A 57,671-nucleotide genomic window follows, 5' to 3' on the forward strand; every position below is an offset into this window, starting at 1 on the left:
ACAAGCTTGATGGCGTATACGAAGGCGAACCTAAATTCAAGTATCACGACGAATTCCAGGCCAGCGCCAAAGAAGCCAAGAAAGATGACAAGAAAGGAAAATAAGTATGACCGGACTACAAAAAGGATCAATAGGCACCCTGCTGGTGGGCGGGCTGCTTGGCATATTGCTGGTGGCAGTGGTATTTGGTGGCGAGGCGGCACTCTCCACTGAAGAATTCTGCACCAGCTGCCATTCCATGACCTATCCGCAGGAAGAGCTGCGGATGTCTACCCACTATGGCGCATTGGGGGTGAACCCTGGCTGTAAAGACTGTCATATTCCGCAAGGCATAGAGAATTTCCATCTGGCGGTTGCGACCCACGTCATTGATGGCGCCAGAGAACTCTATCTGGAGCTGGTCAATGACTACTCGACGCTGGAGAAATTCAACGAACGCAGACTGGAAATGGCGCATGATGCGCGCATGAATCTCAAGAAATGGGATAGCGTCACCTGCCGCACCTGCCATAAAAAACCGGCGCCTCCAGGAGACGATGCGCAAGCGGCTCACAAGAAAATGGAAACCGAGGGTGCCACTTGTATAGATTGCCACCAGAACCTGGTGCATGAAGAAGCGCCGATGACCGATCTGAATGCGAGTCTCGCTGCCGGCAAGTTGGTACTGAAGCAGGATGAGTATGTTGCTGATGACGATGACGATGACGATGACGAAGAGGATGAGGAAGATGAGGGTGACAGCGATGCCGCCACAGCCGAGTCCTCCAGCGACGACGAGTCCGATGATGAGGACGACGAGTAAGTCTTAGTTGCGTCTTTTTGCCTGCAATGTGATTGCAGGAAACGGCGAGCTACACGATCAGCTCAGACTGGCTCCGGTTTGACTGACTTGTAGCTCGCCGCATTTTGAAATGTGAAGATCTTTGTTATTCAATGCAGGGCGTATCGTTTTAGAGAGTGATGATGAGCAGTAAACTTTATATCAGGACTTTTGGCTGTCAGATGAATGAGTACGATTCCGATAAGATGGTGTCGATACTGCTTTCCGAAAAAGGGATGGAGCTGACTGAAGCGCCTGAAGATGCTGACTTGATTCTGTTCAATACTTGCTCCGTCCGGGAGAAAGCGCAAGAAAAGGTTTTTCATGATCTTGGCCGCGTACGCCACCTTAAGCGCACTAATCCTGACCTATTGATTGGGGTAGGAGGCTGTGTGGCCAGTCAGGAGGGGGCAGAAATCATTAAACGTGCGCCGTTTGTGGATTTGGTATTTGGCCCGCAAACGCTGCATCGATTGCCTGATTTGATCGATGCTCGCAAACATACTGGTCATCCCCAGGTCGATATTTCGTTTCCAGAAATAGAAAAGTTTGATCACTTGCCCCCTGCGCGCACCGAGGGTGTGACGGCTTTTGTTTCCATCATGGAAGGCTGTAGTAAATATTGCAGTTTCTGTGTTGTGCCCTATACGCGTGGAGAAGAAGTTTCACGGCCGCTTGAAGATGTGTTGACTGAGATCGCCGGGCTGGCGTTGCAGGGAGTCAAAGAGGTTACATTGCTCGGACAGAATGTAAACGCTTATCGCGGCAAGATGGGCGATGGCGACATTGCCGATTTTGCGCTGCTGCTGGATTTTATCCACGATATCCCAGGTATCGAGCGCATTCGATTTACGACCTCCCATCCCAGAGAATTTACCGCTCGTCTCATCGATGTTTATCGAAGATTGCCCAAGGTGGTCAATCATGTGCATTTGCCGGTACAGTCCGGTTCGGACAGTGTCCTGGCTGCCATGAAGCGTGGCTATACTACAATTGAGTATAAATCCATTGTTCGCAAGTTGCGTGCTGTGCGGCCTGATATTTCGATTTCATCTGATTTCATTATAGGGTTCCCCGGAGAGACTGAATCCGATTTTGCTGCAACCATGAAACTGATCGAAGAAGTGAATTTTGATGAATCATTCAGTTTCATTTACAGTCCTCGCCCAGGCACACCAGCATCTGATTTGCCTGATGAAACGCCTCAACAAACAAAGCTGACGAGATTGTACCGACTTCAAGAAAAGATCCAGCTTAACGCGCAAGCAATCAGTCAAGCGATGCTTAACACTATCCAGCGTGTCTTGGTGGAGGGTCCGTCCACAAAGAATCCCAGTGAATATTGCGGGAGAACCGATAACAATCGCGTTGTTAATTTTTCCGGTAGCGCTGACTGGGTGGGTAATTTTGTGGACGTGAAAATTACGGCCGCGCTTGCCCATACGCTACGAGGTGAAATCATCAAGTGTTAGCAAATAAATACAATATATTGCTTGCAATTCTATGTGAGCGCTGCCAGAATCAATGCGTGCAATAAAGTTTTATACTAGAATTGAAGCCTAAACCTGTCGAACTGACATTTTCCCCCACAGATAATCAGCGCTTGGCAAATCTTTGCGGGGCGCTAGATGAAAATCTCAAGCAGATCGAGAATGCGCTCGATGTAGTTATCACCCGTCGAGGCGAGCGTTTTAGCCTCAGCGGCCCCGCGAGCCAAACCAAATTGGCGGCCCAGGCGCTCAGGAATTTTTATCACGAATCTCGCCAGCATTTGAGCGTCGAGCAGATACAACTGGGGCTGATTGAGATCAAGAGTATTCCTTCGACCCCTACAGTCAACACCGATCATATTGTCGATGCAGGTGCTGTTTCTTTGCAGCTTATTACCCGCCGCGGCAATATCCAGGGGCGTAACCCCCGGCAGACACGCTATCTTCAACAGATGCAGGCGCATGACATTACGTTTGGCATTGGGCCGGCGGGGACGGGTAAGACCTATCTTGCAGTGGCATGCGCCGTGGATGCGTTGGAGCGCGAGACTGTCGGACGGATCATCCTGGTGCGACCGGCAGTGGAGGCAGGAGAGCGGCTTGGTTTCCTGCCCGGTGACATGGTGCAGAAAGTTGATCCTTATTTGCGGCCACTTTATGATGCGCTATATGATTTGATGGGATTTGACAAAGCCAGCAAACAGTTCGAGCGTGGCATTATCGAGATCGCTCCGTTGGCTTTCATGCGTGGCCGCACCCTCAATCAATCTTTCATCATTCTTGATGAAGCGCAAAATACAACGCCGGAACAGATGAAGATGTTTTTGACGCGTATTGGTTTTGGCTCCAAAGCAGTGATTACAGGCGACGTGACCCAAATCGACTTACCCAAGCATCAGAAAAGCGGCTTGATTGAGGCAGAGCAAGTGCTCAAATCGATAAGAGGAATCGCTTTTACACGTTTCAGATCAGATGATGTTGTACGCCACCCCCTTGTCCAGCGTATTGTGGATGCCTACGAGAAACATGCCACCGACCAAGAAACCCTGTGAGCCCGCAAATTACAAACTGAAATTGAGATTGGCGGTGCAGTATGCCGTGAAAGATAGATCCGGCATGCCGGATCGGTTGCTGTTCCGCAGATGGGTCAATGCCGCATTGATGGAATCAGCAGAGATTGTCATTCGTATCGTGGATTTGCCCGAAGGGGAGGCACTCAATCGCGATTTTCGTGGCAAACAATCTGCGACCAATGTATTGACGTTTATTTATGGTGATCTGCCATGTGCGGGCGACATTGTGCTGTGTGCACCCATCGTTTCCCGCGAAGCGCAGCAGCAGCATAAGAATTTGGTCGCGCATTATGCACATCTTACCGTGCACGGCGTTCTGCATTTGCAAGGTTATGATCATATTGACGAAGAGGACGCCGTTATCATGGAGTCTCTCGAGACTGAAATCATCACCCGTCTTGGTTATGCAGATCCCTATAGTGTTCCATAACCCCGGGCTGGGTTATGGCGCCTCTCCCAACAAGCAAGTAGTGACGGCTTCCGACGAATTTTTACATAGTTCATCCTTGGTCATAAATATTTATACATCCAAAGCAAAAATACCTCATGAATGATAACTCTCCCAAAATCAGTTGGTTTGAGCATATCAGTGCCTTGCTTTCGCGTAAGCCGGAAGATCGCGAACAATTGCTCGCGTTGCTCCATTCCGCTTATGAGCGTGACCTGCTCGATGCGGATGCGTTGACCATGATTGAAGGTGTGATGCATGTCTCAGAAATGCAGGTGCGCGATATCATGGTGCCACGTTCACAGATGGATACGATTGATATCAGCGAGAAACCCGATGAATTTATACCATTTGTGATTGAGACGGCACATTCACGTTTTCCGGTTACAGATGGTAGCAAGGACCGGATTATCGGTATTCTGCTGGCCAAGGATTTGTTGCGCTACTATGCCGGCAAAGAAGAGTTTAACGTGCGCGATATGCTTCGTCCGGTCGTATACATTCCAGAATCTAAACGATTGAATATTCTCCTCAAGGATTTCCGAAGTAACCGGAACCATATTGCTATCGTGGTTGATGAATATGGGGGCGTTGCCGGCCTGGTCACGATTGAAGATGTATTGGAGCAGATTGTTGGAGAAATCGAGGATGAATACGATTTTGATGAAGATGATGCCTATATCGTTGCCGATACGGGGGGGCATTATCGGGTCAAGGCGATCGCTGAGATTACCAGTTTTAATGAGACTTTGGGCGCGACATTTAGCGATAAGGATTTTGATACGATAGGCGGCCTCGTCATCAACCACTTCGGGCGGTTGCCCAAGAATGGTGAGTCGATCATCATTGATGACTTCAGTTTTACTGTATTGAGAGCCGATAGCCGTCGCCTGCACTTGCTGAAAGTTGAGCGCGTCAAGCCCGGTTTGTGCAATTCACCAGACTTGCCCCATTAACATACTCTGAAAGGTTGGTCGTATGCGGCATGATGAATGTCAATAATTCATGATGCCGGTATTCCGAATAGCCCGATGGGAATCCGGGTCCGCCCGAGTGATCGGCATCAGCGGCCGTTTTCTCAAGGCGGCAGCACTTGTTCTAGTGGCATCAGAGAGAATACTTCCCTGGGCGTAGACCGCAGAACTGTTACCATTATCCTATCTGGCCAAGGCGCCCAATGATGTCAACCGGGAAATGTCTGCTATGGTGGGTGTGTATATTTGCCAAGATGTTATTAAGGTCGGCTAAAGTCGCTTTTATGACACAATGCTAGAGATTTTTCCACGATAATTGGACCGGTGCTCTGTGAGCGGCCTTTCGCTGTATCAGGAGGGTCAGAACGGTTGGTAATCTGGTGTGGCCGTGAGAGTGCTATGATTTACCTTATGCGAGGATCTTGAACAAGATGGTAGACTTTATGTCATGCTTTTTGGAATAACTGGCCGATTTGCATGCGGTTGGAAGTATCTTGTTGTATGCAATGAGCTGGAGAAACTGGCTAAACTGGCGTTAGCTTGATTTCGGGCCTTGTGAGTAAAGTAAATAGGGTGATTTTGCCTGATCAGGCAAACAATATCTGTCGGAAATTTAATACGGACTGAAATCAGAGAGTTGAAAAAAGTGTCAGAGATTAAATCATTTTCACCAGAACTAATTTATATGTTTCCATCTTCCGGAAGTACATGGCATGAGTGATCGTGAAATCGATCAGCAATTAGTCGAACGGGTGCAAAGAGGGGATAAGCACGCTTTTGATTTATTGGTGATCAAATATCAGCGAAGACTCACTCGTCTATTGTCACAATTTGTCCGTGATTCAGCTGAGGTGGAAGATATCGCCCAGGAAACCTTTATCAAAGCATACCGAGCGCTGCCATCATTTCGTGGCGACAGTGCTTTTTATACATGGTTGTACCGTATTGGGATCAATACTGCCAAGAATTTTTTGGTGTCGCAGGGGCGTAAGGCACCAACCACTATTGAAGGATTTGACAACGAGGATGCGGAGAATTTTGAAGGCGCGGATCAACTTCGTGAAATGAATACACCAGAGAGTGAACTAATGGGAAAACAAGTTGCTCAAACCGTTAATCAATCGTTGGATGCATTACCGGAGGAATTGCGCACTGCAATTATTCTCAGGGAAATTGAAGGGCTTAGCTATGAAGAGATTGCCGGCATCATGGATTGTCCAATTGGTACGGTACGATCTCGGATATTTCGGGCGCGTGAGGCAGTCGCTGAAAAGCTGCGCCCATTGTTAGGCACAGACAAAAACAAGAGATGGTGATAAGAGGTGAAAATGTGAAAAGCAAAGTATCGGAATTAATGGATGGAGAGCTCGATAGCGCGAGTGCGGCTGAAGTGATTGACGCCCTAGAGAATGGTGATGATTTACTTTCAGACTGGCTTGCCTATCACATGATTGGGGATGCATTGCGCCAACCGATTGTGAGTGCGGATGTCTCGGAGCGAGTGCGAAAACAACTGGCCGATGAACCGATATTATTAGTGCCGCATTTACTTAAGCCCCACAGGTCTCATAAACAAAAACTGGTGGGGCTTTCTGTTGCGGCATCGGTTATGGCACTGGCTGTGGGATGGTTGATATCTCAGTCGATTGAGCAGCAGCAAGTGCTTCAGGAAGTGTATATGGCTGAGAATACAGACGAGAAAACACCGGTTTCGGATAGGCAAACGGTTACTTTCCAGCCTGGGTCTATTTATATGTTACCTCCGGCTTCAGTGCATGGTGGCGATGGCTATCCTCTTGTTTATAGAGGATTTACCCATGGCGGTATGATGTATCACCCGCAGACGGGAATATACCAAGTTGAAGAACAGCAGGATAATTCAGTCATGCCGGGAAAGTAGCTTTCCCGGCATTTTTCCAGATTGCCAGTCGTACCATTCCATCACTAGCTTAATTAGCTTCTCTCAAGTAAATTCTGGATTCATGTTGAATCGGATTTGTACTTTTCCCGCCTTACAAGAAGTAAAGAGGTATCATTCCAGGTAGCCCGTGTTTGCGGTAATACTGAAATATCGAATTTTCGTTGATAGGTTGTGTGCAAGTATGCGGCGGGATAGATATGAATTCATATCCAGGTATTGCACAACGTGATTGGCTTATGTCAGCGACAAGCCGGTTTTTTTGTTATGCCTGACTCTTTGTTTTGTAATCTTGTTAAGTCTCATTGCCTGATGCATTCGAGGTAAACGGGATTAATAATATATGTTGACCATGGATACTCAAACTCAATTACATTCAAAATCGCGATCAGATTCAGTTGCAGCTGTTGCATACGAACGCACGCGTTGGTTCGGTACGCTTGTTCTGTGCCTGTTGTTATTGGCGTCTCTGCTGCCTGCTCAACTGCGGGCGCAGGGCTTGCCAGACTTTACCGGGCTGGTTGAGAAGCATGGGCAGGCTGTTGTGAATATCAGTACTGTACAGATGCAACAAATTGGCGCCAGCCAGTTCTTTCCAGAGATGCCCAATATACCTGAGGATTCCCCTTTCTACGAATTTTTCCGCAGGTATATGCAACCCTTTTCAGCACCCAGAAAATATGAGTCTCGCTCACTGGGATCAGGTTTTATCATCAGTCAGGACGGTTATATTTTGACCAATGCGCATGTGGTCGAGTCTGCTGATGAAATTACTGTTAAATTGACGGATAAACGTGAATTTAGCGCGCAAGTGATCGGTGCGGATCGCCAAACTGATATCGCGCTCATCAAAATCGAGGCGGATGACTTGCCTACCGTGACGCAGGGCAATCCCGATCAACTCAAAGTCGGTGAGTGGGTGATTGCGATCGGTTCCCCGTTTGGTTTTGAAAGCACGGTTACAGCTGGGATCGTGAGTGCAAAAGGACGCTCGCTGGCGCAGGAAAGTTATGTCCCTTTCATCCAGACCGATGTGGCAATCAATCCAGGAAACTCTGGCGGCCCTTTGTTTAATATGCGGGGTGAGGTAGTAGGCATCAATTCCCAGATTTACAGCCGGACAGGTGGCTTCATGGGATTGTCTTTTGCTATTCCGATCGATGTGGCTGCCGAGGTCGCGAATCAGCTCAAGCTTCACGGCAGGGTATCGCGCGGCAGAATCGGTGTCATGATACAAGAAATGACCGAGGAGCTGGCTGAGTCTTTTAATCTGGATAGAGCACGTGGGGCATTGGTCGTCTCAGTAGAGAAAAATGGTCCGGCTGACGAGGCAGGCATCAAGGTTAGAGATGTTATTCTGAAATTTGATGATCAGGACATTGCTGTTTCCAGTGACTTGCCCCGTATCGTTGGCAATACCAAGCCGGGCTCCAAAGTATCCGTTTCGGTCTGGCGCAATGGATCGACCAAAAAGCTGATGGTTAAGGTCGGTGAAATGCCTGCAGACGATGGAGAGACTGCCCGTCAGATACAGGGTAAATCGGGTGATGCGAGTAGCAGTCGCCTGGGTCTTGCTTTGCGTGAACTCACTGCCAGTCAGAAAAAACAGCTGGGAATAGAGTATGGGCTGTTGGTTGAAGAAGTCTATGAAGGCATTGCAGGTGGGGCTGGCATACGTCGAGGCGATATCATTCTTGGATTCAATAACCAGGATATCAAATCCATCAAGCAATTTAATAAACTATTGGATGATACCAAGAAAGGACGTAATATAGCCTTGCTGGTAAAAAGGGGTGATGTGGCGACTTTTATTACTATGAAAATCGATAATTAAAATGCATCTGATAGCTTGTTCATGAATGATCCAGTCCATCAAAAAAAGCTGATTGTATATGCTAGGGAGGGATGTCATCTCTGCGATGAGATGATCTCTTCTCTCGGTGTGCTGCAGAAAGAAAATAAATTTGAATTCGATGTTGTCGATATCGATAGCGATGCACATTTGGTTGGTTTGTATACCGAGCGTGTGCCTGTTTTGTACGACACAATTGCCAAAAAGGAATTGTGTCACTATTTTCTGGATCAGGCGGTATTCGATGCCTATCTTGCCGCTAGCTAGATCGTCAGGGGGCGGTTCTTTTCTGGCATCGGTTCCATGAAAATAGTTTTTTCTTTTGTTCGGTATGGCATGCTTGTATGAAAGTGCATCAAACAAATTTAAGGAACCGACGATAAGCTGAACCTACTCTCTGTCGATTGATTTGTATACAATCCCCTCTTTTGTCTTTTTGACCGTTTGAATCCAGCTTACTGAGTGTCCATCTTGATGCAACATATCCGTAATTTTTCCATCATTGCCCATATTGATCACGGTAAGTCCACCCTGGCCGATCGAATTATCCAGCTTTGTGGTGGCTTGTCTGAGCGCGAAATGGCCCAGCAAGTACTCGATTCCATGGACTTGGAGCGTGAGCGCGGCATTACGATCAAGGCGCAGACAGTGGCTTTGCGCTATCAGGCAAGGAATGGCGAACATTATTTGCTGAATTTGATCGATACCCCGGGGCATGTCGACTTTTCTTATGAGGTTTCCCGCTCGTTGTCTGCCTGTGAAGGTGCATTGCTGGTTGTCGATGCTTCCCAGGGTGTTGAAGCCCAGACCGTTGCGAATTGTTATACCGCAATCGAGCAGGGGGTTGAAGTCGTTCCGGTATTGAACAAAATCGATTTGCCGGCAGCTGATCCTGAGCGGGTAATAGCTGAAATTGAGGATATTATCGGCATTGAGGCCAGGGATGCCTTGCGTATTAGCGCCAAAACCGGCAAAGGGGTCGAGGATGTGCTGGAGATGCTGGTGGCACAGATTCCGCCCCCCAAGGGGGATGTTCATGCACCTCTGAAAGCGTTGATTATCGATTCATGGTTTGATAGTTACGTAGGGGTTGTCATGTTGGTGCGAGTGATGGATGGGGTGCTGAAAGCGGGGAATAAGCTGCTGCTTATGGCGAGTAAAACCACCCACCTGTGTGAGCAGGTGGGCGTGTTTCAGCCGAAAGCCGTGCATCAAGAGTCGTTGAGCGCCGGTGAAGTCGGTTTTATCATTTCGGGTATCAAAGATTTGAAATCTGCCAAGGTGGGTGACACGGTGACACTCGCTGACCGCCCTGCCAGCGCACCGTTGGCGGGATTCAAAGAAATCAAGCCGCAAGTCTTTGCCGGACTTTATCCGGTTGAATCCAATCAGTACGATGCGCTCCGTGCAGCGCTGGAAAAACTGCAATTGAACGATTCTTCGCTGCACTTTGAACCCGAGACTTCGCAGGCGCTTGGCTTTGGGTTCCGGTGCGGATTTCTTGGACTGTTGCATCTGGATATCGTACAGGAGCGCTTGGAACGGGAATATGACATGGACCTTATTACCACTGCGCCCACAGTGGTTTATCAGGTTGTCATGCGGGACGGCGCCATCATGGAGATTGAAAATCCATCCAGATTGCCAGATGCCTCGGGTATCGAGGAAATACGAGAGCCGATTATTACGATCACTATTTTGGTGCCGGAAGAATACGTCGGTGCTGTGATGACATTGTGCACGGGCAAGCGCGGTATCCAGAAAAATATGCAGTATATGGGCCGGCAGGTTATGCTTGTCTACGAAATGCCACTCAATGAGGTGGTCATGGATTTTTTCGATAAATTAAAATCCGTCAGCCGTGGCTACGCTTCACTGGATTATGAATTCAAAGAATTTAGAGCGGCTGATCTAGTCAAACTTGATATCTTGATCAATGGTGAAAAGGTAGATGCCCTTTCCCTGATCGTGCATCGTGCCAGCAGTCAACCGCGTGGGCGAGAGCTGGCACAGAAAATGCGTGAACTTATTCCCCGCCAGATGTTTGATATTGCGGTGCAGGCGGCGATAGGTGCACATATCATTGCCAGAGAGAATGTCAAAGCATTGCGTAAGAACGTATTGGCAAAATGTTATGGCGGGGATATCACGCGTAAGCGTAAATTACTGGAGAAGCAGAAGGCAGGCAAAAAACGGATGAAGCGGGTTGGAAATGTAGAGATTCCCCAGGCGGCATTTCTTGCCATCTTACAGGTGGATAGCAAATAGTAATAAAAGATTGGGAGTGCGATGCATGCGATCGGTCAGCATGTCTTTTCAAAGTTAAGCAAGTATTGAAATATTATGAATTTTCCTTTGGTATTGCTCATTTTGCTGGTGACTACGGGTGGCATCTGGTTGCTCGATCATTTTTTTCTGAAGCACCGGCGTGCAGCAGGAAGCGACGAGCCATGGTGGATCGAGTATCCTAAAAGTTTCTTTCCCATCATCCTGATTGTATTCTGCCTGCGGTCATTTCTGGTGGAACCCTTCAAAATACCCTCTGGCTCGATGATTCCTACTTTACTGGTGGGCGATTTCATATTGGTCAATAAGTACGCCTACGGCATCAGGCTGCCGGTGGCGAATCTTAAAATCATCGACGTTAATGAGCCTCAGCGTGGCGAGGTCATGGTGTTTCGTTTCCCAGAAGATCCATCTATCGATTACATCAAACGTGTCATAGGCGTGCCGGGCGATATGGTTACCTATCGTAACAAGCAGCTGAGTGTCAATGGTGTGCCCATTCAGGCTGAACCTAACGGGGATTATAAATACATAGAATCCGGATTGGCCTACATCTATACAGAACGATACAGAGAAAATATGGATGGCAATGAATACAGTATCCTCATAAATCATGAGATGCCAAATATTCAGTTATCTGCAGTTCATAATTTTCCTAGGCGGGATCACTGTACATTTGACCATTCTGGTTTTGTTTGTACGATTCCAGAAGGCAATTATTTCACCTTGGGAGACAATCGTGACGGCAGCAGTGACAGTCGCTACTGGGGATTCGTTCCAGAAAGTCATATTATCGGCAAGGCTTTCCTGATTTGGTGGAATTTTAACGATTTAAGCCGAATTGGCACCAAAATTCAATAATGAAACAGCGCTCCTTTGTCCATTGAAATGATCTTTGCCAGCCAGAGCATGACGGCAGCGGTTGAGGGTTCTGGCTATCGCGGGTATGCCAGCGAAAATTATTTTTTGATGGATTTCGATGCGGACAGCAATCGATGAGTGGTCGTAAATTTCTTTCCCAAGGGATAAGAGAACTGAAAAAACAGCGTTGTGAAATTCTTTTTCATAAAATCGGTTATACCTTCAGACAGCCCGAGCTGCTTAGGGAGGCTTTGACGCATCGTAGTTATGGTTCACCTAACAATGAACGTCTCGAATTTTTAGGTGACAGCATATTGAATTGTGCCGTATCGATCATGCTGTACAGAAGCTTTCCAGCACTGCCAGAAGGCGACTTGACTAGGCTGCGGGCCAATTTTGTCAATCAGCAGGCATTATATACACTGGCAATCGGCCTTGATCTCGGCGATCTGATTCAGCTGGGAGACGGCGAACGAAAAAGTGGCGGGCATCGTCGTCCATCGATTTTAGCGGATGCGCTGGAAGCGGTGATTGGAGCGATCTATCTTGAAAGCGGATTCAATGAGGTTGAGCAGAGAGTCGTCCAACTGTATCAACCACTGATAGAAAATCTCGATCCTGAAACGCTTGGCAAGGATCCCAAAACCCTGTTACAGGAATACCTGCAGGGCCGCAAAATGGCATTGCCGGAATACACGGTATTGTCTACCAGTGGAGATGCCCATTCACAAATATTCCGCGTGACATGCAAGATTGCCCAGTTCAAAATTCACACAACGGGAGAAGGCACCAGCCGCCGGCGTGCCGAGCAAGAGGCTGCGCGGCAGGCCTATGAATTGGCGACCATGCGCCGTTAAGCGGGTTGCCATGCATTAATAAGAAGCCCGCGCATATCGCAAGTATTGCGACCCAATCGACAAGCAGTTCAAACCAAAATGTTTCTTCTCTTATGAGCGTGTCCAGCTTTAAAACAGGTTATATTTCCATTGTGGGGCGGCCCAATGTCGGTAAATCCACTTTGTTGAATCATTTAATCAAACAAAAAATCAGCATTACATCGAGAAAGGCCCAAACTACCCGACACCGGATTCAGGGAATCCTCACCGATGAGCAATCACAATTTATTTTTGTAGATACTCCGGGTTTTCAAACGCGTTATCGCAACCTGCTCAACCAGGCAATGAATCGAGTCGTCATGCAAAGCGTGCAGGATGTCGATGTGATCGTGTTTGTGATCGAGGCTGGGCGATTTGATCTGCAGGATGAGCTGGTGCTCAAAAGGTTGCCTTCTGATCGTCCTGTCATTTTAGTCATCAATAAAATCGATTTGTTGCAGGAAAAGCTGCAATTGCTGCCGTTTATTCAGAAAGTAGCAAAATTGTTTGATTTTGCTGATATTGTTCCTGTCAGTGCGTTGCATGAAAAGCAATTATCCGAATTGATAGAAGCCATCCGGAGTCATTTACCTGAGAACCCCCCTTTTTTTGCCGAGGATGAGATCACTGACCGAAGCGAACGTTTTCTGGCTGCTGAATTGTTGCGTGAGAAAGTTTTCCGGCAAATAGGGGAGGAAGTGCCCTACTCTGTCAGCGTTATTATTGAACAATTCGTGGTGGAAGGGGCCTTGCGTCGCATTCATGCTTGCATCCTGGTTGAAAGATCCAATCAGAAAGCGATTATCATCGGTAAACAGGGGAAAAAGCTGAAGGACATGGCTAGTCAGGCACGCAAGGATATGGAGGCATTGTTCGGTGGCAAAGTTTATTTGGAAGTATGGGTCAAAGTAAAAACCGGCTGGGCAGATGATGTGAGTGTGCTCAAAAGCCTGGGCTATGAGTAAGCGGTACCAAATTCATTCGGTTTTGGGAGAATTGGGATTGATGCCTTCTGGCTGGTCTGTGGTTTCTGTCGCGTATGCGCGTATCGGAATGTAAAGTCGCTTTTTTGTAAATGCTTGTGGATGTCAATGAGTAATCAACTGAGGACGTTAGTATGATAGCTTTGGGTGTGAATATCGATCACGTGGCGACATTGCGACAAGCGCGAGGCACTATTTACCCCAGTCCAGTCGAGGCGGCGTTGATCGCCGAACAGGCAGGCGCAGATGCGATTACCCTGCACCTGCGTGAGGATAGACGTCATATCCAGGACCGGGATGTGGAAATTTTGCGTGAGCGACTGACAACCCGCATGAATCTGGAAAGTGCAGTAACCGATGAAATGATTGCCTTTGCCTGCCGAATCAGGCCGCATGATGTGTGTCTGGTGCCTGAGCGACGCGAGGAATTGACGACCGAGGGTGGGTTGGATGTTATCCGGCATTTCGAGCAAATCAAGCATGCATGCGCATGTCTGGCACAGGCCGGGGTTCGAGTTTCATTATTCATCGATGCCTTGCCCGAGCAAATCGATGCTGCAGTCAAGGCCGGTGCGCCGGTGATCGAGTTGCACACCGGCCGCTATGCAGATGCCCAGAACGCTAATGAGCAGCAAGCCGAATTGGAAAAAATCCAGGCAATGGTCGCTTACGGCCTAAGTCAAGGATTGCAAGTGAACGCCGGGCATGGATTGCATTATCAGAATACCAAGCCGATCGCGATGATATCAGGTGTGTCGGAACTGAATATCGGTCACGCTATTGTTGCGCATGCCCTGTTTGTCGGGTTTGCCAAGGCCGTGCAAGAAATGAAAACGCTCATTCAGGAAGCCGGTGCATGATCTATGGTATCGGGACCGATTTGGTTGATCCGGCACGCATTGCACGTTCTCTCGAACGTCACGGCGAACGGTTTGCCAAGCGTGTGTTGGCCGAGCCCGAATGGTCCGATTATACGGAAAACACCAAGCCTGCCCTCTTTCTGGCGAAGCGCTTCGCTGCCAAAGAGGCGTTTTCCAAGGCGGCTGGCACGGGGCTGCGTGCACCGGTTGTGTTTGAGAATATCGTCGTTTTGCATGATGCGCTGGGAAAGCCTTATTTTGAGTTTTTCCCTGAATTGGCCGATTGGATCGAACAGCGTGGCATCATCGGCCATCATCTTTCCATCAGTGATGAATTAACCTTGGCCAGCGCTTTCGTCATTCTGGAGAAATGAGCATGTCACTGGGCCCGGTCATGCTCGATGTCGCGGGAATGGAACTGTCGGTGAATGACCGTGCCCGATTGTTGCATCCGCTGGTGGGAGGAGTGATTCTCTTTGCCCGCAATTATGCATCACCCGCGCAATTAGTCGAATTAACTGCAGCGATCCATGCCCTGCGCACCCCGCCCTTGCTGATTGCGGTGGATCAGGAGGGAGGAAGGGTTCAGCGCTTCCGGGAAGGTTTTGCGCGTCTGCCTGCTATGCGTGAACTGGGCGCTGCCTGGGACCAGCATCCGCACCAGGCGCGACAGCTTGCCTGGCAAACTGGGTATGTACTGGCTTCGGAGTTAAAGGCGTGCGGAGTCGATCTGAGCTTTGCTCCGGTGCTTGACTTGGATCATGGGCAAAGTTGTGTGATTGGCGATCGAGCGTTTCACCGCAAGCCGCAGGCAGTGGCTGAACTGACTCATGATCTGATGCGCGGCATGAAGGCGGCGGGTATGATGGCAGTAGGCAAGCATTTTCCGGGGCATGGCGCAATTCAGGCGGATACACATGTCGAGATGGCAGTCGACCGACGTCCATACGTGGATATTGAAATGGAAGATTTGATTCCCTTTCGCCAGATGATTGGTTATAGGTTGCCTGGCATCATGGCCGCCCATGTCATTTATCCTCGGGTCGACACCTACCCGGCCGGCTTTTCCCGAGTATGGTTGCAAGACATTCTGCGCCAAACGCTTTATTTTGAGGGCTGCATTTTCAGCGATGACTTAAGCATGCAGGCGACGCATAGCTATGGTCGCATTGAGCAGCGCGCCAGGCAGGCGCTGCAAGCCGGTTGTGATATGGTGCTGGTCTGCAATGATGCCGAGGCTGCGGACCAGCTGCTCGCTTCGCTGACATGGGGCTTATCCGCCACCAGTGTGGCAAGGCTGGCTCGCATGCGAGGGGCGCGTGCCAAGTATGCTTGGTCCCGGCTGCATGAACGCGAGCAGTTTATCCGGGGAGTAAGGGCAATCAGCGCTATCGCTGAGTAGGCGAACAAGACACTGCTGCTTGTAAACATGCAAATTTTGTTGGCTGTTGCTGGAAATCCTGAAAAACGTGGTAGCAGGCAGAGTGGTGCATTGCGAGCACGGCTCGCAGAATTCAAACCATTCCGGATAGCGCGCTGTGATGCGCCTCGCGATGGATGGAACGATGCAGTGTTTCCCAAAAACTTATTTTTAATTAACTTGCTTATTCAATAGATCATGGATAAAACATTCGATGTGGCGGTCATTGGTGCGGGTCCAGGTGGTTATGTGGCGGCTATCCGTTGTGCACAACTGGGTCTTGATACGGTGTGTATAGATGATTGGAAAAACGGGCAAGGCAAGCCGAGTCTGGGTGGTACCTGTCTCAACGTGGGGTGCATCCCTTCCAAGGCATTGCTCGAGTCTTCTGAGAATTATGCGCGTGCTGGGCACAAATTCGCTGAACATGGAATCAAATTGAATGCACTTTCAGTGGATGTGCCGACCATGATTGCGCGCAAGGATAAAATTGTCAGAGCCTTTACTGGCGGCATCGCGATGCTGTTCAAGAAAAACAAGGTGACTTCGTTGCATGGCCGGGGTAAATTGTTGAAACATGATGACGGCGGGAGCGCCTGGACAATTCAGGTTAATAACGATGACAAAGAGTCTTCGATTCTAGCCAAGCATGTCATCATTGCGACAGGTTCTTCGCCGCGCGAGTTATCGGTTGCGCCTGTTGACAATGTCAAAATCTTTGACAACGCCGGTGCATTGGCCTTGCAAGAAATACCGCAACGGCTTGCCATCATTGGTGCCGGTGTCATTGGCCTGGAGCTGGGGAGTGTCTGGCGCAGACTCGGTGCAGAAGTGACATTGCTGGAGGCGCAACCAGAATTCCTGCCAGCGGTAGACGAGCAGGTCGCCAAGGAGGCGCTGAAGAGCCTGACGCGTGAGACCGGATTGGTCATTCAAACCGGCGCTGAAATTCAGTCGGTTAAAGCCAGTCAGGACAGTGTTGGCATTGAATATACCGATCACGAGAAGCATGCCCAGAAATTGGTGGTGGATAAGTTGATCGTGGCTGTGGGGCGCGTACCCAATACCGATGGCCTGGGTGCGGATGAGGCTGGATTGAAGCGCGATGAGCGTGGCTATATTGCAGTCGATGAATATTGCCGCACCAATCTGCCAGATGTTTATGCAGTGGGCGATGTCGTCAGGGGCCCCATGCTGGCGCACAAGGCTTCCGAGGAGGGTGTGGCGGTTGCAGAATGGATTGCATCCAAGCGGGATGGCTCTCCTGATGCGGCGGCCAAGGTCGATCTTGGCATCATGCCATGGGTGATTTATACCGCACCGGAGATTGCCTGGGTAGGCAAGACCGAACAGGCGCTCAAGGCGGAAGGCATTGCCTATAAGGCTGGTCAGTTTCCATTCATGGCCAATGGCCGGGCGCGTGCACTTGGAGAAACTACCGGATTTGTAAAAGTGCTGGCAGATGCTGAAACTGACCGTATTCTGGGGGTGCATATGATTGGCCCCTATGTTTCGGAAATGATTGCCGAGGCTGTGGTTGCCATGGGATTTGCTGCCAGTAGTGAGGACTTGGCGCATATTGTGCATGCACATCCCTCTCTGTCGGAGGTGTTGCATGAAGCTGCCCTGGGCGTGGCCAATCGGGCACTCCATATTTAGGGCTCGTTAATGAATAACTTGGACATACTCAAGTTATTTATCAACGAGCCCTTAAGTCATCACTGTTCAGCCGGCCCAGTTTTTACATTGATTATTGGGGGAGAGACATGAAATCGATCCTTATTGGCTTATTATGGGTGTCTTTCTCGGCATTGGCAGCCCCGCCCGAGATAGCAAAGCAGATTCATGAACTGGAAGCGACCGTGATGCGCTTGCAGCAAGAGCAGCAAACAGTATTTCAGCAATTCCAGATGTTGCGGGAACTGCGGCAGCATGAAGTGCTGCGGGAGGACGAGGCGATTATGCACCAAGGTGGAGTGGTCGAGGGGGGGGAGTTCCCCAAGCACGAAGATATGATCAAGCGTCAAAAGGAACGTTACGATCAGATACAGCGCTATGCAGTTGATTTAAAAGAACTCTACGCGCGCTATCAGGAGCTGGAGAGCGAAAGGCGGTTGCTGATCGAGCAATTGAACGGGCTCAGGTTGGAGGCAGAGCTTCCTGTCGAGGTGGAGTGACTGTTTCTACCTCATTGCTTGGCGCTTCAGCTGCAATTAAGCGCAACTATTTTGAATATCGCTGGCTTGCAACTGGATGCCGGAGGGTTCTATTTTCCGGCAAGGATGTGTTTGGGCCAGCAATTGCTGATAGCCTTGCCAATCAAAATAGGGACCGGGATCGGTCTTGCGCTGCGGTGCGATGTCGGCATGCCCAACGATGTGGTCGATAGGATAGGCTGACAGCAATGTCCGAGTGATCTTGGCCAGTTGCGTATACTGGATCGGCGTGAACGGTATATCGCCGCTTCCTTCCAGTTCGATCCCGATCGAGAAATCGTTACAGTGGGCCAGTCCTTGCCAGCAGGAAGTGCCAGCATGCCAAGCGCGCATTGCGCATGACACGAATTGAATGATTTCGCCATTACGACGAATGAAGAAATGGCTGGAAACTTTGAGGTCTTTCAGTGACTGGTAATAAGGGTGGGCCAGCGGATCGAGCTGATTGGTGAACAATTCAATGACGCCATTGCCATTGAATTCGTCCGGCGGCAGGCTGATGTAATGAATGACCAGCAAACTGATCACGCTTCCGGCTGGGCGCGCATCGCAATTAGGTGAAGTGATGCGATTTGCGGATTCGAGATAACCGGCTGCGTCGATTTGCATGTTTGTTTTCCAGTTTCAGCTAGGAGGCTGTCCGAGGATTGCGATCGTAGCGAGGGCGAAGCTGGCTGAGCGGGATTTTTAGATCATTTGAGGCGAATAGTAGTTCTATTCAACGAAAAGGATCGAAAAATCCAGCCTGGCAGGTTCGTCCGTAGTAGATCAGTCTATTCTCGGACAGCCTCCTAGCAGATTCCATAAAATGTCCTCAAAGGGGCAGGCTGATTTTATCAATAAACTCTAATTGAGCGGTTATTTTGCAGAACGGAAAATTTATTACCCTGGAGGGCATCGATGGGGCGGGCAAGAGCACGCATCTGGCCTGGCTGGAAGACTACTTGTGCAGCAAGGGGGTGAAGGTGGTCGTGACGCGCGAGCCGGGTGGGACGGCAGTGGGCGAGCAATTGCGCGCACTGCTATTGGACCAGCGCCATACGATGCACGCTGAGACCGAGGCATTGTTGATGTTTGCCGCCAGGCGTGAGCATCTGGATAAAATCATCCTGCCCGCCATCCAGCGCGGTGACTGGGTGGTTTCAGATCGTTTCAGCGATGCGAGTTTTGCCTATCAGGGGTGCGGCAGGGGCGTTGCCTGGGAAAAGCTGGTGCTGCTCGAACAGTGGGTGCAGGAGGATTTTTATCCAGACCTGACCGTCTATATCGACGTGCCGGTAATGCTGGGCCGTGAACGGGTCAATTCAGTCAAGGCCGCTGATCGCTTCGAAAGTGAGACCGATGCTTTTTTTGACCGAGTCCGGACGGGCTATCTTGAGCGCGTGCGGCAATTTCCTCAGCGCATGCAGATCCTGGATGGCAGCCTGCCGCTGGACGAGGTCAGGGCCGCGCTCGCTGGCGTTATGGAGCATTTCTGGTTGAATCAGGCACTGCACGAGAAGTGAGAACCTCGGCGATCTATCCCTGGCAGCAGACACTCTGGCAGCAGGTCAGGCGACAAGGTGTTCCCAGAGCGCATGCGCTCTTGTTGAAAGGGCGGCCAGGCCTTGGCAAGCTGGCCTGGGCGTTCAGTCTGGCCAAGGCCATGTTGTGCGAGCAGGTCGATCAAGCAGGCAGGGCGTGCGGACATTGCACGGGTTGCCGCTGGTTCGAGCAGGGACAGCATCCCAACTTCCGTTTGCTGGAACCAGAAGCATTGTCACTATCAGCGGACGAGGTGGGTAATGAAAGCAGGGCAAGCAAGCCGGATGCGACGACGGATGCCAAATCCAGGAAAAAGCCAAGCCAGCAGATCGGTGTCGCGCAAATTCGCATCCTGGATGATTTTATCTACCTGAGTGGCCATCAGGATCGTTTCAAGTTGGTGTTGATATCCCCTGCCGAAGCGATGAATACTGCTGCCGCCAATGCATTGCTGAAGAAATTGGAGGAACCGCCGCCGAATGTGCTGTTTATTCTAGTCACGCACCGCGCGCAGACCATACCTGCCACAATCCGGAGCCGCTGCCAGCAGATTGCAATGCCACAGCCAGAGCGCAGGTTGGCGCATGATTGGTTGGTGCAACAAGGTGTGCAGCACCCCGATTACCGTCTTGCTCTGTCAGGTTATGCGCCTTTGTTGGCATTACAGTATGACGAAGATTATTGGGTACAGCATACGGATTTCGTGCGGCATGTTGCCAGTCCCAAAGAACTCGATCCCATTGAGCTGGCAGAAAAATTACACAAACTGGATTTGTCCAGCATTGTCAGCTGGTTGCAAAAATGGTGCTACGATCTGATGAGCTGTCGTATGACAGGAAGCATTCGTTATCATCTCGCACAAGAGGCGGCCATCAAAAGACTGGCAGCGGCTATCGATCCGGCAGATATGGCTTTCTTATGGCGCGACCTGATTGCCTTGCAGCAACTGGCGCGCCATTCGCTCAACGCTAAACTGTTTGTTGAGGAGATGTTGCTTACCTACATCAATTCAGTTGTTCCCAAAGGTATCCAACCCTAGATGGCGCTTTACCATTCGACGCACTGGCTTCTGTCATGGTCGACACTGCAGGACCATAATGTTCTGTGAATGCTTCCTGCGCGATTGAACAGGTGATCTGCTTTTTGTGCCTTCAGCTGTTCTGCCGTGGGAGTGAGTTTTTCGGGTATGAAATATTCCTGAATCCAGAAGCGTATCCTGCAAAATTCGGGTTCCTTGGAACAGAGTTTGGTGATGGCTGCACTATAGACAGTCTTGTCCATTTGTCTGTCCTTGTCGACCAGAACCATGTGGACAAATTTGCCGGATTTGCCCATTTCCAGGCTACGCACGAGCCGCCAGCCAATACCACTTGGCAGCTGTTTTTCGTCTGCCGTTTCGGTTGCAGACGTTGTTTGTGATAAAGCCTGATCGGATGATTCCTGCTCCCCGGCTTGCCCAGAAAAAACCAGGCCTGACCAAGATATTGCCATGGCAACGAGCAGTCCATTCCAAATTGTTTTGTTCATTGATTCTCCTGATAATGACTATTTATAGTATTGAAGTGCAGCATTTTACATCGTTACGTATTTGCTGTTAGTTTGTGGATACGCGCCTGCCAGATTTTCAATTGCTATGAAGAATTCAGCCATAATTGCCCATCCACTTAATCCTCAACAGAGCAACGTTGCCGATATTATCCAGAGATTGGAGCATAGTGCAACGATTGTGACGGGAAACCAGCGCCTTGCACGCAATTTTCGCCAGATTTTTGATCAGGCAAAAATTTCGTCGGGACAGAGAGCCTGGCCTGCCCCGGATATTTTACCGTGGAACGCTTGGTTGCAGAGATTATGGCAGGAGGCGATCGTTAATGGCAAAACCTCGGTTAGCGGATATTTGCTTGCCGCGCATCAGGAACGTCATATCTGGCAAGAGGCTCTCGTAGAATGCGCACCCGATTTCTCGTCGCATGCTGTTGATCAGGTAATTGCGCGCCTCATGGATGCTTGGCAGATGATGTGGGCCTGGTGCCTGCCATTCGGAGCTGAAAGCTTCGATTACAACGCCGATAGCCAGTTGTTCCGGAAGGTGCTAACCGGCTTTCGAGCCAGATGCCGAGAAAATGATTGGCTGACCTTTGCCGAATTGCCTGAAGCACTGCAAGAAAATTTCCGATGTGGCACCCTGCAGTTGCCGAATGAGTTGGTGCTGCTTGGTTTCGATGAACTGACACCGCAACAATCATCGCTTTTGCAAGTGATCGTACAGGCGAGGTGTCCGGTTCAATGGTTGCGGTTGCCGGGACAAGTGGCGCGGGTGACCAAGATTGGCTGTGCAGATGGCCGTAGCGAGGCCCGGCTTGCCGCATGCTGGATTCGCCAGTGCCTGGAAGACCATCCGGCAGCAAGCATCGCGCTGGTTGTGCCAGAGCTGGCTGCGCAGCGCGAAATGGTGTGCCAGGCGCTCGATGAAGTCCTGTTGCCGCAGGCTTTGCAGCCGGGCAATCATGCGCTTGAACGCCCCTATAACCTGTCTTTGGGTAAACCGCTTAGCCACTTTCCGCCTGTCAGCATGGCACTCGATATGCTTGGCCTCTCTGATTCGGTTACCGAGTATGCGCAGATCAGCCGGCTACTGCGTTCGTCGTTCATCGCAGGCTGGGAGCAGGAACAGAGTGCACGTGCCTTGCTGGATGTACGCTTGCGTGAAACGGGCGAGTGGGGCACTGCTCTGCAGACGCTATTGGATCATGCATCCTGTGCCGGTCAACCATATGCTTGTCCCTTGCTGGCGCATCACCTGACGGCAGTGCTGAGATTGATTCAGACGCGACCGCTCTCGGCCAGTCCGGGGAGATGGGCACAATGGTTTGAACAGTACTTGAAGGTGGCGGGTTGGCCAGGCGGCCACACATTATCCAGTGGAGAGTATCAGGTGGTGCAGGCATGGTGGACACTGGTGAGTCAATTCGCAATGCTGGATTGGGTGGCCCCAGCCATGAGTTGGGAGACAGCGCTTGATCGACTGACACAAATGGCAGTCAGCACGGTTTTTCAGCCTGAGTCCAGGTCAGCGCCGGTGCAGGTGCTCGGGCTGCTTGAAACCAATGGGTTGCAGTTTGATTATTTGTGGATCATGGGGCTCCATGCTGGGGCATGGCCCACGGCCCCCCGGCCGAATCCTTTTATTCCTTTACCTTTGCAACGATCGGCCGGCTTGCCACATTCGAGCGCACAGCGTGAATTGCAAGTGGCTGAAGCGGTGCTGGGGCGGATTACCGAAAGCGCTGGCACCATCATGCTTAGCTACCCGCAGCAGAACGGGGATGAAGTGTTGAGCGCCAGTTCGTTGATTGAGACTGTTCCAGAGCTGACAGGCGAAACGCACGCGATGTATCGGATGCTGGCTTGGCGGGAAATCGTGCATCAGAGTAGGCGCCTGGTTACATTCGAAGTTGATCCAGCGCCACCTCTTGATAAAATTAATATTGCGGGCGGTAGCCGGGCATTCAAATTGCAGGCAGCATGCCCTTTCCTGGCCTTTGCCGAGTTGCGGCTGGGTGCCCGTCCACTGGGCAAGACGCAGATCGGCTTGAATGCGATGGTACGTGGCAACCTTTTGCATCGGGTGATGGAAATGGTATGGGGTGAGTTGGCAGCATGGGATGCCTTGAACACCGCGCCACGGGCACAGCTGGATAAGCTGGTGGCAAGCAAAGCGCATGCCGCTATCAACGAGATTGCACCCTCTTTCCCGCAAACGTTTAGTAAGCGATTGCAGAGGCTTGAGGCAGACCGGCTGAGCCGTCTGACGCAAGCCTGGCTTGAACTGGAGAAAAGCCGCCCACCTTTTCATGTGCTGGCTCGGGAGAAAGAAACCGAGTTGACCCTGGGAGGGGTAAATGTTCGCCTTAGAATTGACCGCATCGATCAGCTGGCAAGCGGTGATAAACTGCTTATCGATTATAAGACTGGCCCGGTCAAGCCAGGGCAATGGTTCGGTGAGCGTCCGGATGAACCGCAATTGCCCCTATACAGCCTGGTTTATGCCGATGGACTGGCAGGCATTGCATTTGCCCAAATCAGAATTGGCAATCTCGCATTCAAGGGGGTCGCTCAGGAAGAGGGCTGCGTGCCAGGTGTCAGCGCTTTCAAACAGCTGGAACCGACGCGTGATTGCGCGAACTGGGCTGAGGTGGTGGCCAATTGGCGCCAGACATTGGAAAAACTCGGGCAGGATTTCTGTGCTGGCAGGGCGGAGGTGGCGCCGAAACAAAAGTCGATCACATGTGCCCATTGTGCACTCAAGCCTTTGTGCAGGATCAATGACTTATCGTGGATTTCCGATGCTGACAACGATGCGATATTGGATGACTGCTGAACAAATATCGATTGATTTTCTGCGTTAACAAGCATTGGGCGCAGTGATGCCGTGGATTTTATGATTTATCCAGCGCATGACTCAGCCCGTATCGGCAAATTTGATCTGATGCAAATCACATTGCTGACTCCAGTGATCTACGCCGGCTATGTGGATACAAGAACAAATTACAACGTTTCAGTTTGGATCCAGGAAAATGAGAAAAATGGCTAGGAGGCTGTCCGAGAATAGACTGATCTACTGCGGACGAACCTGGCTGGCCGGATTTTCCGGTCCTTTTCGTTAAATAGAACCACTATTCGCCTCAAATGATCGAAAAATCCCACTCAGCCAGCTTCGCCCTCGCTACGATCGCTATTCTCGGACAGCCTCCTAGATTCCGGCATTCCTGCAGGCTTTTGCCGGAATGCTCGGCCAAGCTGTCTGATGTGCGCCATGGTTGCTGACCAAGCGGCGCGTCTGCAGGCGCTTGATCCGTCTTGTTCTTTCATCGTCCAGGCGCCAGCCGGATCGGGTAAAACAGGCTTGTTGACGCAGCGTTTTCTGGTGCTGCTCGCCACGGTCGATGAGCCCGAGGAAATAATTGCTATTACCTTTACGCGCAAAGCTGCCAGCGAGATGCGGCAGAGAATTACCCAGGCGTTACGGGATGCAAGTTGTTTACCAGCGCCTGAGGATGCCTATGCACAGCAGACCTGGCAGCTGGCCAGATCTGTCCTGATGCGTGATCAGGCGCTGGATTGGCAATTGTTGCGCAATCCCTCCCGCTTGCGGATTCAGACCATAGATGCCCTGTGCGCGCAGCTTGTGAATCAGATGCCAGTGCATTCTAAGCAAGGCGGGGTGCCTGCAGTTGCGGAGGATGCGGATGGGCTGTATCTGGAAGCTGCCCGGCTGACGGTTCTTGCGCTGGAGGGAGAGGGTGAATGGTCGGCTGCCGTCGCTCATTTGATTCAGTATTTAGATAACCGTCTGGACAAATTACAGCGGTTGATTGCAGATATGCTGGCGCGGCGGGATCAATGGCTGCACCATTTGGCCGGCATCACAAATGCCGATGCAATCCGTAAACGCCTGGAATCAGCGTTGACCGACCAGATCACGGCCGCGATGCGGACGCTGGCCGAGAATGCGCCTGTCGAATACCGGATGGAACTGGTTGATTTGGCACGCTTTGCCGCAAGCCAACTCGCGGCTGATGCAAGCCAGAACAAAATCGTTCATTGCGAATGCTTGCAGGAATGGCCGGGCTGGCGTATCAAGGACCGTCTATATTGGGAAGGACTGGCGGCGTTGTTGCTCACCCAGGCCGGGGCGTGGCGCAAGCAAGTGACCAAGAATGAAGGTTTTCCGGCAGCGACTTCGGTGCGCGCCATTGAAGTAAAAAAACAGTTGGAGGAGATGAAGCGGCGGATGCGTGCTGTGCTGGCCGGATTGCAGGGCCAAGAATCGTTCCGCCAGCAACTGCTGTCACTCAGGCGGCTGCCGCCAGAGGGATACACCGATAACGAGTGGGAAACCCTGCAGGCGTTGTTCAGATTGCTGAAAGTGGCCGCAGGTTATTTGACGCTGGTATTTCAGGAACGCGGACAAGTCGATTTCGCAGAAATTACCATGGCCGCCATTCACGCATTAGGGGAACCGGATGCGCCGACGGATCTGGCGCTGGCACTCGATTACCGGATGCGCCATGTGCTGGTTGATGAATTTCAGGACACTTCCTTCAACCAATCGGAATTACTCGCCCGGCTGACTGCCGGCTGGCAATCTGGAGATGGCCGGACGCTGTTTCTAGTCGGTGATCCCATGCAATCGATTTACCGTTTCCGGCAGGCGGAAGTCGGTTTGTTTCTCGATATCCGAGATCGTGGTTTTTTTGGCCAGATTCCAGTCAAATTTCTGCGGCTCTCGGTCAACTTCCGTTCTCAACGTGGAATTGTTGATTGGGTCAATCAGTATTTTCCCAGGATATTGCCGTACTTGGATGATGTCAGCACCGGCGCAGTCTCCTATGCCTCGGCCGAAGCTTCCCATCCACTCTCTCATGATAAGGCGGTGACGGTATACCCTTGTTTGCAGAGGGACGATGTGGCCGAAGCAGAACAGGTTGTCACCATTGTGCAGCAAGCGAAGAAAATGCAGCCAGATGGCAAAATTGCCATACTTGTGCGCACTCGTTCACATCTGGCCAGTATCGTGCCGCGCCTCAGGCAGGCGGGCTTACGCTTCCAGGCAGTCGAGATCGAACACCTGGCGGAACGGCCGGTGATTCAGGACTTGACTGCGCTCACACGCGCATTATTGCACCCGGGTGATCGTATTGCCTGGCTTGCGGTGTTGCGCGCGCCTTATTGTGGGTTGTCCTTGCAAGATATGTATTTCATTGCGGGCAAGGATGCTGGACATATCGTGGTCGATTCGCTGCATGAGCCTCAACGTTTGGCAGCGCTCAGTGCAGAGGGCTGTCAGCGCTTGCAGCGGGTGCTCCCGGTTCTGGACTGCGCGCTGGCTACGCGTGATCAAATATCGCTCAGGAGAAGTGTGGAGGGTGCCTGGATACAATTGGGTGGACCGGCGTGTGTGCCGGATGAAACCGATCTGGCGGATGCAGAGGTTTATTTCCAGTTGCTCGAAAAATTGGATGAGACGGGTCACCGGCCTGATGTGCAGGAACTGGATGAGCGGCTTGCGCAATTATATGCTCTGCCGGATGTTGCTGCCGATGACGGATTGCAAATCATGACTTTGCATAAGGCCAAGGGATTGGAATTCGATACGGTCGTTCTGCCTGGCTTGGGCAGGCAGCCCAGGCGTGACCAGGAAAAATTGCTCAACTGGCTGGAACGCCGTGCGCGATCGGGTGCCCTTGATCTGTTGTGCGCGCCGATCAGTGCGCCAGGAGGTGACAAGAATCCCATCTCGGCCTATCTCTTGTCCATTGAAAAACACAAGGCGGCTTTGGAAGATGCCCGGCTGCTGTATGTGGCTGTGACGCGGGCGAAGCATCATTTACATCTGCTTGGGCACATATCAGCCAAGACCGATTCACAGGATGAAGCCATGCCCGTGCCAGCGGCTGATACGCTGCTTGCAAAATTATGGCCGGCGGTCGTGACCGATTTCCAGGCGCGGCTGAATGCTGAAACAGCGGCTCAAGCTACGGAGCAATCATGCACCGAAACGCAGCCAGGTTTTAATGGACGTGTCTGTCTGGCCGCTGACTGGCATCCTCCCGGCACGCCGCCTGCCATACAGCTGCCTGTTGTGCGGCAGCCGACGAATCTGGCTGTTGAATCAGTTGATTTCAATTGGGCCGGAGAGCCCGCCAGGCTGGTGGGATTGGTGGTTCATCGCCTGCTCCAGCGTATCGGAATGACCGGGATCGAGGCGCTGGAGCAGCATGATCTGTCCCGTTTGGAATATGCCGGGCGATCCTTGCTAAGGCAATTGGCTATTGAGCCGCAATATCTCGATGCGGCAGCGCAGCAGGTTGCTGTGGCGCTCAAGGCGATATGTGTGGACGATCCGGTGGGTCGATGGATTCTAAGTGGCCGGCATGTGGACATGCATTGTGAGTGGGCATTGTCTGTATCGGGAAATGGGGCAGAGGCATCCCTGAACACCATCGATCGATCGTTTGTCGATGCGGCAGGCACGCGTTGGATTATCGACTATAAAACCGGCACCCATACCGGGAGTGGGATCGAGGAATTTATCGACCGGGAGCAATTGCGTTATCGTTCGCAGTTGGAGCGTTATGCGGAGATACTGTCTCAAATGGAGAATCGCCCTATCCGGTTGGGTATCTATTTTCCATTATTGAGCAAATGGCGGGAATGGGCTTACCCACCGCATTCAACTTAGTACCTCCGGTTACAGCATTTATTCAATTTTTTCTTCAGGGGATAGTTGCCTGGCTTCATCTTCCAGCATGACGGGAATGCCATCCTTGATGGGATAGGCCAATCGATCTGGCTTGCAGATTAGTTCCTGTTTGTCTTTTTTGTAAATCAAGGGCCCTTTGCATAAAGGACAGACAAGAATATCCAGAAGTTTTGGATCCATAAATTTTTCTCTCAATTTTTCTAATATCACGTCACGTAGTCCAAGATCAACCATATTTTCCTGTTGCAGAACCCAGATACGTTCGTCATGCATATCCAGGCATTTTACTGCATCCTCTTCCGGCATCAGGATTATTTCCGCATCATCGAGCTCAAAATTCTCCTTGACGAACGGATGTCCGCTTGGGAAGGTATGGGGGGTGGTCGCCAATCTCAGAAATTTCAGATTGTCCAGGAAAGTTTGTGTATCGGGACCGCTGGTTATCGCATGGATACGCTTGCCGTCAAATCCATCGGCACGGGATATCCGCGTAGGGTGTGCCAGGTTGACGAAATATTCTTCTGCCGGGTTGATTTGGAACAATCTGGTTTGTTCGCCCAAATCGGGTGCGCGCCTTATATTTCCTGCCAGTACAACCGCATCTGAGTGTTCCAGGCGAGCGAAGTTGTCCTTCAATGGTCCAGCGGGCATGGTCAGCCCGTTTCCGAAATTCAGGGTATTGGTATCCACTACCACGATTTCGAAGTCACGGTGCAGGCGGAGATCCTGTAGGCCATCATCGCAGATAATGACATTGCATTCGGGGTGAGCTTTCAGCAGCGCATTGGCTACCGCAATCCGGTCATAGCCGATCCATACCGGGCAGGCGCCGTCAATATAAAGAGCGAGTAATAGGGATTTGCTGCCAGTCAGATTGACATTGCTATCGATTGTTACTGCCATCGGTGGGCGATAATTGTCAGGATAGCCGCGGCCAATGATGCCGGGGCGCAAACCAAATGCTTTCAGGAATTTGACGATCCAGAGAACGAGGTCGGCCTTTGTGGCGCTTCCGGCCGTGAGACTGTCGATCACGATGACAGGAATGGGCAAATGCACGGAGGGCAGTACCGCTCGGTGATACAGAACCCGGCGAATCAGCTGGAATAAAGCAAACAATAAACTTACTGGCCATAAAAACAGATGCAGCGGCGTAATCCGCTGCCAGTATAATTCGGACCAATTCATATGGTGCGCCTTAAGTGAAAATCTATATCGTAACCGTCTATGGCAACTGTAGCATTGAACAAACCTGTGATTCAACGCCACAGAATGGATTTTGGGGATGCTTGTTACACTCCCAGCCAGTACTAGAAGGTGATCATTTATATTAGTGTTAGTGCACCGAGCATTCAGCCTCGCTTTGAAGTTGCGGTGTTGTCTCGGATGTCTGATATTTGGATCAGTGGGTGCGTGATAATGTGCCCCTCTTCCAAGCTCATCGTTATTCCGAGCAGGATGAGCCGGAATGGGGACGGGAAATACCGCCATATATCATGGGCTAGTCCGTTATGTTTTTTTAGAAACTGGCTTAAAATGCCGCTGTGGCAGAATAACAATTTTTATGGAGCTATTATGCAGCATCTTGAAGCAGTTAAGGATATATTGGGGAATGTTCTGGGTCTCGGCGATAGAAAACAAGCGCTGACAGCAGATTCGGTGTTGCTTGGAAACATCCCTGAACTTGACTCGATGGCAGTCGTCAACGTGATTACTGCACTGGAAGAATATTTTGATTTCTCGGTCGATGACGATGAGATTAGTGCCCAGACTTTTGAGACGCTTGGAAGTTTGACCCGCTTTGTCGAGCAGAAGCTGGTACGTTAGAGCGCATATGGGACAATTGCCAGCCGAGCCGTTTTTTTTAGATGCCTCGCCGGGAAGGCGGTTCTGTCTTTACCATCCACCTGCGAGACAGCTGGCCGAAAACAGCGCATTTCTCTATATACATCCTTTCGCTGAGGAGATGAATAAATCCAGGCGTATGGCTGCATTGCAGTGCAGGGCATTTGCGGCACTGGGGTTGGGTGTCCTGCAAATGGATTTGTATGGTTGCGGGGATAGTGAGGGAGATTTCGGTGATGCGGCCTGGGAAATATGGCGGAACGATATCACACTTGCCGGGCAGTGGTTGATTGACAAGGGTTACGATTCGATTCATTTGTGGGGACTGAGACTGGGTACCTTGCTCGCACTGGATTGCGCGAGGCATGCGAAAGGGGATTTTGGCAACCTTGTCCTATGGCAACCGGTGATTACCGGGCAATCGTTCTTGACACAATTCTTGCGCTTGAAACTCGTCAATGAATTAATGGCAAAAAACGGGAACCAGGGCATGAATGTGCAAGCATTGCGTGAAATCCTAAAGTCTGGCCAGGCGCTTGAAATAGCCGGCTACACGCTTGCGCCCAGTATGGCAAGCGCCATTGATAATTTGAGAATGCATGAGTTGATCGTAGACAGCAGTGTTATCAACTGGCTTGAAATCATACCGTACGAAGGGCGCAAGCTTTCGCCAGCAAGTGAATCTGTCTTGGAAGCCTGGAACCAGTTTGGTCTTAGGCCCAAGGTTGAACTGATTGTGGGGCAGCCGTTTTGGGCAACTCAGGAAATTAGTCAATGTCCGGCATTGATCGCAGCCACGACCATGTTATTTTCAGGGGCCGGTTCATGAGCTTTCAGGAGAAAGCGGTGCGAATCCAGTGCCAGGGTTCATGGCTTTATGGAGTTATAAGCATGCCGCAACAGCCTGCTGCCCGAGGTGTGCTGGTTGCGGTGGGCGGGCCGCAGTATCGCGCAGGGAGCCATCGCCAGTTTGTGCTGCTGGCTCGTTATCTGGCGGAACAGGGGATAGCGGTAATGCGTTTCGATTTTCGTGGAATGGGAGACAGCGATGGAGACACAAGGACATTCGAAGATGTCGGGCAAGATCTATCCGCTGTGATCGATTTTTTTACCAACGAGTGCGCGTTTCTGAAGGATGTGGTGATATGGGGTTTGTGTGATGCAGCTTCTGCTGCGCTTTTTTATGCGCATCAGGATCGGCGTGTCAGCGGCCTGGTGCTTTTGAATCCATGGGTCAGGACTGAGCAGGGTATTGCCAAAGCATATCTCAAGCATCATTATGCAACGCGCCTGTTTCAGCTGGCGTTCTGGAAAAAGCTGATTTCCGGGAAATACGATCCAATCGCTTCCATTCGTTCGCTCTACAAAGTGATTAAGAGCCTCTTCATTAGTAAGCAAAGTAATGCAATCATCGAGGCAGGCGCCAATGCAACCAATCATGCCATCCCTTTGCCAGAGCGTATGCTGAAAGGACTGCAATGCTTTGAGGGAAAAAGCCTTGTCATCACGAGTGGTGATGATCTGACTGCGAGTGAATTTCTGGATTTGATCCATTCGTCCAATGATTGGCAAAAGACGCTAGAAGACAAAAAAGTGAAGTTTTTCCATATCCAGGATGCCAATCATACATTTTCCAAGCGTCAATGGCGTGACCAGGTAGCTGAATATACAGGAGACTGGCTACGATCATGGTGAAGCGCGTTTTGATGGTTGCCTACCACTTTCCGCCGCTGGGCGGCAGCAGCGGCATTCAGCGAACGTTGCGTTTCTCGCAATACTTGCCAGATCATGACTGGGAGCCGATCGTCTTGACTGCTCATCCGCGAGCATATTTGCGAACTGATGAGAGTCAGTTGACGGACATTGCCGGGCGTGTTCGTATCTACCGGGCCTTCGCACTGGATACGGCAAGGCATCTGGCATTGATGAACCGGTATCCACGTTTATTGGCGCTGCCAGATCGGTGGGTAAGCTGGTGGCTGGGTGCGGTGCCTAAAGGACTGTCGCTGATCAAGCGTTACAAGCCGGATATCATTTGGTCAACTTACCCTATCGCGACGGCACACCTGATTGCGCTCACTTTGCATCGCCTGACGGGTGTGCCGTGGATTGCTGATTTCAGAGATCCGATGGTACAACCGGATTATCCTCCCAATCCACTTACCTACCGTTCCTATCAGTGGATTGAACATAAGGTGATCAAGAACTGTTCGGCCGCTGTTTTTACGACACCCGGCACGTTGCAAGATTACCAGGCCAGGTTTCCGCATATTCCTGCATCGCGATTCCGGTTGATAGAGAATGGTTACGATGAATCAAGTTTTGCCAGTTTGGCGACAGCTGTTAAGACTGTCCGTGACGCTAAACAGATTGTCCTGCTCCATAGCGGGATTATTTATCCATCTGAGCGCGATCCAACCAATTTATTTGAGGCCTTATCCAGATTGCAGCGACAAGGCGTGATCGGTTCGGATAACCTTAATCTCATACTGCGCGCATCGCACCACGAGAAGTATCTCAGATCGCTGATCGATCGTTATGGGATAGGAACGATTGTCTCGCTGGCGCCTCCAATTCCTTACAGGGAAGCGTTGCAAGAAATGCTTGGAGTCGATGGGCTGCTGCTTCTGCAGTCCGCCAACTGTAACAATCAGATTCCCGCTAAATTGTATGAATACCTGCGTGCGCAACGTCCCATTCTGGCTTTGACAGATCCGGCCGGCGATACAGCAGCCAAACTTGAAAGTATGGAGGGCGGTATCGTTGCGCGGCTGGATTCCACCGATGCCATCATGGATGCGCTGAAGCGATTTATTATGTATTTAGGGGAGAATCGGGCGCCGATTGCATCATTGGATAAGGTGTTATCTAACTCAAGAGAGTCCACGGCTTTTACGCTAGCCAGACTGCTGGATACGATTATTGCATCCAATAGAAATAATTAATGTGGATATTTTGGGATAAGAAGAATTGGAGGGAATGTATGAAGTCTTTGTCAGCTTATATCCTGGTGATGCTGCTTGGGATTCCGTCTGCGGGAACAGCTGCAGGTAAGAATTTTTGTGGCGAGTTGTATGGTACCAGTTTTGGGCCATTTGATTATCTCGAGCGGTTTAATCTTGGAAAGCAGCTAACTGTAGTTGAAGCGCATCACTTTACCTCTGATGTGGAGAATTTAGTCAAAGGAGAAAGCAGCTCTCTTGGGGGGGACTTGCATTATACGCTGCGCGTCTGGCCCAATCACCATCGTGCACTTGTTTCGCTTGCCAGACTCTCTATCAGAGATAAATCCACCCGCTTCCATGGATTAAAGTGGCCGGTGGAGTGTTATTTTGACCGGGCAATCCGTTTCAGTGCCACCGATGCCAAAGTCCGAACGATTTATGGTGGTTATTTGTCGCATCAGGGTAGAAACAAAGAGGCTGTCGAGCAACTGGAGGTGGCAATCAACCTTGAGCCAGATAATGTCACGGCACTGTACAACTTGGGGCTGCTGTATTTCAAGCTGAAGGATTACGACAAAGCTAACGATTTTGCCAATCGGGCGTATGCACTCGACTTTCCTTTGCCTGGTCTTAAAAACAAATTGATCAAGGCGGGCAAATGGCGGGAGTTGTCAGCGTATTCGAAACAGGAATCTCAGGACTGAGCGACCATCCGGCCATTTTGCTTGGTCATATGGTCGACCAGGTTACCCTGGTGGTCAATTAACTCCACCTGCAGCGGCATCTTCCCTAATGCGTGGGTGGCACAGGAAAGGCAGGGATCATAAGCGCGTACAGCGACTTCGAGGTGATTGAGCAAGGCCTCGGTGATGGTTTTGCCTTCCAGATAAGTATCGGCGACCACCCGAACGGATTCATTCATCGCCTGATTGTTGCTGGTGGTGGAAACGATCAGGTTGGCCTGGGTGATGAGTCCTTGTGTATCGATCTGGTAGTGATGAAAAAGGGTGCCACGCGGTGCTTCGATGACGCCTATCCCTTCGAGTTGTTTGGCTCCATGCTCGGCGAGCAGGTCGCAGCCGGTAATCTCCTCGTCCTGCAGTAACGCTTGTATCGATTCGGCGCAATGCAACATTTCGATCATGCGTGTCCAGTGATAGGCCAGCGTATCGTGTACGAATTTTCCTGCTTCGATCGCTTTGAAAGCTTGTCTTGCTGATTCCGCGAGCGGAGTGGTGATGGATGCGCATTGATTGATACGGGCCAGCGGACCGACCCGGTACCAGCCATGATCTTTACCCAAGCGACTCAGAAATGGGAATTTCATGTAACTCCAGCGCCGCACTTCTTCCTGCAAAATTTCCCGGTAATCGCAGTAGTCGAAATGGTCGAAGATGCGTTCGCCAGAGGATCGGCTTGCACGTAAGCCGCCATGGTAAAACTCCAGTTCTCCATGTCTGCCTGTCAGGCCCAGAAAAGGGGTGTGGAGCGTGGCAAACTGGCGATGCGCAGGGTGCGTCATATGAATCTGCTGATTGAGTGTGACAGCTTCCTGGCACCAGGTAACGATAGGTTCAATTTCAGCGAGTAATCCATCGCGTTCTGCAGGAAAGAGCGGTTTGTTCATGCCGCCAGCCATCGTGGCTGCGCCATGAATACGCTTGCCCGTAATCGCCTGGATGATTTGCTGGCCAAATTTGCGCAACCTGATGCCCTTCATCCCGATGTCCGGGTAATCTGCCAATACGCCAACGATATTCCGCCGTTCGGGATGGCTGCCAAAGCCAAATAATAAATCGGGGGAAGAAAGGTGAAAGAAATGGAGTGCGTGAGATTGCAGGATCTGCCCAAAATGCAACAGACGTCTAAGTTTCAGCGCGGTTGGTGTCAGTTCATCGACACCGACTAGCTGGTCGACTGCCTTGGCTGCGGCAAGCTGATGACTGATCGGGCAGATGCCGCATAAACGTTGTACGATAAAGGGAACTTCCCAGTAGGGTCGGCCCTGAATGAATTTTTCAAACCCGCGAAACTCGACGATATGAAAGCGTGCTTCGTAGATATGACCGGCTTCGTCCATGAGCAGCGTTATTTTGCCATGTCCCTCGACGCGCGTGACGGGATCGATGACGATGCGCCGCGTGCCTGACGGCGTGGGGGGGCGTTGCGCGCCGTTTGGTGTTGCGCTGTCTTCAGTCATAATGGAGGGTTTCTCTGGGTAATTCGGGCGTTTTGCCTTGGAGCAGTGCCTCAAAGAAATGAAGGAAGGTATCTGCCGAGGGCGGGCAACCAGGCAGATAATAATCGATTTTTACGATCTCGCCGACTGGATAGACCTTGTCCAGTAACAAGGGCAACTCTATATCATCCGGGATGCGTGGGTTGACGATTCCGGTGCCATGCAGATACACCTCTTCCAGGCACTCCTGGAGGCTATATTGATTGCGCATTGCGGGCACGCCGCCATTGATCGCGCAGGCACCCACTGCGACCAGAATGCGGCAATTGGCACGAAATTGCCTTAAGACCTCGGCATTCTCTGCGTTACATACGCCGCCTTCGATCAGGCCGATATCACAGTTGCCAATGGTCTTGATGTCCGTAAGCGGAGAGCGGTCGAAACTGGCATGCTCGAGCAAAGCTTCCAGGCGCTCATCCATGTCTAGAAAAGACATATGGCAACCGAAACAGCCGGCCAGGGAAGTTGTGGCAAGCTTAAGTTTTGAATTATTCATCGCGAGTAGCCGTAGTGTTGTGCGCCAGGATAACCTGTTCCAGGCCAATTTCATCGATCTTGTGCTGATCGAAAATACGTTGGCCGATCGGGGTCTGATAGCCCACTTCTTTGATCAGAATCGCGCCAACCGGGCATATGCGTGCAGCCAGGTCTTCCGGGGCGAGATCGCTCTCAGCCAGCTTGCCTGATGATGAATTGACGATGAGCTGCGCATCGAGCCCGCGCCCGGCAATCGCGAACACATGCTTGCCGTCGGCTTCCTGGCTCGCGCGCACACATAAACTGCACAGGATGCAGCGGTCACGATCGAGCCAGATTTGTGGATGAGAGGCATCCACCTCGCGTTGCGGGAAAAATTGCGGAAAATGATTGTCTTCCATGCCCAGGTGATAGGCCATGGCTTGCAAGCTGCAGTTACCGGTTTTTTCACAAGAGGGGCAGATATGATTGCCTTCGATGAAGAGCATTTGTGTGAGTGCTCTGCGGGCATCTGTCAATTCCTGGATTTCACTTTCGACAACGATATCTGGTTCGGCCAGGGTCGTGCAGGCGGCCACCTGGCGGGTGCCAATCTTGACTGTGCAAAGCTTGCAGTTGCCTTGTGGCGAGATTCCCGGGAAATGGCACAAATGGGGAATGTATGTTTTTGCAGCCAATGCGGCATCCATGATGGTCTGCCCCGGGCTGAACGGGATCTTGCAGTTATCCAGCGTGAATGATTGCTGATCGGTTGGCATGGTTCTGGTCTGGTTGATGAGGCGATTTATCCAATGCTGAATTCTCCGGATCAATATCCTGAGTCCAGGTGTGCCTTGCTGTCGTCGCGCCGTGTCAAGCGCCGCGCCTCGCTGAGCGCTGCATCCAAATCAAAATTCGGCGTGAAAGAGCGTGCGGCCAAGCGTTGTCCAAAAATTTCCGGAAAAGATTGCAAACTGTTCAAGATAGGATTGGCTGCGGTATGACCCAATCCGCAATGAGCATAACGTTGGACCAGATTGCTGGTTTCCCTGAGAGTCTGGATATCCAGGTGGGTGCCATGACCGGTGGCAATTTTTTCCAGATTATGTTTGAGCAGGGTCGTGCCCACCCGACAGGGTGTGCAAAAGCCGCAACTCTCATGCGCGAAAAATTTGGTGAAATTTTGAACTACTGTCATCATGTCGCGTGTTTCGCCAAACACCATGAATGAACCGCCAGTTGATAGATCTTCAAAGCCAATCTTGCGTTGAAAATCGGCCCGGCCGATCAGTGTGCCAGCTGGGCCTCCTATCTGCACGGCTTGCGTGTTCATGGCACCGCATTCTCGCAGGATTTGATGAACGGTGATGCCGAACGGATACTCATAGATGCCAGGCGCGGTGCAGTCGCCGCTGATGCTGAGCAATTTGCTGCCGCTTGATTCGGGCGTGCCCACAGATTTGAACCAATCGGCTCCATTGACAATGATGCTGGCAGCGGCCCAAAACGTTTCGACATTGTTTACCACAGTCGGCTGGCCGAGGTAACCCTGCGTGACAGGAAATGGCGGACGGTTGCGCGGTATGCCGGGTTTGCCTTCGAGCGATTCGATTAAGGCGGATTCTTCTCCGCAGATATATGCGCCTGCTCCAATCACGATGTCGACGTCAAACTCGAATCCTGGTTCACCCCCGATATTCTTTCCCAGCAGCCCCTGGCGGCGCTGTTGCGCCAGGGTGGTCTGCAAATGAGGGAGCAAGTAGCGGTACTCCCCGCGCAAATAAAGGAAGCCTTGGCGCGCACCGATAATGAAAGCGCATATGGCCATGCCCTCTAGCACTCTTTCCGCCTGTTGTTGCAACAGCCAACGGTCCTTGAATGTGCCCGGTTCCCCTTCATCTGCATTGCAGACCACATAGCGGGCATCGCCGGCCGCTGCCTTGCACAGACGCCACTTGCGGCCGGTTGCGAAACCGGCGCCACCGCGGCCACGTAATCCGGAGTGGGTAATAATCTCCAATGCGGCGTCTGTGCCCCGTGCCAAGGTGGTGCGTAATCCTGCACCGGGTACAAAGCTATCCTCCAACAACAGGTTTGTCTTGTGCACTGCGCTGTCGGTATGCATCCAGTCCTGCGGCCAGTTGTGAAGCGGTGCGGCAGTTTCGATCTGGTTGGCAAGGCGCTCGATTGAGGCACTTTCCAATCCCGTCAGCGGTTGTCCATTGACGAGCAACGATGCGCCATGATCACACATGCCGATGCAGGAAGTTTCGTGCAGACTGATTCTGCCGTCGGGGCGCGTTTGCCCAATCTGAACATTGAGCTTGTGGGCAAGCATTTGCAGTAAATTCTGCCCGGCTTGTTCGTATCCACAAGCCGGGCAGTTACTGAAAAACAAATGATAATCCCCGCAAGGCTCGGTTTGAAAAAAGGCGTAGAAAGCGACGACAGCCCTGACCTGGCTGACGGGCAGGCTGTACTGCGCTGCTATCCGGTGGATAGACTCGTCAGTGATGCATCGTTCGCGCTGCTGAATCATGTGCAGCGTATGCAACAGATGATCTTTCAACGGTGTGTCGCCATGTTTTTGCATGGGTTTCCTCGCGTGAAGGATTGTGCTCGCAGTCGCAGTTCACGACCTGTCTCGAAGGCGGCCCCAGCAGGCCGAATAAACTCGTTTTGCCAGCTGAATGGATTCATTCTACGAAAGTTTAACCGTTTTGTCGCGGCCGACCCATTTTTCTGGCATTTCAGGGAAAAAGTCGTGGAGAGGGCGGATGTCATTGTAGAATAACGCGCAGTGACCTCTTGCCATTAAATAACTGAAAATCGCTCTACATGGACAACACAAACATTCATTCCATTATGCAGACTTTGGGGCGAGCGGCTCGCGAAGCTTCGCGAGTGATCGCCAAAGCAAGCGCTGCAACCAAGAATCAGGCGCTCCTGGCCATGGCCGAGGCGATCCGCCGTGACGAGCAAGTTTTGCTGGCAGCCAATGCCAATGATGTCGCACTTGCCAAAACCAAAGGTCTGGAGTCCGCCATGGTTGATCGGTTGACACTGACTTCCAAAGGTGTTGCAAGCATGGCTGCCGGTCTGGAACAGATAGCTGCCTTGCCTGACCCGGTGGGGGCGGTTACCGATCTGAATTACCGTCCCTCGGGTATTCAGGTGGGCAGAATGCGGGTGCCGCTGGGCGTGATTGGCATTATCTACGAAGCACGCCCGAATGTGACGGCCGATGCGGCCGGCCTATGCCTGAAAGCCGGCAATGCCGCAATTTTGCGCGGCGGATCGGAAGCGATGCAGAGTAATCAGGCCATTGCCGCTTGCGTTCAGGAAGGGCTCAGAGTGGCCGGGTTGCCGGAAAATACCGTGCAGGTCGTGGATACCGCTGATCGTGCCGCAGTCGGTGAGTTGATCGTCATGCAGAAATATGTTGATGTCATTGTTCCTCGTGGCGGCAAGGGGTTGATCGAGCGCATTGCAAGCGAGGCACGTGTACCCGTCATCAAGCATCTGGATGGTGTTTGTCATGTTTATATCGACGTGCGTGCCAATCTGGAAAAAGCCATAAGCATCGCTGATAACGCCAAGACACAACGCTACGGTACTTGCAACACGATGGAAACTTTGTTGGTGCACGCGGGCATTGCACAGCAATTTCTGCCAGCGGTGAGCAAGATCTTGCTGGAGAAAGCAGTCGAGTTGCGCGGAGATGCTGCGGCCTGCGCGCTGGTGCCTGAAATGCAACCGGCCACGGAAGAGGACTGGCAGACAGAATATCTGGCGCCGATTCTCAGCGTGCGCATCGTGGCCGATATCGATCAGGCGATTACGCACATTGCCACTTACGGCTCGCAACATACGGATACCATTGTGACCGAGGATTATGCGCGTGCACGGCAATTTCTGCGTGAAGTCGATTCCAGTTCGGTGATGGTGAATGCTTCCACACGTTTTGCTGACGGATTCGAATATGGTTTGGGCGCGGAAATCGGCATTTCCACCGATAAGTTGCATGCGCGCGGACCGGTCGGACTGGAAGGGCTGACGAGTCAGAAGTTTATCGTATTGGGCGATGGACACATTAGAGAATGAAGGCATGACACAACTCGTTAAAGTAGCATTACCCGATATCGGTGATTTTAAGGATGTACCGATCGTCGAAATTTTAGTGAAGCCCGGGGATGAAGTGGCGCAGGAAGCCCCGTTAATGGTGCTTGAAACCGATAAAGCCACGATGGAAGTACCGGCTCCCGAGCCTGGCGTGGTGAAGCAGGTGCATGTCAAAGTCGGTGACAAAATATCACAAGGTTCGCTGATCGTTACTCTGGAAGCATCCAAAGCAAGCAAGCAGGATCATAGGCCGGAATCTGTGTCCAGTGACGTGTCTTCCAATCAGCAAACAGTCGAGCCAGGGGAGCAGGCGCCCGACCAATCAGCTGCTGCCGTCAGCCGGGAAGGCCAGGCCGATGTCCATGCTGAAGTTGTTGTGCTGGGTGCTGGGCCGGGTGGTTATACGGCTGCATTCCGGGCAGCTGATTTGGCTAAGGAAGTGATCCTGATTGAACGCTACCCCGCCCTGGGTGGCGTTTGTCTGAATGTCGGCTGCATTCCATCGAAAGCGCTGCTGCATGCAGCCAAGCTACTGACAGATGCAGATGAAGCGCGTCAATACGGGATTGATTTTGGCAAACCAAAGATCGATCTTGACAAACTGCGTGCCTGGAAAGATTCGGTGGTGGGCAAGTTGACCAAGGGCCTGACAGGGCTCGCCAAGCAACGGAAAGTGACTGTCATGCAGGGGGCTGGGAAATTTATTGGCCCCCATTTGATCGAGGTCGCTACCCCGGACGGACGCCAAACCGTTTCTTTTGAGCATTGTGTGATTGCAGCAGGTTCCAGTGCAGCACGCATCCCGGGATTTCCGGATGACGAACGGATCATGGATTCGACTGGCGCGCTGGCGTTGGCGGAGATTCCCAAGCGCATGCTCATCCTGGGGGGCGGCATTATCGGCCTGGAAATGGCAACCGTCTATCATGCATTGGGCACACAAGTCAGTGTGGTCGAACGCGCGGGGCAGCTGATTCCTGGTGTGGACGCCGATTTAATCAAGCCGCTGTTCAAGAGATTGCAGGCTGATTATGAAGCTATTTGGCTCAATACCAGCGCGAGCCGCATCGAGGCCGGTAAAAAAGGTCTGAAGGTCTTTTTTGAGGGTGAAAAAGCGCCTGAGCCGCAATGGTATGATCGCGTGCTGGTGGCAGTGGGCCGCTATCCCAATGGAAAACTGATCGAGGCCGAGTCTGCCGGTATTGAAGTGAGTGCACGTGGATTCATTCCGGTCGATGCGCAAATGCGCACCAATGTCGAACATATCTTTGCCATTGGTGATATTGCAGGAGAGCCGATGCTCGCTCACAAGGCCTCGCATGAGGGCAAGATCGCGGCCGAAGTCATAGCCGGTCATAAGGTGGTGTTCGATGCGCAGGCGATTCCATCGGTCGCCTATACCGATCCGGAGATTGCCTGGATGGGGTTGACCGAGACGGAAGCCAAAAAACAAGGCATCACTTATGAAAAGGCAGTATTTCCATGGGCGGCAAGTGGCCGCGCCATCGCCATGGCGCGAGACGAGGGAATGACCAAGTTTTTGTTCGATAAAACTTCCCGCCGGATTCTCGGCGCGGGCATGGTTGGATCCCATGCGGGAGAGTTGATCTCAGAGGCAGTGCTGGCGCTGGAAATGGGAGCGGATATGCAGGATATTGCGCTCTCCATCCATCCGCATCCGACACTGTCGGAAACCCTCCTCTTCGCTGCGGAACTGGCAGAAGGCACGATTACCGACCTGTATCTGCCAAAGAAACAGTGAGGCCTGGAAATATACTGGAATGGATGAATTCTGCTTGGCTCCATCGCCATCAGAGGATGGACTGAGATGGAGCCAATCTTGCGATTTTGTTCCTGAACGAGTCGGGCGCATCGGTGAATAGGGAAGTTACTTGCCACAGGCAATTTTCCATGCGTCTTCAATCGTTGAGCCATCGAGAATGGGTTGCATTCTTCCCGGTGCCGTATCGTCGTAGATCAAATCCCCTTTTGCCTGGTGACGCGAATACCAGTAATAAGCCAGCGTCCGGTACTTTTTGTTTTCGCAGTCGTATTCATCCAATGACTTGGTCGACAATTGTCTTTTGCCACCTACCATCAGTGGGCTTTCATAATCGGTTAGAGTGTACATCGTCGCTCTGGTCCCTTCCTTCGTGATGCTGTTTTTATCAATGAAGACTTTTGTCCCGCGCCCGGCAACGGTGCCTGGCGCTTCAGTTCGGACGGTGTCGGACGCCAGAAGCGTCCATTCAGCCGCTACACTGCCGCAGAAAAACGCTAGCACAAACGATAATATTATACGCTGCATGATCTTCTCCTCATTTGGTATAGGATTTATTGCTGTTTCTGGATGGCAGGACAAAAGATCCTCATCACAGCTTTCAGAGTGACAACGTCATCAGTTGTTATTGTCATCAGAAGAAAGCTGGGTGCTTATCTAAATGTCCTGCGGCTCTAATCTACTGGAAGTGGCGTTATAAAAAAATACGTGCTGGCACGTAGCAATTATGGCTGGCATCCCATAAATGGCGTGCGCAGCGTCTGGTTGCGCAGATTGTCGGGTCGTTCATGAGTGCGTTTGACACCCACCAGGATTCTCGGTATGTTACAGACAATCAAATATCAATATCCTGGAGCCAATGAACCCCTCTACCCTGATTGGCATGATTGGCGGCGTTGCAATGCTGGCGGTGCTGCTGGTATTCGCTGCGGAGGATCCCGCAGTATTTATCAACCTGCCAGGGCTCGCGATTGTGCTGGGAGGAACGCTTGCGGCGACCTTTATCAGTTATCCATTGCGCGAGGTGGTTCGAGTATTCGGGCTGCTCATGACCGTTCTGCGCAACGAGCGGTTATACATCCAGCGCGACATGGAAGAATTGATCCGGATTTCGCGGCTATGGATGCAAAACGATGTGCGTGCGGTGGAAGAGGAGTTGGCGCGGGTGAGAAACCCGTTTCTGCGTACCGGCGTGCAATTAGTGATCGATCTCACGCCTGAACAGGAAATCCTCGACTTGCTGCGTTGGCGTATTTCCCGGTTGCGCGCGCGCGAGCATGCAGAAGCCAAGCTGTTTCGTGTGATGGCCAGCTTTGCGCCGGCTTTCGGTATGATTGGCACCCTGGTCGGATTGATCAACCTGATGTTCATCCTCGAGCTTGGAAATCTGGAGATTATCGGGCGGCATATGGCAATTGCCTTGATGACCACTTTCTACGGCATTCTGCTGGCCAATCTCGTATTCAAACCGGTTGCGGTCAAGCTTGAGCGCCGTACCGAGCAGCGCATCGTGTTGATGAACATGGTGCTGCAGGGGATCTCAATGATGTGCGAGAAACGCAGCCCGGCGCTGATGCGCGAGACGCTGGGGTCGTTCATGGCGCACTATGAAGATGAAATCGACGAGGCGCAATTGCCTGCCATGCCTGCCGGCGTGCCTTCCGATGATGCAGGCGGAGCAGGCAAGCATCGTGGCTGATGACGATAGTGTTCATGCCGGTAAAGAAGGGGGGCGTTATGCGCACTGGAATTTCGATCCACCGGCCGATACGGATGAAGACAGCTGGTTGATCGTATATTTGGATGTCATGACGTTGCTGCTGGTCATGCTGGTGGTGCTGTTGGCCTTCTCCGACCGTATCCTTGAGCCACATGCTGCAGCGCAGCATGTCTTTGCGGACCGGCCAGATACACCGTATTCCCATGCTGCGCAGAAGGCGGCCAATGCAGTGACTGTTGAGCACGCCGCAGAGGAAAATCCCTTGGCTGGCCTGCCGCTCGATACACTCGGGGATGATGTCGAGATATTGATACAGGAAGGCACGATCAGTTTCCGGATCAGTAACGAGATATTGTTTCCATCCGGCCAGTCCATGCTCACTGTTCCAGGGATCGCCTTACTCGACCGATTGACCAAGGTTTTGAATGCGACCGAGCATAAAATTTCGGTGGAGGGTCATACCGACAATGTGCCCATCCAGACTGCGCGTTTTCCGTCCAACTGGGAATTGTCGACTGGTCGGGCGACCAGCGTCGTTCGCCATCTCGAGCGCAGCGGCGTTGCATCGAGACGTCTGCGTGCCACGGGCTATGCCGATACTCGTCCAATCGCACTCAATGGCACGCCAGAGGGTCGTGCAACCAATCGACGAGTTGAGCTTATCCTGGAGACGCGCCCGCACTAGGAGACTGTCCGAGAATAGCGATCGTAGCGAGGGCGAAGCTGGCTGAGCGGGATTTTTAGATCATTTGAGGCGAATAGTGGTTCTATTTAACGAAAAGGGTCGGAAAATCCGGCCAGCCAGGCTCGTCCGCAGTAGATCAGTCTATTCTCGGGCAGCCTCCTAGGCAGGTGCGCCGATTTGACGCAACGGAAATTTCGGCTGGATCCAGACACTAGCCAAGATACAAGTGTCTGGCAAAAATCAGGAGGGTGCCTATGACTGACGTAAACGTCTGGTTGTGTAAGCCGTATCCGCTCGGCGCGAGCTTCGATGGTCAAGGCACGAGTTTCTCGTTGTTCTCGGAAGTGGCAGAGCGGGTCGAGTTGTGTCTGTTTGATGAACAGGGTCGAGAGACCCGTGTCGATCTGCCAGAGACGACCGCCTACTGCTGGCATGGTTACTTGCCGGATGTCAAACCCGGACAACGCTATGGCTACCGTGTGCATGGGCCCTGGGCACCGGACCGGGGGCAACTCTGCAATCCGGCCAAACTGCTGCTCGATCCCTATGCCAAGGCTATCGATGGACAGGTGCAATGGGATGAGGCCGTCTATCCCTGCCGTATCGATGAACCAGACATCCGTGATGAACGCGATAGTGCACCCTTTGTGCCGCGTTCGGTGGTCATCGATCCCCGCTTTGACTGGGGAGACGATCAGCATCCCGACACCCCCTGGCACGAGTCCATTATCTATGAATTGCATGTCAAGGGTTTCACCAAGCGACACCCCGGAATTCCGGATTCGCTGCGCGGCACTTATGCAGGTCTTGCACATCCGGCGGCGATCAAATACCTTAAGGCGCTTGGAATTACTGCAGTCGAACTGATGCCGGTGCATCAATTCATACATTATGCCCATCTGGTAGAAAAGAATCTGCGCAACTACTGGGGCTACAGTACCATCGGTTATTTCGCTCCACATAACGAGTATGCTGCTGTAGACGAATCCGGTCAGCAGATTGCCGAATTCAAGCAAATGGTCAAGGCATTGCATGCGGCGGGTATCGAGGTGATCCTGGATGTGGTCTACAACCACACTTCGGAAGGCAACCATCTCGGACCGATGCTTGTTTTCAAAGGGATCGACAATGCTGCCTACTACCGGCTCATGCCTGATGATCCGCGCCACTACATGGACTATACAGGCACCGGCAACAGCCTGAACATGCGCCATCCGCATGTGCTGCAACTCATCATGGACAGCTTGCGTTATTGGGTATTGGAAATGCATGTGGATGGCTTCCGCTTCGATCTGGCGGCGACACTGGCGCGCGAATTGCATGAGGTGGACCGGTTGTCGGCCTTTTTCGATCTCGTGCAGCAGGATCCGGTGATCAGCCAGGTCAAACTTATCGCTGAGCCTTGGGATCTCGGGGAAGGCGGTTATCAGGTGGGCAATTTTCCCCCGTTGTGGTCGGAGTGGAACGGTAAGTTCCGCGATTGTGTGCGCGACTACTGGCGAGGACAGGACCGTACGCTTGCCGAGTTTGCACGGCGTTTGACTGGTAGTTCAGATCTGTACGAGAGCAACGGACGGCGTCCCTACGCCAGCATCAATTTCATTACCGCTCATGACGGATTTACCCTGCATGACCTGGTCTCCTATAACGACAAACACAACGCGGCCAATGGCGAGGACAACCGCGATGGCACAGACGACAATCGATCATGGAATTGCGGTGCGGAGGGACTGACTGACGACCCCGAAATCAATCAACTACGCCAACGTCAACAACGTAATCTCCTTGCCACCTTGTTCCTCTCGCAAGGGGTTCCCATGTTGCTGGGAGGAGATGAGATCGGGCGTAGCCAGTCTGGCAACAATAATGCCTACTGCCAGGACAATGAAGTTTCCTGGTTCGATTGGAAGCATGTCGATCATGAGTTGCTCGTATTTACGCAACGCCTCAGTAATTTTTACCGCAAACATCCGGTTTTTCATCGCCGTCGTTGGTTCCAGGGACGGCCGATCCATGGCGAGGAAATTTTGGATATCGCCTGGTTTGCGCACACTGGAGAGGAAATAGAGGAGTCGCATTGGGGAGAAGATTACGCCAAATCATTCGCGGTATTCCTGAATGGTGAGGCACTTTCCGGCACCGGTTTATGCGGTGAGCAGATCATTGATGACCGCTTTTACCTGATTTTTAACGCCCATTATGAGCCGCTGAATTTCAAACTTCCCGGTCCGGAATGGGGGGCGCAGTGGCTTCTGGAATTCGATACCGCGCATGGGTGGTCAAATGAAGAGAAGATTTTTGCGGCGGACAGCGAGCTGCAGGTCGAAGCTCGCAGCCTGATGGTGCTGCGCTATGCAACTTGAGCCAATTGCAACCTACCGCCTGCAGTTATGCCCGGAATTCGGCCTCGATGACGCAGCTGGTGTCGTTCCCTATCTGGCCTGCCTGGGCGTGAGCCATGTTTACACTTCGCCCTATCTGCAAGCCGCCAGTGGCAGCAGCCATGGGTATGATGTAGTCGATCCGACCCGAGTCAATAAAGCGCTGGGTGGCGAGCGTGCGCGCAAGCGTCTGTGTGCTGCCATGCAACAAGCGAATCTAGGACAGATGCTGGATATTGTCCCCAATCATATGGCCATCATCGGGGACCAGAATCCCTGGTGGTGGGATGTGCTCGAGAATGGTCCTTCCAGCCGTTTTGCCATATATTTCGACGTTGATTGGGACGCTTCCGAGGAACGATGGCCGAACAAAGTGCTATTGCCGGTATTGGCAGACCATTATGGACGCGTGCTGGAGTCCTGCGAGCTGCAGCTGAAACATGCGGGCGGTGACTTCACACTGCATTATGGCGAGCAGAGTTTCCCGCTTGATCCCTCCAGTCTGGGAAAATTACTGGCTGAAGCAGCGTGTGATGCGCACTCGGAGCTGTTGGGCTTTCTGGCCGAGTCATGCATGCGATTGCCCCGCCCGACAGTCACAGACCGCCGGCTGGTCGAGCTTCGTCACCGTGACAAGGATGTTATCCAGCATTTGCTGACCCGTCTGAGTCATGACGAACCTGACACCGTCATCGCAATCGATGCTGTGGTGACCCGCCTGAATGCTGATCCTGACGCATTGGATGACCTTATCGATCGGCAAAACTACCGGCTGGCCTTATGGCGTACTGCCGGGCGGGATCTGGGATACCGGCGGTTCTTTGATATCAATAATCTTGCTGGTCTGCGGGTAGAGGAGGAGGAAGTATTTCATGCAACGCATCAATTGCCGCTGGCATGGGTGCGGGAAGGCTCGGTGCATGGACTGCGTATCGACCATGCGGATGGGATGCGTGATCCTGCACAATATTTCGCCAGATTGTGTCAGGCGTGCCCGGATACCTGGATAGTGGCAGAAAAAATCCTGGAGCATCATGAGCGGCTGCCAACGGACTGGCCGATTGCCGGTACCACCGGTTATGATTTTCTCAATCTTGCCGGAGGGCTTTTTATCGACCCAGCCGGCATGCCATCACTTCTATCATTGCTGGAGGCGTTTACCGGAGAAGTGGTCGACTTCACCAGACTGGTTTACGAAAGCAAGCGCCAGGTACTCAAGGAACTGCTGGGCAGTGAATTGAACCGCCTCGCATCATTGTTTGTGGACATCTGCGAGCAGCATCGTTGCCATCGTGACTATACCCGCTATGAACTCTATCTGGCATTGCTTGAGACGGCAGCCAGCTTTCCCGTTTATCGAACTTATGTCAGGGCGGCAACAGAACGCGTTACTGAGACAGATATCCAGTATGTGTCCGAGGCCATAGCCTTAGCTAAGGAACGCAGAACGGAACTCGATCCACAGCTCTTTCAGTTTCTGGAAGATTTGCTGCTGCTGCGCTGCAAAGGCAGGCTGGAAGGGGAATTGGCCATGCGCTTTCAGCAGCTGACCGGGCCTGCGATGGCCAAGGGAGTGGAAGACACAACCTTTTATCGCTTTCACTGCCTGGTAAGCCTGAACGAGGTAGGAGGAAACCCTTCGAAACCGGATGTTTCAATCGTTGAGTTCCATCAGGCCTGCAATCTGATCCAGGCCGACCATCCCCAAACCTTGCTGGCAACCGCTACCCATGATACCAAGCGCGGCGAAGATGTGCGTGCCCGGTTGGCGTTGCTGTCGGAAATGCCGGAGCACTGGGGCAGAACAGTGCAAGGCTGGATGCAATATAATCAACAGCATCGTTGTCATGATCTCCCCGACCGCAATACCGAGTATCTGCTCTACCAAACCTTGGTGGGTACCTGGCCCATCGATGTGCAGCGCCTGAGTGATTACATGCAAAAGGCGATTCGCGAAGCCAAGATACATACATCATGGACCCAGCCGCAGCCGGACTACGAACAGGCCATTCAACAATTCATCCAGGCCGTGCTGGCCGATAACAAATTCTGTTGTGAGCTCGAGGCATTTGTGCAGCCACTGATCGCTCCGGGACGTGTTAACAGCCTTGCGCAAACGCTGCTCAAGCTGATGGCTCCGGGTGTGCCGGATATTTACCAGGGTACGGAGTTATGGGATCTGAATCTGGTGGATCCGGATAATCGCCGGCCAGTTGATTATCACAGACGCGCCCAGCTGTTGGCGGAAATTTCAGGCTTGGCCATTGAACAGATACTTGCACGCTCTGATGAAGGGCTGCCTAAACTGTGGGTGATTCGACAAGCCCTGCATCTGCGGCAGCAATATGCAGAATTTTTCGGTCCGGCAGGCAGCTATCAGCCTCTCAAAGTGAGCGGAGGCAAGGCAGTGCACGCTGTGGCATTCATGCGCGGACAGAATGTGGCGGTTGTAGTCCCTCGCCTGGTATTGGGACTGAAAGAAGATTGGGCGGATACTGTTGTCGAGTTGCCAACGGGAGACTGGTGCAATCTATTGACAGGAGACAGGTTGGCAGGCGGATCGACTGCCATCGGAACAATACTCGAACGTTTTCCTGTTGGATTGTTGCATAGAGGGCGGTGTGCTTCTTCTGAGAAGAATTAGATCGGTTTGCTTGTGAGCAAAAATTGCCGCCCGACTTGCGGGTTGCCGAGATTTGCGGGTGCCGGGTAGTATTTATGGCGATCGACGAGTTTGACAATGCAGGGGGTTTGCCGATACATTTTCAAGCAGTGCGATTATTACAGGACTGCTCGCGGTTTGTTTTAAACAGGAGGGGTGTAGCCATGGCTGTATCTCAGAAAGACAGCGGATTCGCTCTCAAGGACTGTGCGCTGATTGCTATTGCAACTGGCAAGCGGGCAATTACTCTCAAGGAATTCCGCGATTTGCTCGCGACAATCACATCCGGTAGTATCGATTACCACTTCTGGGGAGGGATGCTGCAACCCCGCTTCGAAGAGCGCGAATTCAACAATGATTTTGCTTCCTGGGCGCGTCACAGTCTGCATGATGGGATATTGGCCGAACGCCTCGCGATGATCGATCCCGCTGATTATCAGGATATAGAGCCATTGCGCCTGGAATTGCTCGAGCAGGTAGAACAGCGTCTGGATGAGAGCGAATATCTGCATTGGGCGCATGCGCTGTACCCCTTCGAGTTCATTCATGCCAAGATCGTGGTATTCGATACCCGCCATCGGCTCAAGGCGCCCCATCGCCTGGCCAGCATGTTGCCACGCATGTCTACCAGCAGTGTGTTCTATCATTTCATCGATGCGCGTCGCCGCCTGGGCGGTAAGGACGATTTTCGTCAATGGCTGGAGAGCTTTGGGGACAGCTATCTCCCATTATGCGAGGAGCTGGCCGCCATTGATCCTTCATTCGCGCCGCTAACCGAATTGCGACAGCAGCTGACCGATACTTTCTCCCGTCATTTCAAGGGAACACGATTATGAGCCATCTATTGCAAAACTATGGTCAGGTGGCAGGGGAAGACGTCATTCGCCACCTGCAGAAACTGGCATTGCCGCTTCGTGGTCTGAAAATGGTGCATGTCAACTCTACACGTGTCGGTGGAGGGGTGGCGGAAATACTGGAAAAACTGGTGCCGCTGACGCAGGAGCTCGGTATCGATGTGCGCTGGGAAGTGATGAGTGGTTCGGCCGATTTCTATCAGTGCACCAAAAGCATGCACAATGCTTTGCAGGGGAATAACGTGCCTATTCCCCGTGCACAACTGGATGCCTATGAGCGTACCAATGCCACTAACGCCGAGCAACTGCGCCCGCTGCTTGAGGAGGCTGACCTGGTGTTTATCCATGATCCACAGCCGGCACCTCTTCTGGCTTTATGCCCCAATCGGCGCGGCAAGTGGATCTGGCGTTGCCATATCGATATTTCCCATCCCTATCGTCCGGTCTGGAAATATCTGCGTGATTATGTTGCAGGTTACGATGCCAGCGTGTTTTCTTTACCGACTTTTGCCCAGGCGTTGCCGCATTGTGAATTCATTATTCCGCCCAGCATCGATCCACTGTCGGACAAAAATATCGAATTGCCGGAGGAGGAAATCTCCGATGTGCTCAGCCATTTCAAGATCGATCCGGCGCGCCCGCTGGTCGTGCAAGTGTCACGTTTCGATCGATTCAAGGATCCCGTCGGTGTGATTAATGCCTATCGCCTGGCAAAACGCTACCTGCCGCATTTGCAGTTGGCGCTGGCAGGGGGAGGCGCCAGCGATGATCCGGAAGGGGAAATCGTACTCAATGAAGTGCGTATGGCTGCAGAAAACGATGCTGATATCCACATATTAATGCTGCCACCTGATGCCCATCGCATGATCAATGCCCTGCAACGGGCGGCGGCCATAGTCTTGCAAAAATCTACCCGTGAAGGCTTTGGTCTGACTGTTACCGAGGCCCTATGGAAAGGAAAGCCAGTGATCGGTGGCAATACCGGCGGTATTCGGCTGCAGGTCATCGATCATCACACGGGTTTTCTGGTGAATACCCCCGAAGGTGCCGCCTTGCGTTTGCGTTACCTGCTGCGCCAGCCAAAGAAAATCCAGTCGATGGGTTACAAGGCCCAAGCGTTCGTGCGGGAAAATTTTTTGCTGACGCGGCAATTGCGCGAATATTTGACGCTATGCGTTGATTTATTGCATGGTGTGGGGGACCGTATCGAACTGAGCTAGATTCCCCGTTTGTGGCGAGGAAAAACCTCCATCTAGGATGCTGGCATGACCGAGATTCGAGTTTGGGCACCGTATGCAGAGGATGTTGAGCTGGAAAGTGAGGATTTATGCGTGCCCATGACCTTTATCGGGCAGGGCTGGTGGCAGCTGGATGTGCCGTGGCTGGTCTATGGGGTGGCTTATGCATTCAGGCTGGACGGGCAGGGGCCCTTTCCCGATCCCCGTTCGGCCTGGCAGCCTGCCGGTGTGCATGGCTGCTCATGCTGGCTCGAGCATGAGCGCTTCCAATGGACGGATGGTGCATGGCGCCCCCCGCCATTGGCGTCGGGCGTGATCGAGGAAATCCATATCGGGACTTTTACCTCTGCAGGCACCTTTGATGCGGCGATTGCTCGCCTCGATCATTTGTGCGAGCTCGGCATTACTCATGTGGAACTCATGCCGGTGGCAGAATTTCCGGGTCGTCATGGCTGGGGTTATGATGGTGTGGCGCTGTATGCACCACATAATGCTTATGGCGGACCCGAAGGACTCAAGCGCCTGGTCAATGCCTGCCATCACAAGGGGCTGGCGGTATTGCTTGACGTTGTCTACAACCACTTGGGGCCGGACGGCAATTACCTGAATCATTTTGGCCCTTACTTCACCGCTGCCTATTCCACGCCCTGGGGCCAAGCGGTCAATCTCGATCAGGCCCAAAGTGATGCAGTGCGCCGTTTCCTTATCGACAATGCCCTGATGTGGCTGCGCGACTACCATTTCGACGGGTTGCGCATCGATGCGGTGCATGCGCTGTTCGACAGTTCTGCTACACATTTTCTCGAAGAGCTGGCGGAAGCGGTTGGCCGGCTCGAGGCGCGTCTGGGACGCCATCTGGTTCTGATTGCTGAAAGCGATCTCAACGATCCGCGGCTGGTGCGATCCCCGGAAGCCGGTGGCTTGGGGCTGAATGCAATGTGGAGCGAAGATTTTCATCACGCACTGCACGTGCTACTGACTCATGAGGCAAATGGCTATTACCAGGATTTCGGCCGATTATCCGATCTGAAAAAGGTGCTGACCAAGGGGCTGGTCTATGACGGCAGCTATTCTGCCTACCGCAAGCGCCGGCATGGCCGGTCAACTGCCGGTTTGCCAGGACGCCGTTTCATAGGCTGCCTGCAGAACCACGATCAGATTGGCAACCGGGCCAGGGGGGAGCGTATCAGCCAATTGCTTGCTACCGGCTTGCTCAAAATCGGCGCGGCGCTGGTATTAACTTCGCCATTCGTGCCGATGTTGTTCCAGGGAGAGGAGTGGGGGGCGAGTACGCCTTTTTTGTACTTTACCGATCATTCGAATCCAGATCTGGCTGAAGCCATTAGACAGGGTAGAAGGCGGGAATTCGCTGCTTTTGGCTGGGATGCCGAAAGCATACCGGATCCGCAGGCGATCGAGACCTTCCGGCATTCGCAGCTGAACTGGGAGGAGTTGAATCGCGGGCTGCATGCCGAGTTGTTCGATTGGTATCAGGCATTGATCCATTTGCGCCGCACGCTGCCCGCGCTGCTGGATGACCGTTTGGAGCAGATTGACGTGCATTACGATGAGGCCGCCAGATGGTTGCTGGTTGTCAGGGGGATGGTGGTGATCGCCTGTAATCTGAGCGAAGCGGCGCAGCGCATTGCTTGTCGCGGGCTGCAGACTAAGTGCCTGCTGCTGGCATCCACACCGGCAATCGGTCTTGAGCCTGATGCCATTCTGCTACCCGGTCAGTCTGTGGCAATCCTTGGAGAAAGCTGAAATCAGCAAGCTTGTTGTGCGTCGGGTAAGCAGCCTTGCAGTGCCTGTATCAGCTTCCTGAAGTTCGGGTCTTCGCTGAGCAGCCTGCGGCCAATAGCTCGCAGACGATCGATGGCCGAATGCGGCAATTCAAGACTGGTGGGCAGATTCTTGAACCAGTTGCGTTCTTCGCTATCCGCGATATATTCGAATGCCACTTGGATTGGAAACCATTGCACCTGGTGTGGGGTTGGAATATCCAGCGTGCACTGCTCGCCTTTTGTGGCTGCGAGTTTCTTGCAACCTTCGATCAGCCGTGCTTCCTGGTTGAATGTCCGCACGGTTGCAGTCAGCAGTTCGAGCGTGTCGAACGAGTAATTTGCCAGCGGTACCGTTGCCGCAGCTGTCAGGGTATCGACCAGGCCGGGAATATTGGGGGTTTTGTCGCGCTGGGTGGCAGGGTCTGTGGCGGCGTTGACGGTGATGATCACCAGTTTGTGCACTTTTTTCTGATTCATCATCTGCAGTACGCTCCAGGGATGATTGGTGGAGGTGAGTGCTGTCAGGGGGGCGCGCAGGCCGAGATTGTCCGCGACCCCCCCGTCAGTCAGATGAATGTAGTCGCGTCGCCCGGCGCCCTCGTCTGTCAGCGATAAGCGTTCCTCGGCGCGTGCAGTGCGGCGCGGATTGATGCGTGATGAGTGATCCTTGGCAGCCAGTGCCACCCATGGCGGTTGTTGATATTGGCATGATCCGGCGTGATTCTGAAAGGTTAGCGGTGTCAGCCCGCCTGGATACGCGGAAGAGGCGGCGGCAGCCCGCGCGAGCGGAATGCCGTTCAGATCCGAACAAAGCAGATCGAATTGATCCTGGATGAAGGAAAACTGAGTGCCCCTGCTCATGTCAGTGGCATTGAGGATGATAAAAGGACGCTGGCCGCGTTTGATTACATCGGCATAAGTGCCGCCGTTAAAGATTTCGCGATGATAAAACTCAGCTGCCAGATCACTGCGCCCAAAGCTGGGTGATGCCAGCCTAACCAGGTTATAGGGTAAGAACAGCTGTTTCAGCAAGTCGGACTGAATAGGGCGGTAGAGGAATTTTTCCGGAAATTCATCAAATATCCGTGCGCCATATAATGCGTAATAAGCAGCTGGAAAACTGCCGCCCGAGACGGAGGAAATGACATCCACTTCTTCCAGCAGTGAGACTTTGCGTTGTTTCCATTCGATTTGTGTATCACGCAGAGCTTCCATGACCCCGAAGGAGAGGGCAGCTGCGCGCGTGCCACCACCCGAGAAACTCACGATAATAAACAATTCATCACTATTTGCGCCACGCTCAAGTTGATCGAACCGGTAGCCAGCTGCCGGGTTGTATTGGGCAAGGGGCGGGTTGGGTGGAAAGGAGGCGCATGCTGCAAGCAGCAGCACACAAATCAGTAAGGCTATCCTGCGAGTAGATTGCATGGCCATCAGGTTACCACTTTTTTAGTGAAAACGATTTCAAGCGGTTCGAGTACGGTTGTTTCTGTCACGGTTATTGTCTGCGACGCAGGCGCATAATTGGCATATCTGCCCAGAGTGAATAAATGTGTGCCGGTATCAACGCGCAGTATCTCGTTGGTGTAGCCGCTTCTCTCGCCGTCGATATACACCAGCCGCCGCGTCGGGAAAGTTACGGTAACGTATTCCAATGCCATGTATGTCGCTTCCTCGTTAGGGTGGTCAGGATCGATGTGATCATTTTACCTGCCTTTGGCAGGCGGTGCGGTCGCGCAACCATGCGCTTGCGGTTATTCCCGCAAAGGAATATCGGCTATTCGCTATTCTGATATCGATCGGGCAGGAAATGTGCCTATCAGTCCAGTCTGCTGCCAAAGCAGCCAGACCGAGCAGGAAACGCGATCCCGGTGCGACTTCAATTGTTATGTTTACTGCGAATACTGCCATTCTGATGGCCAACCCAGGCGCTGGATAGGCTTTTTCTGCTCCGGATCTGCATCGCTTAGTGCTATGTTTGCCAGAAAAATACCGCTGGGCGCGGGTACGGCCGAAGCGATCGAAGCGAGTTCAGGCCCTTTATAGAAGGCTGAATACAGGGGCCTGCTGCCATCCGGGCTGAGCACAACGACACCCGTGCGCCTTGCCTGGGATAGCAGCCATGCGGTAGGCAGACGCATCAACAACGGTTTGATCCAGGCATGCTCATGCGCCCAGGTTAACAGCGGACCCCTGTCTGCAAACATGGCAAGCCAGATCCGTCCGGCAGCATCCCGATCCATGCCATCGGGCATGCCGGGAAGACCGTCGATTACGATTTCTGAAGTGCCCGCCTTAGGGCCATTGACATAGAATCGCATCACCCGGAATAAAGATGTCTGGCTCACCAGAACAGACTCTTCCCGCAGCTTGCCCGGGTGCGGGTCGTAGAGCACGCCATTGATGAAATGAAAGCCTTCTGCGATCAGCCGGGTCGAACCTGTGTCCAGATCATGGCGCCACAGACGGCCATTGCGCGCCAGTGCTATGGCTTCGTGGACAGCATCCCGGGTGGAGGCATTCTCATAGTTGAATGGTTCGGAGAAATAAATGCGGCGGCCATCTGCGCTCACTTCCAGATTGTCGCAGACCATGATCTTGCGGCTGGGAGTGCTGCGGTCGTCGGCCTGTAATTCGGGGGCATTGGGGTCCTCGTCAGCATAAACGACAGGCCGCTGGTGATTGATCTGGGTATCGGGAACCCTGAGTGCCAGCGGTTCTGCTGAGCGCGTATTCAGATCGAGCCGGTAGAGACCTGGGACTTCACCGGGTGATCTGGCAGCATAGGATCCCGCGGCGCAGAAATAGACCTGGGGCGGATTTCCTGGCGCCTGATGGATTTGGATACCCCACGCCATCAGTGGTACATCCGCGAAGGGTTCGGCGGTATGGGCAGCGAGATCAACCATCCAGATTTGGCCATCGTGGGCCGTGACCAGCGCGCTTTCCCCATCGTCAAGAAAAACCGCGTCATCGTAGGCAGGCAAGTTGATTTCAAGTGTTGCTATTGCAGCAGCAAATTCTTTGGAGCGATCCACTGCCTGGGTACGCTCGACAGTGACTGGATCGAAAACCACTGATTCACTGATGCAACAGCCAATCTCTTCTCTGGGCGCAGCTGCAGACCACCAAATTGTTACAAGCAGGACAAGTCCTATTGAGTAAACGAGCTTTTTCATTTGCTTTTCCCTCCTCAAACACTTCCTTGCCGCCTGGCCAACGGCATGCTTTCGATCGGTCACAAGCGGTAGCGATCACTCAGGCCGATGGCTACGCATCCAATCAAGCGTGTCGTGTAACGAGTCCTGTAAAGGGCGAGGCTTCCAGCCAAGCTCGCGACACGCCCGGCTGTTGTCGTACCAGGCGTAGCGTCCCCACAGTTCCAGCAGACTGGGAGCCACTTTCTGCGGTTGCTTTGTTATGCGCTGCCATAGCACCATCCCCATCACGATGGGATAAAGCATCCAGGCCCGCAGTGAGACAGTCCAGGCGGGCGGCTCGATACCGGCAGCTTTTGCGACCTCCTGCAAGAGTTGGTCCGGCATGACATTGGTGCCACTCAGCAGGTAACGCTGGCCAGCTGTGCCTCGCTCTGCCGCCCGCAAGACGCCATCCGCGTAATCGCGGACATCAAGCAGTCCAAAACCGATCGGTGCGGTAAGCCGGAAACCGGGTTTGCTCATCCGCAGCACGAGTCTGTTTGCCGGCGCGCCGATCCAGTCCTCGGGCCCCAAGGTAAAGGATGGATTGACGGCGATGATTGCAGGGGGGGTAGTGGTACGTTTCAATGCTTCCTGCTCGGCGTGGCGTCGTGATAACGCATAGGGGAGAGTGAAGGCATGTTGGCCCCAGTCCGCATTCTCATCCAGGGGTTGAGGCACATGATTCAAACCTGCTGTGAGCGCGCTGCTGCTGATGACGACCCGTGCTACGCCCGCCTTTTCTGCCGCCTCCAGCAGATTGCGGGTCGCGATGACGTTGCCTGTGTAGAGTAGTTTTTCCACGGCCTCACCGCTACCGAGCGCGATGGCAAAGCTTGAATGCAGCACTGTTTCAATGCCACTACAAGCGGTTGCCAGTGATGCCGGGTCATTTGTATCCCCCTCGGCTATTTCAATATTCAATCTTTGCAGGGCAAGGCGTTCGGGGGCATTGGAATCAATGCCTGGCGGCAATAATACCCGCGGTTGATGACCGTGGGTATTCAGTAATTTGACGATATGGTAGCCAAGAAAGCCGGTCGGTCCGGTGACAAGAAAGGTACTCATGTGAAGCCTCCTTTGTGGGTGCCACTTTTTACAATGGTCAAAGAAACTTCGGTCAATACTCCTCAAGTGGAATCAATTGCTTGCTTCCAGTGCGAGGAATTGTGTTTCGCCGCTACGGCTTTCCTGGCTGAATCAGTCAAATTGGCTAGGAGGCTGTTCGAGAATAGCGATCGTAGCGAGGACGAAGCTGGCTGAGCGGGATTTTTCGATCATTTGAGGCGAATAGTGGTTCTATTCAACGAAAAGGATCGAAAAATCCGGCCAGCCAGGCTCGTCCGCAGTAGATCAGTCTATTCTCGGACAGCCTCCTGGGAATTGAAACCCACCCGTAAGCTGACGGCATAAAGATTTTGTGCATCCATTTGCAGCGCGCTGCGTCGTTCCAGATCACCCAGCCGCAGCAAGGCTCGCAGTGATTCCTGCATGGTGATTTCAGAGGCATAGCGGCCAAGGCATTTATGCCGCCCAAAGCCATGTTGCAGGTAAAGGCGGCTTTGTGGCGCTTCCTTGGCTCTTGTCCTCTGATGTTGATAGGGAACGGCATCTTCATTCCTAGTAAAATCAAAGGCAAGCGGATTGGGTGTGGCCTCCGGATCCCGCATTGCGGCGGCATAGGCGACGAATACCGTGGTTCCCCGCTGGATAAGCACGCCGCCAAGTTCGGTATTATCCTGCACGCACCGTCTCGGCAGTACCTCCCCTTGTGGTTCCAGACGCAATCCTTCCAGGGCGTATTGGCGCACGATCTTCAGGCTCTCGGCTGCTTGCGGACTGTCTGTCGGAACCTTGGCCATCGCTTGCAGGTGTTGATAGCTCGAGCCGTTTA

General features: G+C 52.3%; 50 protein-coding genes and 2 pseudogenes (1 of these 52 running past the window's edge). 38 read left to right on the forward strand and 14 right to left on the reverse strand.

Annotated elements, in window-relative coordinates; translation table 11 throughout:
* The 19 genes and pseudogenes from BLV85_RS14815 to BLV85_RS03550 all read left to right on the forward strand — a co-directional run.
* Positions 1-104: pseudogene (locus BLV85_RS14815) on the forward strand (cytochrome C554); the annotation flags it as partial.
* Between the two features lie 2 nt (positions 105-106).
* Complete coding sequence (locus tag BLV85_RS03460) at positions 107-802, forward strand: NapC/NirT family cytochrome c (RefSeq protein WP_090412171.1); 696 nt, start codon at positions 107-109, stop codon at positions 800-802.
* A gap of 161 nt (positions 803-963) precedes the next feature.
* Positions 964-2,292, forward strand: coding sequence for a tRNA (N6-isopentenyl adenosine(37)-C2)-methylthiotransferase MiaB (gene miaB / locus BLV85_RS03465; RefSeq protein WP_090412274.1), 1,329 nt, complete (start codon positions 964-966; stop codon positions 2,290-2,292).
* Between the two features lie 80 nt (positions 2,293-2,372).
* Positions 2,373-3,362, forward strand: a complete 990-nt coding sequence (locus BLV85_RS03470; RefSeq protein WP_090412172.1) for a PhoH family protein — start codon at positions 2,373-2,375, stop codon at positions 3,360-3,362.
* A complete protein-coding gene (gene ybeY / locus BLV85_RS03475; protein ID WP_245725076.1) occupies positions 3,337-3,813 on the forward strand; it encodes an rRNA maturation RNase YbeY in 477 nt (158 codons plus the stop codon). Before BLV85_RS03470 ends, ybeY begins: the two co-directional genes overlap by 26 nt.
* 116 nt (positions 3,814-3,929) lie before the next feature.
* Positions 3,930-4,787, forward strand: coding sequence for a CorC family transporter (locus BLV85_RS03480; protein ID WP_090412176.1), 858 nt, complete (start codon positions 3,930-3,932; stop codon positions 4,785-4,787).
* Positions 4,788-5,518: 731 nt separating this feature from the next.
* Positions 5,519-6,121 carry an RNA polymerase sigma factor RpoE gene (rpoE, locus tag BLV85_RS03485; RefSeq protein ID WP_090412178.1) on the forward strand — a complete coding sequence of 201 codons (603 nt, stop codon included), beginning with the start codon at positions 5,519-5,521 and terminating at the stop codon, positions 6,119-6,121.
* 14 nt (positions 6,122-6,135) lie between these two features.
* Positions 6,136-6,705, forward strand: coding sequence for a sigma-E factor negative regulatory protein (locus tag BLV85_RS03490; protein WP_245725077.1), 570 nt, complete (start codon positions 6,136-6,138; stop codon positions 6,703-6,705).
* 370 nt (positions 6,706-7,075) lie between these two features.
* Positions 7,076-8,557 (forward strand): DegQ family serine endoprotease, encoded by a 1,482-nt coding sequence (locus BLV85_RS03495; RefSeq protein WP_090412276.1) that lies wholly within the window; start codon positions 7,076-7,078, stop codon positions 8,555-8,557.
* A gap of 21 nt (positions 8,558-8,578) precedes the next feature.
* Positions 8,579-8,842, forward strand: coding sequence for a glutaredoxin family protein (locus BLV85_RS03500; protein WP_090412182.1), 264 nt, complete (start codon positions 8,579-8,581; stop codon positions 8,840-8,842).
* A 204-nt stretch (positions 8,843-9,046) separates the two neighbouring features.
* On the forward strand, positions 9,047-10,843 hold the full coding sequence (gene lepA, locus BLV85_RS03505; RefSeq protein ID WP_176973910.1) for a translation elongation factor 4: 1,797 nt from the start codon (positions 9,047-9,049) through the stop codon (positions 10,841-10,843).
* 75 nt (positions 10,844-10,918) lie between these two features.
* Positions 10,919-11,722, forward strand: a complete 804-nt coding sequence (gene lepB, locus BLV85_RS03510; RefSeq protein WP_090412187.1) for a signal peptidase I — start codon at positions 10,919-10,921, stop codon at positions 11,720-11,722.
* Between the two features lie 134 nt (positions 11,723-11,856).
* Entirely contained in the window at positions 11,857-12,579 is a 723-nt protein-coding gene (gene rnc, locus BLV85_RS03515; protein ID WP_090412189.1) for a ribonuclease III, read from the forward strand.
* A gap of 92 nt (positions 12,580-12,671) precedes the next feature.
* Entirely contained in the window at positions 12,672-13,562 is an 891-nt protein-coding gene (era, locus tag BLV85_RS03520; protein ID WP_090412191.1) for a GTPase Era, read from the forward strand.
* A 152-nt stretch (positions 13,563-13,714) separates the two neighbouring features.
* Complete coding sequence (gene pdxJ / locus BLV85_RS03525; protein WP_090412193.1) at positions 13,715-14,440, forward strand: pyridoxine 5'-phosphate synthase; 726 nt, start codon at positions 13,715-13,717, stop codon at positions 14,438-14,440.
* The gene (acpS, locus tag BLV85_RS03530) at positions 14,437-14,814 is read left to right on the forward strand and encodes a holo-ACP synthase (RefSeq protein ID WP_090412195.1); all 378 of its coding nucleotides are present in this window, start codon (positions 14,437-14,439) and stop codon (positions 14,812-14,814) included. The genes pdxJ and acpS overlap by 4 nt, the downstream gene beginning before the upstream one ends.
* Before the next feature lie 2 nt (positions 14,815-14,816).
* Complete coding sequence (gene nagZ / locus BLV85_RS03535; protein WP_090412197.1) at positions 14,817-15,842, forward strand: beta-N-acetylhexosaminidase; 1,026 nt, start codon at positions 14,817-14,819, stop codon at positions 15,840-15,842.
* Positions 15,843-16,058: 216 nt separating this feature from the next.
* Entirely contained in the window at positions 16,059-17,519 is a 1,461-nt protein-coding gene (gene lpdA, locus BLV85_RS03545; protein ID WP_090412201.1) for a dihydrolipoyl dehydrogenase, read from the forward strand.
* A gap of 107 nt (positions 17,520-17,626) precedes the next feature.
* Complete coding sequence (locus BLV85_RS03550) at positions 17,627-18,037, forward strand: hypothetical protein (RefSeq protein ID WP_090412203.1); 411 nt, start codon at positions 17,627-17,629, stop codon at positions 18,035-18,037.
* 36 nt (positions 18,038-18,073) lie between these two features.
* Here the strand turns inward: BLV85_RS03550 and ampD are convergent, their stop codons facing one another.
* Positions 18,074-18,685: a 1,6-anhydro-N-acetylmuramyl-L-alanine amidase AmpD gene (ampD, locus tag BLV85_RS03555; RefSeq protein WP_090412206.1), complete on the reverse strand. Its 612-nt coding sequence runs from the start codon at positions 18,683-18,685 to the stop codon at positions 18,074-18,076.
* 254 nt (positions 18,686-18,939) lie between these two features.
* Between ampD and tmk the strand changes: the two genes are divergently transcribed.
* On the forward strand, positions 18,940-19,581 hold the full coding sequence (gene tmk, locus BLV85_RS03560) for a dTMP kinase (protein WP_090412208.1): 642 nt from the start codon (positions 18,940-18,942) through the stop codon (positions 19,579-19,581).
* Positions 19,578-20,639, forward strand: a complete 1,062-nt coding sequence (holB, locus tag BLV85_RS03565) for a DNA polymerase III subunit delta' (RefSeq protein WP_090412210.1) — start codon at positions 19,578-19,580, stop codon at positions 20,637-20,639. The genes tmk and holB overlap by 4 nt, the downstream gene beginning before the upstream one ends.
* 8 nt (positions 20,640-20,647) lie before the next feature.
* Here holB and BLV85_RS03570 read toward each other — a convergent pair whose 3' ends face one another.
* Positions 20,648-21,127: a hypothetical protein gene (locus tag BLV85_RS03570; protein ID WP_090412212.1), complete on the reverse strand. Its 480-nt coding sequence runs from the start codon at positions 21,125-21,127 to the stop codon at positions 20,648-20,650.
* A gap of 106 nt (positions 21,128-21,233) precedes the next feature.
* On the opposite strand from BLV85_RS03570, the gene BLV85_RS03575 reads away from it, so the two are divergent.
* Positions 21,234-23,981: a PD-(D/E)XK nuclease family protein gene (locus BLV85_RS03575; RefSeq protein ID WP_090412214.1), complete on the forward strand. Its 2,748-nt coding sequence runs from the start codon at positions 21,234-21,236 to the stop codon at positions 23,979-23,981.
* Between the two features lie 435 nt (positions 23,982-24,416).
* A complete protein-coding gene (locus BLV85_RS03580; protein WP_176973911.1) occupies positions 24,417-27,845 on the forward strand; it encodes a UvrD-helicase domain-containing protein in 3,429 nt (1,142 codons plus the stop codon).
* Between the two features lie 18 nt (positions 27,846-27,863).
* Here the strand turns inward: BLV85_RS03580 and BLV85_RS15620 are convergent, their stop codons facing one another.
* A complete protein-coding gene (locus BLV85_RS15620; RefSeq protein ID WP_245725083.1) occupies positions 27,864-28,046 on the reverse strand; it encodes a Trm112 family protein in 183 nt (60 codons plus the stop codon).
* Positions 28,047-28,070: 24 nt separating this feature from the next.
* Positions 28,071-29,357 (reverse strand): annotated as a pseudogene (lpxK, locus tag BLV85_RS03585) (tetraacyldisaccharide 4'-kinase); the annotation flags it as partial.
* 84 nt (positions 29,358-29,441) lie between these two features.
* Between lpxK and BLV85_RS03590 the strand changes: the two are divergent.
* The 5 genes from BLV85_RS03590 to BLV85_RS03610 are packed head-to-tail and all read left to right on the forward strand — an operon-like array spanning position 29,442 to position 33,360.
* Entirely contained in the window at positions 29,442-29,693 is a 252-nt protein-coding gene (locus BLV85_RS03590) for an acyl carrier protein (RefSeq protein ID WP_090412278.1), read from the forward strand.
* 7 nt (positions 29,694-29,700) lie between these two features.
* Positions 29,701-30,540 carry a hydrolase 2, exosortase A system-associated gene (locus BLV85_RS03595; RefSeq protein ID WP_090412220.1) on the forward strand — a complete coding sequence of 280 codons (840 nt, stop codon included), beginning with the start codon at positions 29,701-29,703 and terminating at the stop codon, positions 30,538-30,540.
* Positions 30,537-31,406, forward strand: coding sequence for a hydrolase 1, exosortase A system-associated (locus BLV85_RS03600; RefSeq protein ID WP_090412280.1), 870 nt, complete (start codon positions 30,537-30,539; stop codon positions 31,404-31,406). Before BLV85_RS03595 ends, BLV85_RS03600 begins: the two co-directional genes overlap by 4 nt.
* Positions 31,400-32,656, forward strand: coding sequence for a glycosyltransferase (locus BLV85_RS03605; protein ID WP_245725080.1), 1,257 nt, complete (start codon positions 31,400-31,402; stop codon positions 32,654-32,656). Before BLV85_RS03600 ends, BLV85_RS03605 begins: the two co-directional genes overlap by 7 nt.
* Entirely contained in the window at positions 32,656-33,360 is a 705-nt protein-coding gene (locus BLV85_RS03610; RefSeq protein ID WP_090412222.1) for a tetratricopeptide repeat protein, read from the forward strand. Before BLV85_RS03605 ends, BLV85_RS03610 begins: the two co-directional genes overlap by 1 nt.
* Here BLV85_RS03610 and BLV85_RS03615 read toward each other — a convergent pair.
* The 4 genes from BLV85_RS03615 to BLV85_RS03630 are packed head-to-tail and all read right to left on the reverse strand — an operon-like array spanning position 33,351 to position 37,944.
* Entirely contained in the window at positions 33,351-34,856 is a 1,506-nt protein-coding gene (locus tag BLV85_RS03615; RefSeq protein ID WP_090412224.1) for a Ni/Fe hydrogenase subunit alpha, read from the reverse strand. The genes BLV85_RS03610 and BLV85_RS03615 overlap by 10 nt on opposite strands.
* A complete protein-coding gene (locus BLV85_RS03620) occupies positions 34,849-35,391 on the reverse strand; it encodes an NADH-quinone oxidoreductase subunit B family protein (RefSeq protein ID WP_090412226.1) in 543 nt (180 codons plus the stop codon). Before BLV85_RS03620 ends, BLV85_RS03615 begins: the two co-directional genes overlap by 8 nt.
* A complete protein-coding gene (locus BLV85_RS03625; RefSeq protein ID WP_090412284.1) occupies positions 35,384-36,130 on the reverse strand; it encodes a 2Fe-2S iron-sulfur cluster-binding protein in 747 nt (248 codons plus the stop codon). The genes BLV85_RS03620 and BLV85_RS03625 overlap by 8 nt, the downstream gene beginning before the upstream one ends.
* Positions 36,131-36,180: 50 nt before the next feature.
* The gene (locus BLV85_RS03630; RefSeq protein WP_090412228.1) at positions 36,181-37,944 is read right to left on the reverse strand and encodes an NAD(P)H-dependent oxidoreductase subunit E; all 1,764 of its coding nucleotides are present in this window, start codon (positions 37,942-37,944) and stop codon (positions 36,181-36,183) included.
* Positions 37,945-38,189: 245 nt separating this feature from the next.
* On the opposite strand from BLV85_RS03630, the gene BLV85_RS03635 reads away from it, so the two are divergent.
* Together BLV85_RS03635 and lpdA (BLV85_RS03640) are read left to right on the forward strand one after the other, a co-directional pair.
* A complete protein-coding gene (locus BLV85_RS03635; protein WP_090412230.1) occupies positions 38,190-39,455 on the forward strand; it encodes a glutamate-5-semialdehyde dehydrogenase in 1,266 nt (421 codons plus the stop codon).
* Between the two features lie 4 nt (positions 39,456-39,459).
* On the forward strand, positions 39,460-41,235 hold the full coding sequence (gene lpdA, locus BLV85_RS03640; protein ID WP_090412286.1) for a dihydrolipoyl dehydrogenase: 1,776 nt from the start codon (positions 39,460-39,462) through the stop codon (positions 41,233-41,235).
* A gap of 126 nt (positions 41,236-41,361) precedes the next feature.
* On the opposite strand, the gene BLV85_RS03645 is transcribed toward lpdA (BLV85_RS03640), so the two are convergent.
* Positions 41,362-41,781, reverse strand: coding sequence for a surface-adhesin E family protein (locus tag BLV85_RS03645; RefSeq protein ID WP_090412232.1), 420 nt, complete (start codon positions 41,779-41,781; stop codon positions 41,362-41,364).
* Positions 41,782-42,112: 331 nt separating this feature from the next.
* On the opposite strand from BLV85_RS03645, the gene BLV85_RS03650 reads away from it, so the two are divergent.
* From BLV85_RS03650 to treZ, 7 genes are all read left to right on the forward strand, one after another.
* Positions 42,113-42,952, forward strand: a complete 840-nt coding sequence (locus tag BLV85_RS03650; RefSeq protein WP_090412234.1) for a motility protein A — start codon at positions 42,113-42,115, stop codon at positions 42,950-42,952.
* Positions 42,945-43,658 (forward strand): OmpA/MotB family protein, encoded by a 714-nt coding sequence (locus BLV85_RS03655; RefSeq protein ID WP_218132768.1) that lies wholly within the window; start codon positions 42,945-42,947, stop codon positions 43,656-43,658. The genes BLV85_RS03650 and BLV85_RS03655 overlap by 8 nt, the downstream gene beginning before the upstream one ends.
* Before the next feature lie 254 nt (positions 43,659-43,912).
* On the forward strand, positions 43,913-46,021 hold the full coding sequence (glgX, locus tag BLV85_RS03660) for a glycogen debranching protein GlgX (RefSeq protein WP_090412236.1): 2,109 nt from the start codon (positions 43,913-43,915) through the stop codon (positions 46,019-46,021).
* Positions 46,011-48,683, forward strand: coding sequence for a malto-oligosyltrehalose synthase (treY, locus tag BLV85_RS03665; protein WP_090412238.1), 2,673 nt, complete (start codon positions 46,011-46,013; stop codon positions 48,681-48,683). The genes glgX and treY overlap by 11 nt, the downstream gene beginning before the upstream one ends.
* Before the next feature lie 182 nt (positions 48,684-48,865).
* A complete protein-coding gene (locus BLV85_RS03670) occupies positions 48,866-49,537 on the forward strand; it encodes a DUF5752 family protein (RefSeq protein WP_090412240.1) in 672 nt (223 codons plus the stop codon).
* Positions 49,534-50,775 (forward strand): glycosyltransferase, encoded by a 1,242-nt coding sequence (locus BLV85_RS03675; protein WP_090412242.1) that lies wholly within the window; start codon positions 49,534-49,536, stop codon positions 50,773-50,775. Before BLV85_RS03670 ends, BLV85_RS03675 begins: the two co-directional genes overlap by 4 nt.
* A 45-nt stretch (positions 50,776-50,820) precedes the next feature.
* Positions 50,821-52,557: a malto-oligosyltrehalose trehalohydrolase gene (gene treZ / locus BLV85_RS03680; RefSeq protein WP_090412244.1), complete on the forward strand. Its 1,737-nt coding sequence runs from the start codon at positions 50,821-50,823 to the stop codon at positions 52,555-52,557.
* Positions 52,558-52,559: 2 nt separating this feature from the next.
* Here treZ and BLV85_RS03685 read toward each other — a convergent pair whose 3' ends face one another.
* From BLV85_RS03685 to BLV85_RS03700, 4 genes are all read right to left on the reverse strand, one after another.
* A complete protein-coding gene (locus BLV85_RS03685) occupies positions 52,560-54,011 on the reverse strand; it encodes a patatin-like phospholipase family protein (protein ID WP_090412246.1) in 1,452 nt (483 codons plus the stop codon).
* Positions 54,011-54,238, reverse strand: a complete 228-nt coding sequence (locus BLV85_RS03690; RefSeq protein ID WP_090412248.1) for a PEGA domain-containing protein — start codon at positions 54,236-54,238, stop codon at positions 54,011-54,013. The genes BLV85_RS03685 and BLV85_RS03690 overlap by 1 nt, the downstream gene beginning before the upstream one ends.
* Positions 54,239-54,469: 231 nt before the next feature.
* Complete coding sequence (locus tag BLV85_RS03695) at positions 54,470-55,756, reverse strand: SMP-30/gluconolactonase/LRE family protein (protein WP_090412250.1); 1,287 nt, start codon at positions 55,754-55,756, stop codon at positions 54,470-54,472.
* Between the two features lie 75 nt (positions 55,757-55,831).
* Entirely contained in the window at positions 55,832-56,845 is a 1,014-nt protein-coding gene (locus tag BLV85_RS03700; protein ID WP_090412253.1) for an NAD-dependent epimerase/dehydratase family protein, read from the reverse strand.
* Between BLV85_RS03700 and BLV85_RS15085 the strand changes: the two genes are divergently transcribed.
* Complete coding sequence (locus tag BLV85_RS15085; protein WP_176973912.1) at positions 56,846-57,040, forward strand: hypothetical protein; 195 nt, start codon at positions 56,846-56,848, stop codon at positions 57,038-57,040.
* Positions 57,041-57,135: 95 nt separating this feature from the next.
* Here BLV85_RS15085 and BLV85_RS03705 read toward each other — a convergent pair whose 3' ends face one another.
* Positions 57,136-57,671, reverse strand: partial view of a cytochrome P450 gene (locus tag BLV85_RS03705; RefSeq protein ID WP_090412255.1) — the final stretch only. Its footprint extends 1,348 nt past the window's final position; the window shows 536 of its 1,884 coding nt (coding positions 1,349-1,884); its start codon lies off the right edge, out of view; its stop codon occupies positions 57,136-57,138.

It is taken from the genome of Nitrosomonas halophila (assembly GCF_900107165.1).
Lineage (GTDB): Bacteria > Pseudomonadota > Gammaproteobacteria > Burkholderiales > Nitrosomonadaceae > Nitrosomonas > Nitrosomonas halophila.

Bases quoted from the DNA above. Each gene is read 5' to 3' on its own strand.
- BLV85_RS03495 (WP_090412276.1), top strand. From the start codon at position 7,076: ATGGATACTCAAACTCAATTACATTCAAAATCGCGATCAGATTCAGTT.
- lepB (WP_090412187.1), top strand. From the start codon at position 10,919: ATGAATTTTCCTTTGGTATTGCTCATTTTGCTGGTGACTACGGGTGGC.
- BLV85_RS03615 (WP_090412224.1), bottom strand. From the start codon at position 34,856: ATGACTGAAGACAGCGCAACACCAAACGGCGCGCAACGCCCCCCCACG.
- BLV85_RS03645 (WP_090412232.1), bottom strand. From the start codon at position 41,781: ATGCAGCGTATAATATTATCGTTTGTGCTAGCGTTTTTCTGCGGCAGT.
- era (WP_090412191.1), top strand. From the start codon at position 12,672: ATGAGCGTGTCCAGCTTTAAAACAGGTTATATTTCCATTGTGGGGCGG.
- BLV85_RS03550 (WP_090412203.1), top strand. From the start codon at position 17,627: ATGAAATCGATCCTTATTGGCTTATTATGGGTGTCTTTCTCGGCATTG.
- nagZ (WP_090412197.1), top strand. From the start codon at position 14,817: ATGTCACTGGGCCCGGTCATGCTCGATGTCGCGGGAATGGAACTGTCG.
- BLV85_RS15620 (WP_245725083.1), bottom strand. From the start codon at position 28,046: ATGGATCCAAAACTTCTGGATATTCTTGTCTGTCCTTTATGCAAAGGG.
- BLV85_RS03580 (WP_176973911.1), top strand. From the start codon at position 24,417: ATGGTTGCTGACCAAGCGGCGCGTCTGCAGGCGCTTGATCCGTCTTGT.
- BLV85_RS03500 (WP_090412182.1), top strand. From the start codon at position 8,579: ATGAATGATCCAGTCCATCAAAAAAAGCTGATTGTATATGCTAGGGAG.
- BLV85_RS03460 (WP_090412171.1), top strand. From the start codon at position 107: ATGACCGGACTACAAAAAGGATCAATAGGCACCCTGCTGGTGGGCGGG.
- BLV85_RS03625 (WP_090412284.1), bottom strand. From the start codon at position 36,130: ATGCCAACCGATCAGCAATCATTCACGCTGGATAACTGCAAGATCCCG.
- treZ (WP_090412244.1), top strand. From the start codon at position 50,821: ATGACCGAGATTCGAGTTTGGGCACCGTATGCAGAGGATGTTGAGCTG.
- BLV85_RS03575 (WP_090412214.1), top strand. From the start codon at position 21,234: ATGAAGAATTCAGCCATAATTGCCCATCCACTTAATCCTCAACAGAGC.
- BLV85_RS03690 (WP_090412248.1), bottom strand. From the start codon at position 54,238: ATGGCATTGGAATACGTTACCGTAACTTTCCCGACGCGGCGGCTGGTG.
- BLV85_RS03600 (WP_090412280.1), top strand. From the start codon at position 30,537: ATGAGCTTTCAGGAGAAAGCGGTGCGAATCCAGTGCCAGGGTTCATGG.
- treY (WP_090412238.1), top strand. From the start codon at position 46,011: ATGCAACTTGAGCCAATTGCAACCTACCGCCTGCAGTTATGCCCGGAA.
- ybeY (WP_245725076.1), top strand. From the start codon at position 3,337: ATGCCACCGACCAAGAAACCCTGTGAGCCCGCAAATTACAAACTGAAA.
- BLV85_RS03685 (WP_090412246.1), bottom strand. From the start codon at position 54,011: ATGGCCATGCAATCTACTCGCAGGATAGCCTTACTGATTTGTGTGCTG.
- BLV85_RS03590 (WP_090412278.1), top strand. From the start codon at position 29,442: ATGCAGCATCTTGAAGCAGTTAAGGATATATTGGGGAATGTTCTGGGT.
- rpoE (WP_090412178.1), top strand. From the start codon at position 5,519: ATGAGTGATCGTGAAATCGATCAGCAATTAGTCGAACGGGTGCAAAGA.
- BLV85_RS03480 (WP_090412176.1), top strand. From the start codon at position 3,930: ATGAATGATAACTCTCCCAAAATCAGTTGGTTTGAGCATATCAGTGCC.
- ampD (WP_090412206.1), bottom strand. From the start codon at position 18,685: ATGCAAATCGACGCAGCCGGTTATCTCGAATCCGCAAATCGCATCACT.
- BLV85_RS03670 (WP_090412240.1), top strand. From the start codon at position 48,866: ATGGCTGTATCTCAGAAAGACAGCGGATTCGCTCTCAAGGACTGTGCG.
- BLV85_RS03610 (WP_090412222.1), top strand. From the start codon at position 32,656: ATGTGGATATTTTGGGATAAGAAGAATTGGAGGGAATGTATGAAGTCT.
- BLV85_RS03620 (WP_090412226.1), bottom strand. From the start codon at position 35,391: ATGAATAATTCAAAACTTAAGCTTGCCACAACTTCCCTGGCCGGCTGT.
- BLV85_RS03695 (WP_090412250.1), bottom strand. From the start codon at position 55,756: ATGAAAAAGCTCGTTTACTCAATAGGACTTGTCCTGCTTGTAACAATT.
- BLV85_RS03650 (WP_090412234.1), top strand. From the start codon at position 42,113: ATGAACCCCTCTACCCTGATTGGCATGATTGGCGGCGTTGCAATGCTG.
- lpdA (WP_090412286.1), top strand. From the start codon at position 39,460: ATGACACAACTCGTTAAAGTAGCATTACCCGATATCGGTGATTTTAAG.
- pdxJ (WP_090412193.1), top strand. From the start codon at position 13,715: ATGATAGCTTTGGGTGTGAATATCGATCACGTGGCGACATTGCGACAA.
- miaB (WP_090412274.1), top strand. From the start codon at position 964: ATGAGCAGTAAACTTTATATCAGGACTTTTGGCTGTCAGATGAATGAG.
- BLV85_RS03675 (WP_090412242.1), top strand. From the start codon at position 49,534: ATGAGCCATCTATTGCAAAACTATGGTCAGGTGGCAGGGGAAGACGTC.
- BLV85_RS03570 (WP_090412212.1), bottom strand. From the start codon at position 21,127: ATGAACAAAACAATTTGGAATGGACTGCTCGTTGCCATGGCAATATCT.
- BLV85_RS03700 (WP_090412253.1), bottom strand. From the start codon at position 56,845: ATGAGTACCTTTCTTGTCACCGGACCGACCGGCTTTCTTGGCTACCAT.
- glgX (WP_090412236.1), top strand. From the start codon at position 43,913: ATGACTGACGTAAACGTCTGGTTGTGTAAGCCGTATCCGCTCGGCGCG.
- BLV85_RS03595 (WP_090412220.1), top strand. From the start codon at position 29,701: ATGGGACAATTGCCAGCCGAGCCGTTTTTTTTAGATGCCTCGCCGGGA.
- BLV85_RS03605 (WP_245725080.1), top strand. From the start codon at position 31,400: ATGGTGAAGCGCGTTTTGATGGTTGCCTACCACTTTCCGCCGCTGGGC.
- BLV85_RS03635 (WP_090412230.1), top strand. From the start codon at position 38,190: ATGGACAACACAAACATTCATTCCATTATGCAGACTTTGGGGCGAGCG.
- acpS (WP_090412195.1), top strand. From the start codon at position 14,437: ATGATCTATGGTATCGGGACCGATTTGGTTGATCCGGCACGCATTGCA.
- BLV85_RS03630 (WP_090412228.1), bottom strand. From the start codon at position 37,944: ATGCAAAAACATGGCGACACACCGTTGAAAGATCATCTGTTGCATACG.
- rnc (WP_090412189.1), top strand. From the start codon at position 11,857: ATGAGTGGTCGTAAATTTCTTTCCCAAGGGATAAGAGAACTGAAAAAA.
- lpdA (WP_090412201.1), top strand. From the start codon at position 16,059: ATGGATAAAACATTCGATGTGGCGGTCATTGGTGCGGGTCCAGGTGGT.